At 70.1% G+C, this 51643-nt stretch carries 46 protein-coding genes, 2 rRNA genes and 1 pseudogene (1 of these 49 cut by a window edge); 37 read left to right on the top strand and 12 right to left on the bottom strand.

Annotated elements, in window-relative coordinates; genetic code table 11:
- Both FDZ84_RS01335 and rrf read left to right on the top strand, forming a co-directional pair.
- Positions 1-1122, top strand: a 23S ribosomal RNA gene (locus FDZ84_RS01335) (it extends 1950 nt beyond the left edge of the window).
- A 120-nt stretch (positions 1123-1242) separates the two neighbouring features.
- Positions 1243-1359: ribosomal RNA gene (gene rrf, locus FDZ84_RS01330) — 5S ribosomal RNA — on the top strand.
- A gap of 206 nt (positions 1360-1565) precedes the next feature.
- Here the strand turns inward: rrf and FDZ84_RS01325 are convergent.
- Positions 1566-2948, bottom strand: coding sequence for a hypothetical protein (locus tag FDZ84_RS01325; protein WP_168584349.1), 1383 nt, complete (start codon positions 2946-2948; stop codon positions 1566-1568).
- 78 nt (positions 2949-3026) lie between these two features.
- On the opposite strand from FDZ84_RS01325, the gene FDZ84_RS01320 reads away from it, so the two are divergent.
- The 5 genes from FDZ84_RS01320 (at position 3027) to FDZ84_RS01300 (ending at position 7224) form a co-directional block, all read left to right on the top strand.
- Positions 3027-4088 (top strand): lipopolysaccharide assembly protein LapB, encoded by a 1062-nt coding sequence (locus tag FDZ84_RS01320; protein WP_168584348.1) that lies wholly within the window; start codon positions 3027-3029, stop codon positions 4086-4088.
- Positions 4085-5095, top strand: a complete 1011-nt coding sequence (locus FDZ84_RS01315) for an HAD-IIA family hydrolase (protein WP_168584347.1) — start codon at positions 4085-4087, stop codon at positions 5093-5095. The genes FDZ84_RS01320 and FDZ84_RS01315 overlap by 4 nt, the downstream gene beginning before the upstream one ends.
- Before the next feature lie 96 nt (positions 5096-5191).
- Positions 5192-5431, top strand: coding sequence for a hypothetical protein (locus FDZ84_RS01310; protein WP_246868724.1), 240 nt, complete (start codon positions 5192-5194; stop codon positions 5429-5431).
- A gap of 5 nt (positions 5432-5436) precedes the next feature.
- Positions 5437-6279 (top strand): TlyA family RNA methyltransferase, encoded by an 843-nt coding sequence (locus tag FDZ84_RS01305; protein ID WP_246868723.1) that lies wholly within the window; start codon positions 5437-5439, stop codon positions 6277-6279.
- A gap of 48 nt (positions 6280-6327) precedes the next feature.
- On the top strand, positions 6328-7224 hold the full coding sequence (locus FDZ84_RS01300; RefSeq protein ID WP_168584346.1) for an NAD kinase: 897 nt from the start codon (positions 6328-6330) through the stop codon (positions 7222-7224).
- Between the two features lie 9 nt (positions 7225-7233).
- Here the strand turns inward: FDZ84_RS01300 and FDZ84_RS01295 are convergent, their stop codons facing one another.
- A complete protein-coding gene (locus FDZ84_RS01295) occupies positions 7234-8664 on the bottom strand; it encodes an NF041680 family putative transposase (protein WP_210435628.1) in 1431 nt (476 codons plus the stop codon).
- Positions 8665-9274: 610 nt separating this feature from the next.
- Here FDZ84_RS01295 and recN point away from each other — a divergent pair.
- From recN to FDZ84_RS01235, 11 genes are all read left to right on the top strand, one after another.
- Positions 9275-11086 (top strand): DNA repair protein RecN, encoded by a 1812-nt coding sequence (gene recN, locus FDZ84_RS01290; protein ID WP_168589715.1) that lies wholly within the window; start codon positions 9275-9277, stop codon positions 11084-11086.
- A 93-nt stretch (positions 11087-11179) separates the two neighbouring features.
- Complete coding sequence (gene steA / locus FDZ84_RS01285) at positions 11180-12364, top strand: putative cytokinetic ring protein SteA (RefSeq protein ID WP_168584344.1); 1185 nt, start codon at positions 11180-11182, stop codon at positions 12362-12364.
- A complete protein-coding gene (locus FDZ84_RS01280; protein ID WP_168584343.1) occupies positions 12361-13299 on the top strand; it encodes a copper transporter in 939 nt (312 codons plus the stop codon). The genes steA and FDZ84_RS01280 overlap by 4 nt, the downstream gene beginning before the upstream one ends.
- 174 nt (positions 13300-13473) lie before the next feature.
- Positions 13474-15177, top strand: a complete 1704-nt coding sequence (locus tag FDZ84_RS01275) for a CTP synthase (protein ID WP_371812756.1) — start codon at positions 13474-13476, stop codon at positions 15175-15177.
- 437 nt (positions 15178-15614) lie between these two features.
- Complete coding sequence (locus FDZ84_RS01265; RefSeq protein ID WP_168589714.1) at positions 15615-16271, top strand: NUDIX domain-containing protein; 657 nt, start codon at positions 15615-15617, stop codon at positions 16269-16271.
- The gene (xerD, locus tag FDZ84_RS01260; protein ID WP_246868722.1) at positions 16235-17215 is read left to right on the top strand and encodes a site-specific tyrosine recombinase XerD; all 981 of its coding nucleotides are present in this window, start codon (positions 16235-16237) and stop codon (positions 17213-17215) included. Before FDZ84_RS01265 ends, xerD begins: the two co-directional genes overlap by 37 nt.
- A gap of 164 nt (positions 17216-17379) precedes the next feature.
- A complete protein-coding gene (locus FDZ84_RS01255) occupies positions 17380-18318 on the top strand; it encodes a ParA family protein (protein WP_168584341.1) in 939 nt (312 codons plus the stop codon).
- Positions 18315-18665, top strand: a complete 351-nt coding sequence (locus FDZ84_RS01250; RefSeq protein ID WP_168584340.1) for a hypothetical protein — start codon at positions 18315-18317, stop codon at positions 18663-18665. Before FDZ84_RS01255 ends, FDZ84_RS01250 begins: the two co-directional genes overlap by 4 nt.
- Entirely contained in the window at positions 18662-19513 is an 852-nt protein-coding gene (locus FDZ84_RS01245) for a ScpA family protein (RefSeq protein ID WP_168584339.1), read from the top strand. The genes FDZ84_RS01250 and FDZ84_RS01245 overlap by 4 nt, the downstream gene beginning before the upstream one ends.
- Before the next feature lie 199 nt (positions 19514-19712).
- A complete protein-coding gene (gene scpB, locus FDZ84_RS01240; RefSeq protein WP_168584338.1) occupies positions 19713-20372 on the top strand; it encodes an SMC-Scp complex subunit ScpB in 660 nt (219 codons plus the stop codon).
- Complete coding sequence (locus FDZ84_RS01235; protein WP_168584337.1) at positions 20362-21129, top strand: pseudouridine synthase; 768 nt, start codon at positions 20362-20364, stop codon at positions 21127-21129. The genes scpB and FDZ84_RS01235 overlap by 11 nt, the downstream gene beginning before the upstream one ends.
- Positions 21130-21419: 290 nt before the next feature.
- On the opposite strand, the gene FDZ84_RS01230 is transcribed toward FDZ84_RS01235, so the two are convergent.
- Together FDZ84_RS01230 and FDZ84_RS01225 are read right to left on the bottom strand one after the other, a co-directional pair.
- Positions 21420-22595: a cation:proton antiporter gene (locus FDZ84_RS01230; protein WP_168584336.1), complete on the bottom strand. Its 1176-nt coding sequence runs from the start codon at positions 22593-22595 to the stop codon at positions 21420-21422.
- Positions 22596-22715: 120 nt separating this feature from the next.
- Positions 22716-23198 (bottom strand): cation:proton antiporter regulatory subunit, encoded by a 483-nt coding sequence (locus FDZ84_RS01225; protein WP_168584335.1) that lies wholly within the window; start codon positions 23196-23198, stop codon positions 22716-22718.
- Between the two features lie 146 nt (positions 23199-23344).
- Between FDZ84_RS01225 and cmk the strand changes: the two genes are divergently transcribed.
- From cmk to FDZ84_RS01200, 5 genes are all read left to right on the top strand, one after another.
- Positions 23345-24076, top strand: a complete 732-nt coding sequence (gene cmk / locus FDZ84_RS01220; protein ID WP_168584334.1) for a (d)CMP kinase — start codon at positions 23345-23347, stop codon at positions 24074-24076.
- The gene (locus FDZ84_RS01215; protein ID WP_168584333.1) at positions 24073-24747 is read left to right on the top strand and encodes a 1-acyl-sn-glycerol-3-phosphate acyltransferase; all 675 of its coding nucleotides are present in this window, start codon (positions 24073-24075) and stop codon (positions 24745-24747) included. Before cmk ends, FDZ84_RS01215 begins: the two co-directional genes overlap by 4 nt.
- Complete coding sequence (gene der / locus FDZ84_RS01210) at positions 24744-26174, top strand: ribosome biogenesis GTPase Der (protein ID WP_256413644.1); 1431 nt, start codon at positions 24744-24746, stop codon at positions 26172-26174. Before FDZ84_RS01215 ends, der begins: the two co-directional genes overlap by 4 nt.
- Positions 26175-26293: 119 nt before the next feature.
- Positions 26294-26965 (top strand): response regulator transcription factor, encoded by a 672-nt coding sequence (locus FDZ84_RS01205; protein ID WP_168584332.1) that lies wholly within the window; start codon positions 26294-26296, stop codon positions 26963-26965.
- Positions 26966-26970: 5 nt separating this feature from the next.
- Positions 26971-28047 (top strand): sensor histidine kinase, encoded by a 1077-nt coding sequence (locus FDZ84_RS01200; RefSeq protein WP_246868721.1) that lies wholly within the window; start codon positions 26971-26973, stop codon positions 28045-28047.
- Between the two features lie 62 nt (positions 28048-28109).
- Here the strand turns inward: FDZ84_RS01200 and FDZ84_RS01195 are convergent, their stop codons facing one another.
- The gene (locus FDZ84_RS01195; RefSeq protein ID WP_168584330.1) at positions 28110-30179 is read right to left on the bottom strand and encodes a prolyl oligopeptidase family serine peptidase; all 2070 of its coding nucleotides are present in this window, start codon (positions 30177-30179) and stop codon (positions 28110-28112) included.
- A gap of 199 nt (positions 30180-30378) precedes the next feature.
- On the opposite strand from FDZ84_RS01195, the gene FDZ84_RS01190 reads away from it, so the two are divergent.
- From FDZ84_RS01190 to FDZ84_RS40465, 3 genes and pseudogenes are all read left to right on the top strand, one after another.
- Positions 30379-31353 (top strand): glycosyltransferase family 2 protein, encoded by a 975-nt coding sequence (locus tag FDZ84_RS01190; RefSeq protein ID WP_168584329.1) that lies wholly within the window; start codon positions 30379-30381, stop codon positions 31351-31353.
- 8 nt (positions 31354-31361) lie between these two features.
- Complete coding sequence (locus FDZ84_RS01185) at positions 31362-33857, top strand: GtrA family protein (RefSeq protein ID WP_168584328.1); 2496 nt, start codon at positions 31362-31364, stop codon at positions 33855-33857.
- Positions 33854-34513, top strand: a pseudogene (locus FDZ84_RS40465) (PIG-L family deacetylase); the annotation flags it as partial. The gene FDZ84_RS01185 and the pseudogene FDZ84_RS40465, both read left to right, overlap by 4 nt.
- A 291-nt stretch (positions 34514-34804) precedes the next feature.
- Here FDZ84_RS40465 and FDZ84_RS01175 read toward each other — a convergent pair.
- The 3 genes from FDZ84_RS01175 to FDZ84_RS01165 all read right to left on the bottom strand — a co-directional run bounded on the left by FDZ84_RS01175 (position 34805) and on the right by FDZ84_RS01165 (position 38191).
- Entirely contained in the window at positions 34805-35575 is a 771-nt protein-coding gene (locus FDZ84_RS01175) for a hypothetical protein (protein WP_168584327.1), read from the bottom strand.
- 264 nt (positions 35576-35839) lie between these two features.
- Positions 35840-37204, bottom strand: a complete 1365-nt coding sequence (locus FDZ84_RS01170; protein ID WP_168584326.1) for an MFS transporter — start codon at positions 37202-37204, stop codon at positions 35840-35842.
- Between the two features lie 198 nt (positions 37205-37402).
- The gene (locus tag FDZ84_RS01165) at positions 37403-38191 is read right to left on the bottom strand and encodes a DeoR/GlpR family DNA-binding transcription regulator (RefSeq protein WP_168584325.1); all 789 of its coding nucleotides are present in this window, start codon (positions 38189-38191) and stop codon (positions 37403-37405) included.
- A 133-nt stretch (positions 38192-38324) separates the two neighbouring features.
- On the opposite strand from FDZ84_RS01165, the gene FDZ84_RS01160 reads away from it, so the two are divergent.
- The 7 genes from FDZ84_RS01160 (at position 38325) to FDZ84_RS01130 (ending at position 46640) form a co-directional block, all read left to right on the top strand.
- The gene (locus FDZ84_RS01160; protein WP_168584324.1) at positions 38325-39023 is read left to right on the top strand and encodes an HAD family phosphatase; all 699 of its coding nucleotides are present in this window, start codon (positions 38325-38327) and stop codon (positions 39021-39023) included.
- Between the two features lie 475 nt (positions 39024-39498).
- A complete protein-coding gene (locus FDZ84_RS01155; protein WP_168584323.1) occupies positions 39499-40557 on the top strand; it encodes a 2-hydroxyacid dehydrogenase in 1059 nt (352 codons plus the stop codon).
- Positions 40554-42017 carry an FGGY-family carbohydrate kinase gene (locus FDZ84_RS01150; RefSeq protein ID WP_168584322.1) on the top strand — a complete coding sequence of 488 codons (1464 nt, stop codon included), beginning with the start codon at positions 40554-40556 and terminating at the stop codon, positions 42015-42017. Before FDZ84_RS01155 ends, FDZ84_RS01150 begins: the two co-directional genes overlap by 4 nt.
- A gap of 31 nt (positions 42018-42048) precedes the next feature.
- Positions 42049-43776: a dihydroxyacetone kinase family protein gene (locus FDZ84_RS01145; protein ID WP_168584321.1), complete on the top strand. Its 1728-nt coding sequence runs from the start codon at positions 42049-42051 to the stop codon at positions 43774-43776.
- Between the two features lie 70 nt (positions 43777-43846).
- Complete coding sequence (locus FDZ84_RS01140) at positions 43847-44338, top strand: ribose-5-phosphate isomerase (RefSeq protein ID WP_168584320.1); 492 nt, start codon at positions 43847-43849, stop codon at positions 44336-44338.
- A gap of 12 nt (positions 44339-44350) precedes the next feature.
- The gene (locus FDZ84_RS01135) at positions 44351-44992 is read left to right on the top strand and encodes a class II aldolase/adducin family protein (protein WP_168584319.1); all 642 of its coding nucleotides are present in this window, start codon (positions 44351-44353) and stop codon (positions 44990-44992) included.
- 337 nt (positions 44993-45329) lie between these two features.
- Entirely contained in the window at positions 45330-46640 is a 1311-nt protein-coding gene (locus FDZ84_RS01130) for a GNAT family N-acetyltransferase (protein WP_168584318.1), read from the top strand.
- A gap of 87 nt (positions 46641-46727) precedes the next feature.
- Here FDZ84_RS01130 and idi read toward each other — a convergent pair whose 3' ends face one another.
- The 3 genes from idi to FDZ84_RS38460 all read right to left on the bottom strand — a co-directional run bounded on the left by idi (position 46728) and on the right by FDZ84_RS38460 (position 48650).
- Entirely contained in the window at positions 46728-47306 is a 579-nt protein-coding gene (idi, locus tag FDZ84_RS01125) for an isopentenyl-diphosphate Delta-isomerase (RefSeq protein WP_168584317.1), read from the bottom strand.
- A 130-nt stretch (positions 47307-47436) separates the two neighbouring features.
- On the bottom strand, positions 47437-48162 hold the full coding sequence (locus FDZ84_RS01120; RefSeq protein ID WP_246869284.1) for a zinc-binding dehydrogenase: 726 nt from the start codon (positions 48160-48162) through the stop codon (positions 47437-47439).
- On the bottom strand, positions 48048-48650 hold the full coding sequence (locus FDZ84_RS38460; protein ID WP_246868720.1) for a peptidase dimerization domain-containing protein: 603 nt from the start codon (positions 48648-48650) through the stop codon (positions 48048-48050). Before FDZ84_RS38460 ends, FDZ84_RS01120 begins: the two co-directional genes overlap by 115 nt.
- On the opposite strand from FDZ84_RS38460, the gene FDZ84_RS38455 reads away from it, so the two are divergent.
- Together FDZ84_RS38455 and FDZ84_RS01105 are read left to right on the top strand one after the other, a co-directional pair.
- On the top strand, positions 48570-48911 hold the full coding sequence (locus FDZ84_RS38455) for an amino acid permease C-terminal domain-containing protein (RefSeq protein WP_246868719.1): 342 nt from the start codon (positions 48570-48572) through the stop codon (positions 48909-48911). The genes FDZ84_RS38460 and FDZ84_RS38455 overlap by 81 nt on opposite strands.
- Before the next feature lie 11 nt (positions 48912-48922).
- Positions 48923-49465 (top strand): GNAT family N-acetyltransferase, encoded by a 543-nt coding sequence (locus FDZ84_RS01105; RefSeq protein ID WP_371812755.1) that lies wholly within the window; start codon positions 48923-48925, stop codon positions 49463-49465.
- Between the two features lie 165 nt (positions 49466-49630).
- Here the strand turns inward: FDZ84_RS01105 and FDZ84_RS01100 are convergent, their stop codons facing one another.
- Complete coding sequence (locus FDZ84_RS01100; protein ID WP_168584315.1) at positions 49631-49855, bottom strand: hypothetical protein; 225 nt, start codon at positions 49853-49855, stop codon at positions 49631-49633.
- A gap of 484 nt (positions 49856-50339) precedes the next feature.
- On the opposite strand from FDZ84_RS01100, the gene FDZ84_RS01095 reads away from it, so the two are divergent.
- Positions 50340-51185: a helix-turn-helix transcriptional regulator gene (locus FDZ84_RS01095; RefSeq protein ID WP_168584314.1), complete on the top strand. Its 846-nt coding sequence runs from the start codon at positions 50340-50342 to the stop codon at positions 51183-51185.
- A complete protein-coding gene (locus FDZ84_RS01090) occupies positions 51178-51354 on the top strand; it encodes a DUF397 domain-containing protein (RefSeq protein ID WP_168584313.1) in 177 nt (58 codons plus the stop codon). The genes FDZ84_RS01095 and FDZ84_RS01090 overlap by 8 nt, the downstream gene beginning before the upstream one ends.
- Positions 51355-51643 lie beyond the last annotated feature (289 nt).

The following is a 51643-nucleotide window of genomic DNA, read 5'->3' as shown; positions in this document are numbered from 1 at the left end:
ACTAAAAACACAGGTCCATGCGAAGCCGTAAGGCGATGTATATGGACTGACGCCTGCCCGGTGCTGGAACGTTAAGAGGACCCGTGAACCCTTTGGGGTGTAGCGGAGAATTTAAGCGCCAGTAAACGGCGGTGGTAACTATAACCATCCTAAGGTAGCGAAATTCCTTGTCGGGTAAGTTCCGACCTGCACGAATGGCGTAACGACTTCTCCGCTGTCTCGACCACAGGCCCGGTGAAATTGCAGTACGAGTAAAGATGCTCGTTTCGCGCGGCAGGACGGAAAGACCCCGGGACCTTTACTATAGCTTGGTATTGGTGTTTGGTTCGGCTTGTGTAGGATAGGTGGGAGACTGTGAAGCATTCACGCTAGTGGGTGTGGAGTCGTTGGTGAAATACCACTCTGGTCGTTCCGGGCATCTAACTCGGGTCCGTGATCCGGATCGGGGACAGTGCCTGGTGGGTAGTTTAACTGGGGCGGTTGCCTCCTAAAGGGTAACGGAGGCGCCCAAAGGTTCCCTCAGCCTGGTTGGCAATCAGGTGTTGAGTGTAAGTGTATAAGGGAGCTTGACTGTGAGACTGACGGGTCGAGCAGGTGCGAAAGCAGGGACTAGTGATCCGGCACTGGCTGGTGGAAGCGGTGTCGCTCAACGGATAAAAGGTACCCCGGGGATAACAGGCTGATCTTGCCCAAGAGTCCATATCGACGGCATGGTTTGGCACCTCGATGTCGGCTCGTCGCATCCTGGGGCTGGAGTTGGTCCCAAGGGTTGGGCTGTTCGCCCATTAAAGCGGCACGCGAGCTGGGTTTAGAACGTCGTGAGACAGTTCGGTCCCTATCCGCCGCGCGCGTAGGAGACTTGCGGAAGGCTGTCCCTAGTACGAGAGGACCGGGACGGACGAACCTCTGGTGTGCCAGTCGTTCTGCCAAGGGCGTGGCTGGTTGGCTATGTTCGGGAGGGATAACCGCTGAAAGCATCTAAGCGGGAAGCCTGTTCCTAGATGAGGTCTCCCACCCGTTGTGGGTTAAGGCCCCCAAGAGATGATTGGGTTGACAGGCCAGATATGGAAGCACGGTAACGTGTGGAGTTGACTGGTGCTGATAGGCCGAGGACTTGCTCACAAAGATTGCTACGCACCCACTATACGGTTCTGGGGCAACAACCAGAACCTTTTGATAATTGAACATGTGTCATTCGTGTTCTGACGCCTGGTTTCCCGTCGTTTAGGCGGGGTGAGGGTTGTCGGTGGCGATGGCGGGGAGGGTCCGCCCGGTCCCATTCCGAACCCGGTAGCTAAGCTCCCCAGCGCTGATGGTACTGCACTCGACAGGGTGTGGGAGAGTAAGACACCGCCGACACACTATTTGAAAGGGGCCGACCGGACCCGTCCTTGGAGGGACGGATCTCCGGTCGGCCTCTTGTTTTTCGTCCAGGAATCGTCGCGGTGTCCGTTCGAACGCCGCACGGTCCACACGAGTTGTCCCCGTTCACATCGGGGGTGCCACCCCCCGCGACCCGCCACCAGGTGGGACTACGCTGTTGGGGCTTCAGTTCTTTTTCTGCTTCAGGAGGTTCGGTGTCCGGTTCCGACGACAGGCGCGGCGACTCCCGCCGTGGGGCCGGTGCCGGCCGAGGCGGCCAAGGCGGCCGCGGAAGCTTCGATCGCCGCGGTTCCTTCGGCGGTCCCCGCCGGGACCGCGACGGTGGTGCGCGCCGCTTTGGCGACCGCGACAACCGCGGCAACCACAATGATCGAGACGACCGCAACCGGGACGACCGGGGCGGCCGCGACAACTTCGGCGGCGGCCGCGACCGGTTCCGCGGCCAGGGCGGGCGCCCTGGCGGTCAACGCGACGACCGCGGCGGTTTCCGCCGAGACGACCGCGGCGGTTTCCGCCGTGACTCCGACAACAGGGACCGCTTCCGCCGCGACGATCGACGCGATGACCGTCGTGACGACCGTAGCCGCGACGACCGGCCCCGCCGGTTCGACGCGCAGGACGGCCGTCGCGGCTTCGACAACCGCCGTGACGACCGACGCCGTGATGACCGCGGCGGTTTCCGTCGTGATGACCGTGGTCGTGATGACCGTGGCGGTTTCAAGCGTGACGACCGTCGGGACAACCGAGGACAGGACGATCGCGGTCGTCGGGACTTCCGGCGCGATGACCGGCCGCGTCGCGACGATTTCCGTCGTGATGACCGTGGTCGTGATGACCGTGGCGGTTTCAAGCGCGATGACCGTCGGGACAACCGAGGACAGGACGATCGCGGTCGTCGGGACTTCCGGCGCGATGACCGGCCGCGTCGCGACGATTTCCGTCGCGATGACCGTGGTCGTGATGACCGTGGCGGTTTCAAGCGCGATGACCGTCGGGACAACCGAGGACAGGACGATCGCGGTCGTCGGGACTTCCGGCGCGATGACCGGCCGCGTCGCGACGATTTCCGTCGCGATGACCGTGGTCGTGATGACCGTGGCGGTTTCAAGCGTGACGACCGTCGCGATGACCGTGGTCGTGATGACCGTGGCGGTTTCAAGCGTGACGACCGTCGCGATGACCGCGGGCGCGATGACCGCGGCGGTTTCCGCCGGGATGACCGGCGCGGCGGCTACGGGCGCCGCGACGACCGGCCGGGCAAGCCCCGCTTCGACGACCGCCGGCGGGACGACAGCGGTGGTTTCCGGCGCGATGACCGGCCCCGGCGGGACGACGACCGCCAGCGAGACGACCGGCCGCGCCGGGACGACCGGCCCCGTCGGGACGACGACCGGCCGCGCGACGACCGGCCCCGTCGGGACGACCGGCGGCGCGACGACCGGCCGCGTCCGCAGGGCGCCCGGTTCGACCGCGGCGGCCGTCCGGATCGGGACCGTCGCGGCGGGGACCACCGCGGTGGCGAGCAGCGCGGCGGCGACCGTCGGGGCCGGGGTGGTTTCCGGCACGACTCGCCGCGGGCGGAGTCGCGTGACGAGGCGGCCGTCGAGTCGCCCGCGAAGAGCGAGCCCGAGCTGCCCGAGGGCTTGGAGCCCGGGGATCTGGACATCGAGATCCGCCGCGAGCTGCTGACGCTGCCAAAGGGCTTGGCCGACAAGGTCGCGGTGCACCTCGTGGCCGCCGGTCAGCTGATCGACTCGGAGCCGGAGCGGGCCCTGGAGCACGCGCGTTACGCACGCCAGCGGGCTCCGCGCATCCCTTCGGTGCGCGAGGCCAACGGCCTCACCGCGTACCTGGTCGGAGAGTGGAACGAGGCGCTGGCGGAGCTGCGCGCCGTCCGGCGCATGGCGGGCGGGCCCGGGCACCTGGCGATGATGGCCGACTGCGAGCGCGCCATGGGGCGGCCGGAGCGCGCGGTGGAGCTCAGCCGCAGCGAGGAAGCCACCCAGCTCGACCAGGAGGACGCGGTCGAACTGCGCATCGTCGCTGCGGGCGCTCGCAGGGACCTCGGCGAGATCGAGGCCTCGGTGGTGAGCCTGCAGATGGCTGAGCTGGACCCGAAGCGCCAGGAGCCGTGGAGCGCGCGCCTGTTCTACGCCTACGCCGATAATCTGCTGGCGGCCGGGCGGGAGCGGGAAGCCTTCACCTGGTTCGTGCACGCGGCCAACGCCGATGACGAGGACGAGACCGACGCCGCGGAGCGGCTTGAGGAGCTCGCCGAGAAGCTGGGCGGCCCGGACGTGGTCGAGGAGCTCGTCACGGAGGCTGAGGCCGCAGCCGAGATCGACGACGACATCGCCGACGACATCGCCGAGATCGACAACGACCTCGACGACGACCTCGACGACGAGATCGCCGACGAGATCGACGACGAGGCCGACGAGGCCGACGAGCAGCCGGAAGCCGCGAGTACTGACTCTGAGAAGGCGGCTGAGACCGGAGCGTCCGGCGAAACTTCTGAGAAGGCGGCTGAGACCGGAGCGTCCGGCGAAACTTCTGAGAAGGCGGCTGAGACCGGAGCGTCCGGCGAAACTTCTGAGAAGGCGGCTGAGACCGGAGCGTCCGGCGAGACCTCTGAGAAGGCGGCCAAATCGGATGCCACCGACGCCGACGCGAGCAACGCAGAAGGGGACGCGCGAGCGCAGTGAGCGGCACGCTTCTCGATGGTCACGACGTCGTGCTGTTCGACCTCGACGGCACGGTGTTCCGCGGCGGCGAACTCGTTCCTGGTGCGTTGGAGGCGATCCAGGAGGTGCACCGCCGCGGCATCCCGGTCCGCTACGTGACCAACAACGCGTCCAAACCGGATCAGGCGGTCGTCGATCACCTCGCCGGCCTCGGTTTGGACGCGGAGCGGGCTGAGGTGAGCACCAGCGCCCAGGCCGGCGCCGCGATGCTGGCGGAGAAGCTGGCGCCCGGCTCGAAGGTGCTCGTGGTCGGTTCGCCCGCGCTGGTGTCCGAAGTGGACAATGCGGGGCTGGTGCCGGTCACCGAGTTCGCCGACGAGCCGGTCGCGGTCGTGCAGGGCCTCTACACCGAGATCGGGTACCGCGATCTCGCGGAGGCGTGCTTGGCGATCCGAGCGGGCGCGTTGTGGGTTTCGTGCAACGGCGACCGCACCTTGCCGACGGAGCGAGGTCTGCTTCCCGGCAACGGTGCGCTCGTCGCGCTCGTGCAGGCGGCGACCGACCAGGATCCGCTGGTGGCCGGCAAGCCGGAGCGACCGCTGCTGGACCGCGCGGTCGCCTCCGCCGGCGCCGAGGCGCCGTTGATGGTCGGGGATCGGCTCGACACGGACATCGCGGGCGCGGTCAACGCCGGGATGCCGGTGCTGATGGTGCTGACCGGCGTCAGCACGACGCAGGACCTGCTGGAAGCCACCGACGGCCTCCGTCCCGACTACGTCGGGGCGGACCTCCGGGCGCTGCACCAGTCGCCGAGCGAGGTCGCCATCGGCGAGCAGGCGGCGTGGCAGGTCCGCGTCGGCAACGACTCGCTGGAACTGGCCGCGCGGGCCGGGGAACTGCCGGGCGACGCGCTGTCGGCGCTCCGCGCGCTCTGCGCCGCCTGGTGGGCCACGTCGTCAGGTCCCGTTGCCGTGGACGGCGCGGACGAGCTCGCGCAGGACGTGTTGAGGCAGTTGGGCTTGGCCTGATCGGTGCATGTCGCGGCGTCGCCGTCGGGGCGTTCCGCTAGCGTGGACACGTCGCCGCTACAGCGGTCGCGGCGTGATCGATGGGAGCAGGAGCGGATGACCTCTCCGTGGCAACAGGGGCCGCAGGCGCCGAATCCCGCGATGCTGGCGCGCCCGGCCGACGACGGTCAACCGGCGATCGACGCCATCGCGGCGGCCGTGGCCGAGCTCGACGAGGTGCGGGAGTTGCCCGTGGCCGAGCACGTCGGGCGGTTCGAGGCGGTGCACGCCGCGCTCACCGACGCCCTGTCGAAGGCCGACAACCTCCTCTCCGCAACGAGTGCACACAGGAGCTGACGGTAGTGCCACGCAAGGCGCGGTTGGATGCGGAACTGGTTCGTCGCGGGCTCGCCAGGTCCCGCGAACACGCCACCGAACTGGTCGCTGCGGGCCGGGTGACGGTGCGCGGGATGGTGGCCCGCAAGTCCGCGACCGCGGTCGAGATCGACGCGCCTGTGGTGGTCGCCGAGGACGTCGACGATCCGGGTTGGGCCTCGCGCGGCGCGCATAAGCTGCTGGGGGCGTTGGAGGCGTTCGAGCCCGAGGGGCTGACCGTCGCCGATCGGCGCTGCCTGGACGCGGGCGCTTCCACCGGCGGGTTCACCGATGTGCTGCTGCGGCGGGGCGCGCGCGAGGTGGTGGCCGTAGATGTCGGGTATGGGCAGCTGGTCTGGAAGTTGCAGACCGATGATCGGGTGCGGATCCACGACCGGACGAACGTGCGGTCGTTGGCCCCTGAGGACATCGGTGGCCCGGTGGATCTGGTGGTCGCCGACCTGTCGTTCATCTCGTTGAAGCTGGTGCTGCCTGCGCTGCTCGCGTGCGCTTCGCCGGACGCCGATCTGGTGCCGATGATCAAACCGCAGTTCGAGGTGGGCAAACAGCGGCTAGGCTCGGGTGGCGTGGTACGCGACGCCGAGCTGCGCGCCGAAGCCGTCCTGGAGGTCGTGCGGTTCGCGGCCGGACTCGGCTTGGGCCTGCGCGGCGTCGTGGCCAGCCCGCTGCCCGGTCCGTCCGGCAACGTCGAGTACTTCGCCTGGCTGCGCCCGGGATCGAGCACCGGGGCGGACGCGGCGGAAGAGTTCGTGGTGGACGCGGTGCGGCAGGGGCCGCAAACTTCAGGCAAGGCTCGCACTGGTAACTGATTGTTCCAGCCCCACACCGCGAGCGGCTGAAAGCTTTAAGGAGTGCAGTTGACCCGAGAGGTGCTGCTGGTGGTGCACACCGGCAGGCAGCACAACATGCGCACTGCGGAGAAGGTGGCCGGTCAGCTCATCGACGCGGGCCTGCGGGTGCGGGTGCTCGCCGAGGAGGCGCCGGAGCTCAGCCCGGACTGCTTCCTCCAGGTGGTCGAGCCCGGCCCGGAGGCGGCGGTGGGCACCGAGCTCGTCCTGGTGCTGGGTGGTGACGGGACCCTGCTGCGCGCCGCGGAGCTCGCGCGGCTGGCCAACGTGCCGGTCTTCGGGGTGAACCTCGGCCGGGTCGGTTTCCTGGCCGGGGCCGATTCCGACGCGCTCGACGAGGCGGTGGCCGCCGTCGTCGAGTCCCGCTACTACGTCGAGGAGCGGATGACCATCGAGGTCACCGCGAAGCTCGACGGCAAGGTCCTGGTCCGCACCTGGGCGCTCAACGAGGCGAGCGTGGAGAAGAGCAGCCGGGAGCGGATCCTCGACCTGGTCGTGGAGGTCGATGGTCACCCGGTGTCGGCGTTCGGCTGCGACGGCGTGCTGTGCTCCACCCCGACCGGTTCCACGGCGTACGCGTTCTCCGCCGGTGGCCCGGTGGTGTGGCCGGAGGTGCAGGCGCTGCTGGTCGTGCCGAGCAACGCGCACGCGCTGTTCGCCCGGCCGCTGGTGGTGTCGCAGAAGTCGTTGGTGGCGCTGGAGATCGACCAGCACGGCCACCACGCGGTGCTGTTCTGCGACGGGCAACGACAGTTCGACCTGCCGCCGGGTGCGCGGGTCGAGGTGGTCGCGGGGGAGACGCCGCTGCGCCTGGTGCGGCTGCACGACACGGCCTTCACGGACCGCCTGGTCCGCAAGTTCGAGCTCCCGGTACAGGGCTGGCGCGGCCCCGCCAAAGCCGGCTAAGCTTGTTGTTTAACCTTTGCGGTTTTGGTGCTGTTCGAGGGTGAGGTCGCGTTTGATGGTCTTGCCGACGTCGTGACGGGTGGCGCGGTGGGTGTTGCGGGAGCCGGTTGGGCGTCCGGGACCGGGTCGGGAGGGTTTCGGTGCGGCTGCCGGGGAACCGGTCTTCGCGTGGAGGTTGCGAAACCCCCGCCGGACGCGGGCGGGCGTCAGCCGACGGGCCTCGGTGACCGGTCTTTCCCAGGGCCGTCGAAGGTCTTCAGCGATGGGGCGGGCGAGGCGTAGTTGCGTGTGGGCGACCACGATGAGCCAGGTCCAGCGATCGGCCGAGCCGGGTGCCCGCAGTTTCGGGCGGGTCCACCCGAGGGTCTGCTTGAGCAGTCGGAAGGTGTGCTCGAGGTCGAATCGGCGGAGGAATGCCTGCCAGAGCAGATCAACCAACTCGGCGCTGGCGCCGGTGACCGAGGACCACAGCCACACCGGTTTGGGGTCCCGGTCTCCGGGCAGGTGGTCGACCTGTAAGCGGATCAGGGTGCCCTCGACGAGGGGTAGCTCGCCCTCATGGTCCAGCCAGGCACCGCGGTGGGTCAGGCGGGGGTGCAGCCGGTCCCAGGCCCGTGCCTGGGCGTGTCCATAGCGGGTGGTGTCGGTGCCGGTGGTGTGGTCGGGGGCATGCCAGCTGTTCTCCTCGGCGAGGGTGAACACGCCGCCGTGCTTGCGTGGCCGCCCGACGGTACCCGGCGGTCGGGGCGGTGCGGGCCGCAGCAGGACGCGGTCGGAGCGGATTCTGCCCACCAGCTCCACGGGCAGATCGGCGAGGACGAAGGCCAACCGGGTCACGTCGTAGCCGGCGTCGGTCACGATCAGGATGCGCGGATCGCCGGGCCGCCAGTGTCCGGCGTCCATGATCCGGCCCACGACCTCACGTAGCTGAGCGGCGGTGACCGCGGTGGCATCGTCGGCGGGCCCCAGCCGCACCGCATCCAGGATCGCCGTCCACGAGGTACGCCCCGTCTCCAGCGCGGCGACAAAGGAGTAGGGCCAGCCCGGGATGAGCTGCGAGGCGCTACGGGAGCGGCCATAGACATGGCAGAACAGCCGCTCGGGGCTGCACGCGGCGTCCGGGCGCAGCCAGGGCGAGACGTCCACGGCCAGGGTGATCCGCCCGTCAGCGGCACGCGGTAATGGCAGCCTGGCCAAGGTGGTGCGTAACCGGTCGACCTCGACGCGGCCGTGGTTGATCGCGTCGTAGCCGGCGCCATGCCCGCGCCGGTGCTCCGCGGCCAGGGACAGCTCGGCCAGGCTGGTGACCGGTCCATCGCTGCATAACACCGCGTCGGTCAGCTCGAACAACGCATCCGCCCGCCCGGTCAGACACTCGTAGAACCGTTGGCGGAACCCGGACAGCTCCCCGAGCGCATCAGCTTGGCCGGTGTCGTGCACACTCATCATCGAAGCCCTTGGTTGTGATCTTCCATCTGTCGCAAGAGGAATGATCAACCAAGGGCTTCATCTATGATCAACCGGGGCCCCACCACGGTGCTACCTGGTTAAACAACAAGCTAAGAGCCTGTTGGTGAATGGTCTGGGCGGGTGGTCGCTTAGCGGAACCTGAGAGGTTCCCTGGACTGCGGGTGCCCCTCCTGATGTATGCCCAATACGCGGCGGAGGGGCCGTCCTCGCCAGAAAACCTCTCAGAACCCGCCGATGGTCGTCTTGGCAAGGTGAATGCAAGCGGCTACGCCGCTTCCAAAGGCGCGGACGGCATTCGCCGACAGGCTCTAAGGCCTGTTTCGAAAGTGGTTTGCTTAGCGGTCGGGTAGCGGAACCTCAGAGGCCTTCTCGCGCACGTGTTCCCCGACATCATGAACGCCAATTCACGGTGCGGCGGTGCCAGTCGAGTCCCACACCGCAAGCGGCTGCCGCCGCTTATAAACACGTCCTAACGCCCGGAGGACCCGCACCGCTACGCAAGCCCGCCACAAATTTCGGTTGAGTGCTGATCACCCCAGCGGGGATCCGTGGGTCGGGCGATGCCGCTAGGGTGCTTGATGTGTTGGCGGAGATGCACATCCAGGGACTGGGCGTCATCGACGACGCCACGCTCGCACTGCATGCCGGCTTGACCGTGGTCACCGGTGAGACCGGCGCCGGTAAGACGATGGTGGTCACCGGGCTGCACCTGCTCGGCGGTGGTCGGGCGGATGCCTCGCGGGTCCGGTCCGGTGCGCAGCGTGCCGTCGTGGAGGGCCGGTTCCAGACCACGATCGACTCGCCGGCGGCCAAGGTCGCCGCCGATGCCGGGGCCGAGCCCGACGAGGACGGCAGCCTGATCGCGGTGCGGACGGTGGCGGCCGACGGCCGCTCGCGGGCGCACCTCGGTGGTCGTTCGGTGCCCAACGCCGTGTTGTCCGAGCTGGCGGAGCAGGTTCTCGCGGTGCACGGGCAGAACGATCAGCTGCGGCTGCTGCGGTCCGGTGAGCAGCGCGCGGTGCTGGACCGGTTTGCCGGGGAACCCGTGCTGCACGTGCTCGCCGACTACCAGCGGGTCCGCGCGGAGTGGGCCGGCGCGGTGCGGGAACTCACCGAGCGCACCGCCCGCTCGCGGGAGTTGGCCCGGGAAGCGGAGCTGCTCCGGCACGGCTTGGCCGAGATCGAGGCCGTCGCCCCGGAACCCGGCGAGGATGCCTCGCTGGTCGACGAGGCGCGGCGGCTCGCGGACGTCGACCAGCTCCGGGAGATCGCGACGGGCGCCCACCTGGCGCTCACCGGCTCTGCCGATGGCGACCCGGACGTGCCTGGCGCGATCGGCCTGATCGGGGAGGCCCGGCGGCGCCTCGGGGGCGCCGAGGACCCGGTGCTGCGGGAGCTGGAGCCGCGGGTGGCGGAGGCCGTCGCGGTCCTGGCCGATGTGGGCGGCGAGCTCGGCGGCTACCTGGACCGGTTGGACGCCGACCCGGCCCGGCTGGAGCAGGTGCTGGCCAGGCAGGCGGAGCTGAAGCAGCTGACGAAGAAGTACGCCGCGGACGCCGACGGCGTGCTGGCCTGGGCGGCGGAAGCGCGCAGCCGACTGTCCGGAATGGACACTTCGGAGGAGGCGCTGGCGGCGTTGGCCGCGCGGCGCGACGAGCTGGCCGCCGAGCTCGCCGAACACGCCGTCGCGGTGTCCGAGGCCCGCAAGGAGGCCGCCGTTGGGCTCGCCGCGGCGGTTTCGGAGGAGCTGGACGGGCTGGCGATGCCGCAGGCGCGGCTGGAGGTCGTGGTCCAGCCGAAGGAGGGCGATCCGGGCGACCCGAACGCGCTGCCGGTGCAGGGCCGCACATTGCACGCGGGCCCGGACGGGGTCGACGAGGTCGAGCTGCAGCTGATCGCGCACTCCGGCGCCCCGGCGCTGCCGATCCACAAGGGCGCCTCGGGCGGTGAGCTGTCCCGCGTGATGCTGGCGCTGGAGGTCGTGCTCGCCGACGCCGACACGGTGCCGACGCTGGTGTTCGACGAGGTCGACGCCGGGGTCGGCGGCCGGGCCGCGGTGGAGATCGGGCGGCGCCTGGCCCGCCTGGCCCGCACCCACCAGGTCGTGGTCGTCACCCACCTGCCGCAGGTCGCCGCGTACGCCGACCGCCACCTCGTGGTGGACAAGGGCGCCGCCGACGGCGGGTTGACCCGCAGCGACGTGCGGGTGGTCGCCGACGAGCGGCGGGTCGTCGAGCTGGCGCGGATGCTGGCCGGGATGGACTCCACGGAGACCGGCCGGGCTCACGCGGAAGAGCTGCTGGACACCGCGACGGCCTACAAGCTGGCGCAGGCCCGGTTCCGGCGGCGCGCTAAGCCGACGCCGAAGAAGCAGGAACGCAGCGGGAAGTAGGCCATTCGGCCCAACAGATTCTGCTGCTTCCGGGCCAGTCATATCGGCGTGGCGTACCAACGACAGGTGATCGGTTTTTGTCACCATCGGTGCATGAAACTCAGCGGTCTGCTTGCCCGTCAGCAGGAAAACCTGCCCGGTGTGGCCGGGATCGCCAGGGTCGAGCGGCGTTCGGGTGATGTGCTGCGCCGGGTCCGGTCCGGCGACATCGCGGTGATCGATCACGCGGACCTGGACCGGCGCACCGCCGAAGCGCTGGTCTCGGCCGGGGTGGTCGGGGTCGTCAACGCTGCTCCTTCGATCTCCGGGCGCTACCCGAACCTCGGTCCCGAAGTGCTGCTGTCGGCCGGCATCGCGCTGGTCGACAGCGTCGGCCCCGAGCTCGTGCATCGGGTCAAGGACGGCGCGAAGATCCGGCTGCACGACGGCGGCGTATTCGTCGGGGACCGGGAGGTCGGGCGCGGGACGGCGCAGGACGCCAACTCCGTCGCCGACCTGCTCATCGAGGCCAAGGCCGGGATGGCCACGCAGCTGGAGGCGTTCTCGGCGAACACCATCGAGTTCCTGCGTAAGGAGCGGACGCTGATCCTCGACGGCGTCGGCGTGCCCGAGCTGAGCTCGTCGATGGAGGGCCGCCAGGTGCTCGTGGTGGCGCCCGGGTACGGCCACGCCGACGACCTGCAGCGGTTGAAGAGGTACGTCCGGGAGTACCGGCCGGTGCTGATCGGGGTGGAGGGCGGCGCCGAGTCGCTGCGCAAGGCCGGGCACAAGCCGGACGTCATCGTCGGCGACCCGGACGGCATCGCCACCGCCACCCTCAAGTGCGGCGCGGAAATGGTGATCCCCGCCCACCTCGACGGGCACGCGCCCGGCCTGGAACGGATCCAGGACCTCGGGGTCGGCGCGGTGACGTTCCCCGCGTCGGGGAACCCGGAGGACCTCGCGCTGCTGCTCGCCGACGCGCACAAGGCGAGCCTGGTGATCACGGTCGGGTTCCATGCGACGCTGAGCGAATTCCTGGACCGCGGGCGCTCCGGCTCGAACCCGTCGACGTTCCTCACCCGGCTCCGGCTGGGCAGCAAGGTCATCGACGGCGCGGCGGTGGCCACGCTCCAGCGCAGCCGGACGCCGGTCGGGGCCATCGTGCTGCTGGTGCTCTCGGTGCTGCTGGTGGCGGTCGTGGCGCTGCTGGTCTCCGGGCTGGGCACCGCTCTCCTGACCGCGGTCACGGACACCGGCGACTCCGTGGCCGGCTATCTTAAGGGGCTTTTCACGTGATCTCGTTGCGGTACCACATCGTGTCGATCGCCGCGGTGTTCCTGGCGTTGGCCGTGGGCGTCCTCGTCGGCTCCTCGTCGCTCAGCGGCCGGTTGCTGGCGGGCGTGGGCAACGAGCGGCAGTCGTTGCAGGGGCAGGTCGGCGCCCTCAACGCCGAGCGGACGGCGCTCAAGGCACAGGTCGCGGCCGCCGACCGGTTCAACGCGGCGGTCGGGCCGCTGACCGTGCAGGGCCAGCTGGCGCAGCGCAGCGTCGTGCTGATCACCTCGGCGGACGCCTCCGGGCAGCAGCGCGACGCGGTGGCGCAGCTGCTGCGCGCGGCGGGTGCGGACGTCACCGGAGAGGTGCGCCTGGGACCGTCCTTCGCCGACCCGAGCCGGGCGGACCAGCTCAGGGAGGTGGTCACCGAACTGCTGCCCGCCGGTGTGCAGCTGCCCACGGCGGCCGATCCCGGAACCCTGGCCGGGGGCCTCATCGGGCCGCTTGCGCTGCTGAACCCGCAGACCGGCCAGCCGCAGACCGGCGACGAGGAGCGGGCGGCGGCGTTCGCGGGCCTGGCCGGCGGCGGCTTCGCGACCGCCTCGGAGGGCTTGCGGCCCGCGCAGCTCGCCGTGGTGCTGACCGGTGGCCGGTTCGAGGGCGACGGCGCGGGGGACAAGGCCGCGACGCTGGCCCGCTTCGCGACCCAGGTCGACCGGGCAGGTCAGGGCGCGGTGCTCGCCGGCGGCGCCGGTTCGGCCGACGGGACCGGGCCGGTCGGGGTGGTCCGCGCGGATCCGGCGATGGCGTCGGCGCTGTCCACCGTCGACGACCTGGACAGCAGCTCGGGGCGGGTGGTGGTCGTGCTTGCGCTGCGGGAGCAGGCAGATGGGCAGGCGGGGCACTACGGCGTCGCCGGCAGCGCCCAAGGGCCGGTACCGGCGACTCGCGGGTAGGCCGCCGGATGGCGGTTGACCCGCCCCGGCCGGCCGGACCGGTAGGGGCGGGTCTCGGTGCACGCCCCGATGGTCGTGCGTTAGGCTGGAATTCCGTGGGAGCGACGGATCCTGCCGTCCTGCCAGCGCAGAAATCCAGCCAGGCGACGGCTTGACCACGGGGAGCTTTTGTTGGTGCCGCAAGCACGCACGATCAAGCACGTGTTCGTCACGGGGGGCGTGGCCTCCTCGTTGGGTAAGGGGCTCACGGCGTCCAGCCTGGGCGAGCTGCTGACCTCCCGCGGTCTGCGGGTGACCATGCAGAAGCTCGACCCCTACCTGAACGTCGATCCGGGAACGATGAACCCGTTCCAGCACGGTGAGGTGTTCGTGACCGAGGACGGCGCCGAGACCGACCTCGACATCGGGCACTACGAGCGGTTCCTGGACCGGGACCTCACCAAGAACGCCAACGTGACGACCGGTCAGGTGTACTCGACGGTCATCGCCAAGGAGCGCCGCGGCGAGTACCTGGGCGATACCGTGCAGGTGATCCCGCACATCACCGACCAGATCAAGGCCCGGATCCGGGCGATGGCCGAACCGGACGAGGACGGCCGCACCCCCGACGTCGTGATCACCGAGGTCGGCGGGACGGTCGGCGACATCGAGTCGCTGCCGTTTCTGGAGGCCTGCCGCCAGGTGCGGCACGACGTCGGCCGGGACAACTGCTTCTTCCTGCACGTTTCGCTGGTGCCGTTCCTGGCGCCCTCGGGCGAGCTGAAGACCAAGCCGACGCAGCACTCGGTGGCGGCGCTGCGCAACATCGGCATCCAGCCCGACGCGCTGGTGTGTCGGGCCGACCGGGACCTGCCGGAGGACCTCAAGCGCAAGATCGCGCTGATGTGCGACGTGGACGCGGACGGCGTGGTGGCCTGCCCGGACGCCCCGTCGATCTACGACATCCCGCGCGTGCTGCACGGCGAGGGCCTGGACGCCTACCTGGTGCGGCGGCTCGGGCTGCCGTTCCGCGACGTCGACTGGTCGGTGTGGGGCGACCTGCTGGACCGGGTGCACAACCCGTCCGAGCGGGTGCGGATCGCGCTGGTCGGCAAGTACGTCGACCTGCCCGACGCCTACCTGTCGGTCACCGAGGCGCTGCGCGCCGGCGGTTTCGCGCACCGGGCGAAGGTGGAGATCTCCTGGGTCGGCTCGGACAGCTGCGAGACCGAGGGGGGCGCGGCCCAGGCACTGTCCGGAATGGACGGTGTGCTGATCCCGGGCGGCTTCGGGGTGCGCGGCATCGAGGGCAAGCTCGGCGCGATCCGCTACGCCCGTACCAACGGCATCCCGGTCCTGGGCCTGTGCCTGGGCCTGCAGTGCATGGTGATCGAGACGGCGCGGTCCCTGGCCGGGCTGGAGCGGGCCAACTCCACGGAGTTCGAGGAGCCCGCCAAGCACCCGGTGATCAGCACGATGGCCGATCAGCACGATGTGATCTCCGGTGACCGGGACATGGGCGGCACCATGCGGTTGGGTTCCTACCCGGCGAAGCTGCTGGCCGGCTCGATCGTCGCCGAGGCCTACGGCTCCCCCGAGATCGCCGAGCGGCACCGGCACCGCTACGAGGTGAACAACTCCTACCGGGACCGGTTGAGCAAGGCGGGCCTGGTGTTCTCCGGGACCTCCCCGGACGACCGGCTGGTGGAGTTCGTCGAGCTGCCGCGCGAGGTGCACCCGTTCTTCGTGGGCACCCAGGCGCACCCGGAGCTCAAGAGCCGCCCCACCCGTCCGCACCCGCTGTTCGCGGCGTTCGTGAAGGCGGCCCTGGACTACCGCGCCGCGGAGCGGCTGCCCGTGGAGCTGGGGCACGTCCAGGAACCCGCGCCCAGCGCGTGATCGGCGGGTGATCGGCGGGTTCGAAGGCTGTTTCCAGGCTCGTTCTGCGGGCGGGTACAGCCGGTGAACCCGCAAACGGCGCCGGTTGGGAGGGCGAGGCGGCTTCGCCGCTACCTGGACAACGGCCTCTTCCAGGGTGGGCGGCTTCTTCTAGACGAGTAAGTCTGAATACGATCAGTGATCGTAGGCGGTGAGCGAGCGAGTGACTGGCTGGCCGGTGCGGAAGTTGTGCCAGATCGCGGCGGCCAGGGCCAGCACACGCTGGGCGACGCGCCCTGTTCGGGGCACGTCTGCCGATGGCCACCTTCGCGTGGCGGAAGAACACCCGTGAGCGTTTTTGGGTGCCATAGCACCCAAAAACACGCACGGCGTCCTTCGCTGCGGATCATGGACGCCCTCGCCTCATGCCCGCAGGAATTTGGACTTACTCGTCTAGGGTGGGCGGCGTGGACACGACGGACAACGGCGTCGCTCGCACCAACGGCGAGCACGAATTCACCACCCTGGCCAGCGAGGACGTCTACGTGGGCAAGATCCTCGCGTTGCGGGCCGACGAGGTCGGGATGCCCGGCGGCGGGCACGCGCGCCGCGAGGTCGTCGAGCACCTCGGCGCGGTCGCGGTGGTGGCCCTCGACGAGGACGACCAGGTGGTGCTCGTCCACCAGTACCGGTATCCGGTCGGCCGGCGGCTCTGGGAGCTGCCGGCCGGGCTGCTGGACGTGGCGGGGGAGGAGCCGGTGCGCACCGCGCAGCGGGAGCTCGCGGAGGAGGCCGGGATCGTCGCCCGGGACTGGTCGGTGCTGGTCGACGTGGCCACTTCGCCCGGTTTCACCGACGAATGCGTGCGGGTGTTCCTGGGCACCGTATTGTCCGATGTGGACCGTCCGGCGGCGGTCGGGGACGAGGAGGCGGACCTGGTGATCCGGCGCTTCCCGCTCGTCGACGCGGTGCGGATGGCGCTGGCCGGGGAGATCGTCAACGGCCCCGGGGTGGCGGGGCTGCTCGCCGCCCACGCGGTCCGCGAGGGACGGGTGGAGCCTCGCCCGGCGGATGCCGAATGGCTGGACCGGCCCCAGCGCTTCGCCGCCCGGTGAGGGGTTTCGAGGAGCTGCCGCCGGACCTGCGCGGGGCGATCACCGGGTACCTCGACCACCTCGCCGTCGAGCGCGGCACCGCCCGCAACACCCTCGACTCCTATGCCAGGGACCTGCGCCGGTATGCCGAATTCCTGGTCGGGGCGGGGATTTCCGGGCTCGGCGAGGTACGTTCGGAGCACCTGTCCGGGTTCCTGGCGGAGCTCCGGGAAGGCACCGAGCAGCGGCCTGCGCTGGCGCCGTCGTCGTCGGCCCGAGCCCTGGTGGCTGCCCGCGGCCTGCACCGCTTCGGGCACGCCGAGGGGCTGCTGCCGGTCGACGTCGCGCGCGATGTCGCGCCGCCGAGCCCGCCGAAGCGACTGCCGAAGGCGCTTTCCATCGGCGACGTCGGGAAGCTGCTCGATCACGCCGGGGGCGAGGATGCCCGGGGCCTGCGGGACCGGGCACTGCTGGAGGTGCTGTATTCGACGGGAGCGCGGATCTCCGAAGCGGTCGGGTTGGACCTCGACGACATCGACGGCACCAACCGGACCGTGCTGCTGGACGGGAAGGGCGGCCGCCAACGGCTGGTGCCCATCGGCCGACCGGCGCTGGCGGCGCTGGACGCGTACCTGGTGCGGGCTAGGCCTGGCCTGGCCGCGCGCGGGCGCGGTAGTGCCGCGGTGTTCCTGAATTCGCGCGGCACCCGGCTTTCCCGGCAGAGCGCGTGGAACGCGTTGAAGACCGCCGCGCAGCGCGCCGGCATCAACGTCTCGGTTTCGCCGCACGTGCTTAGGCATTCGTTCGCCACGCATCTCGTGGAGGGCGGCGCGGACGTCCGCGTGGTGCAGGAACTACTGGGCCACGCCTCGGTCACGACGACCCAGGTCTACACCCTGATCACGGTGAGCACGCTGCGGGAGGTCTACGCGACTTCGCACCCCCGCGCACACGCTACGGAGTGACTTGGTGACACTGCGAATGCGAGCGGGTGGTGCACGCGGTAGACGTTGATCACACGCAGATCACAGGGAACTTCCGACACCACGGCGAGGCGCGTTGCCGCTGGTAACGAATGCCACTTAGGCTGCGTTTGATCGCCACGGGCACCAGAAGGAGTCAGATCGCCATGTCGTTGCCGCAGCCCGCCGCCGAAGGGCGGCCCCGGGGCGCGGTCGACCTGAGCATCGCCCCGGAGACGACGGGCCGCGAGGAGGTCGGCCTCGCGCCGGACTCGCGCGGCCTCGGTCCCACTGGCCGGCCACGTCGGCACATCCCCGAGCCGCCGCTGCTGGACCGGCACGGTCCCGCAGCGGTGCTCGCGATGTGCAACCAGAAGGGCGGCGTCGGGAAGACCACGTCGACGATCAACCTCGGCGCAGCGCTGGCGGAGTACGGGCGCCGGGTGCTGCTGGTGGATTTCGATCCGCAGGGCGCGCTCTCGGTCGGCCTCGGGGTCCAGCCGCACCAGCTCGACCAGACCATCTACAACGTGATCATGGAACGGCCGGTCGCCATCCAGGACGTGGTGCGGCAGACCACCGTCGAGGGCATGGACCTGCTGCCCAGCAACATAGACCTGTCCGCGGCCGAGGTGCAGCTGGTCGCGGAAGTGGGCCGGGAGCAGACGCTGCACCGGGTGCTGCAGCCGGCGCTGGCGGAGTACGACTACGTGCTGGTGGACTGCCAGCCGTCGCTGGGGCTGCTGACGGTGAACGCGTTGGCTGCCGCGGACGGCGTGATAATCCCGTTGGAGTGCGAGTTCTTCAGCCTGCGCGGGGTGGCGCTGCTGATCGACACCATCGAGAAGGTGCGGGAGCGGCTGAACCCGAAGCTGGAGATCAGCGGCATCCTGGCGACCATGTTCGACCCGCGCACGCTGCACTCGCGCGAGGTGATGGCGCGCGTCGTCGAGGCGTTCGGCGACATCGTCTTCGATGCGGTGATCAACCGGACGGTGCGGTTCCCGGAGACCACGGTGGCCGGCGAGCCGATCACCCGCTGGGCGCCCCGCTCGGCCGGCGCCGAGGCGTACCGGGCGCTGGCGCGCGAGGTGATCGCCCGATGACGCGTCGGGTCGCCCTGCCAGGAGCGGCCGAACTGTTCCGTACTACTGTTCCCCGGACGGATCACGCGAATGCGCCGGCGACGGAGCAGGTTGCACCCGCGGCACAGCCCGCGGCGGGCCGGTCCGGCTCGGGACGGCGCAAGCACGATTCGAAGATCACCGTGTACGTGTCCGACGAGGAGTTGCTGGGCTTGGAGCAGGCGCGGCTGGCGTTGCGGGCCGACCACGGCATCGCCGTGGACCGGGGCCGCGTGGTGCGCGAAGCGGTCGCCGTGGTGCTCGCCGACCTCGACAAGAACGGCGCGGACTCGGTGCTGGTGCGGCGCCTGCAGGAGCCCGCCGAGTGAAAGACCCCGCGGTACCGGCGGAGCAGTCGAGCGAGGACCCCGGCGCAGGCGGCCGGTTCACGGTGCGGCTGGAGAACTTCGAGGGCCCCTTCGACCTGCTGCTGCAGCTGATCTCGCAGCACCAGCTGGACGTTACCGAAGTCGCGCTGCACAAGGTCACCGACGAGTTCATCGCCTACACCAAGGCGCTTGGCGAGCGGTGGGACCTGAACGAGACCACCGAGTTCCTGGTGGTCGCCGCGACGCTGTTAGATCTGAAGGCGGCCCGGCTGCTGCCGGCCGCGGAGGTCGAGGACGAGGCGGACCTGGCGTTGCTGGAGGCCCGCGACCTGCTCTTCGCGCGGTTGCTGCAGTACCGCGCGTACAAGCAGGTGGCCGCGCTGTTCGGCGAGCTGGAAGCCGGGGCGTTGCGGCGCTATCCGCGTTCGGTGTCGGTGGAGGAGCGGTTCGCGAACCTGCTGCCGGAAGTGGTGATCGGGGTTTCGCCGCAGCGGTTCGCCGAGATCGCGGCCGCGGTGTTCCGGCCTAAGCCGCCGCCGACCGTTTCGCTGGACCACATCCACCAGCACGGCGTTTCGGTGCGCGAGCACGCGGCGCTGCTGCGGGTGTGGTTGGCGGCGAAGGGCAGCGCGACGTTCTCGGAGCTGGTGTCGGACTGCGGGCACACCGTCGAGGTGGTGGCGCGGTTCCTGGCGCTGCTCGAGCTCTACCGGGAGAAGGTCTTGCTGTTCGAGCAGGAGACCCCGCTGGGCGAGCTGGTCGTGAGCTGGGTGGGCGGCAGCGTGGCGCAGGCGCAGGTCGAAGCCGAGGTGCAACGCGCCAGCCAGGAAGAAGAGGAGTACGGGTGAAAGTGACGCGGATCGCGTACTCTGCCGGACTCAATCCAGGCAAATTTACGCAGCTTGTCGAGCAGGCGCGTTGCCTTGGCACAATGATCGCCTCGGTCCAGACTGCCGGACCAGGACTCCAGCGTCAGGTGTGTGTCTGCGCGGAGAGCGAAATATCCGATTCGATCAAAATTGATCGAGAGCAGAGGAAGCAGTACGGGTGAGTGATCCGCAGGCCGCGGCGGAGGAGTCGCCGACCCCGCCGCCCGCTGAGCCGCAGGAGCCGTCGCAGGCCGCTGGTGACTCCGAGGCGGTGGAGACGCCGAGTGCGCCGGACCTGACCTCCGATGCGGCGCTGGATGCCGCACTGGAGGCGTTGCTGCTCGTGGTCGACGTGCCGGCGGGCGAGGAGCTGCTGGCCGACACGCTGGAGCAGCCGGTGGCCCGGATGCGGTCCGCGCTGCAGCGGCTCTCGGCTGGTTACGCCGAGGCGGAGCGGGGCATTGACCTGCGGCGGGTCGGGGACGGCTGGCGGTTCTACACGCGGGAGAAGTACGCGCCGTACGTGGAGCGGTACCTGCTGGACGGGCAGCGTTCGAAGCTGACGCGTGCCGCGCTGGAGACCCTCGCGGTGATCTCCTACCGGCAGCCGGTGACGCGTTCGCGGGTCGCGGCAGTACGGGGTGTGAACGTCGACGGCGTCATCCGTACCCTGGTGGGGCGCGGCCTTATCGAAGAGGCCGGAACCGACCCGGAGACGGGCGGCATCCTGTACTGCACGACCGAGCTGTTCCTGGAGCGGCTGGGGCTGTCGTCGTTGAAGGAGTTGCCGCCGCTCGCCCCCTTGTTGCCCGAAGTGGATTCGATTGATGACGTCTGAGCACCGTTCCCCGTCCAGCAGCACTGCCGACCCGGAAGGCGTGCGGCTGCAGAAAGTGTTGTCCCAGGCCGGGGTGGCCTCGCGGCGCGCGGCCGAGGAGATGATCGTCGAGGGGCGGATCGAGGTCGACGGCGAGGTCGTCACCGAGCTGGGGCGCCGGGTCGACCCGGCGACCGCGGTGGTCCACGTGGACGGCAACCGGGTGATGGTCAACGACGATCTGACGCACCTGCTGCTGAACAAGCCGCGCGGCATCCTGTGCACCATGTCGGACGATAAGGGGCGTCCGTGCATCGGTGACTACCTGCGGGAACGGCAGGGCAAGCTGTTCCACGTGGGCCGGCTGGACCAGGACACCGAGGGCCTGCTGCTGATCACCAACGACGGCGAGCTGGCGAACCGGCTGATGCACCCGTCGTACAAGGTGCGCAAGACGTACCTGGCGGAGGTGCTGGGGTCGGTCCCGAAGGACCTCGGGCAGCAGCTGCGCAAGGGCGTGGAGCTGGAGGACGGTCTGGTGAAGGTGGACCGGTTCAAGCTGGTCGACATGAACCAGAACCGGTCGCTGGTGGAGATCGTGCTGCACGAGGGCCGCAACCGCATTGTGCGGCGGCTGCTCAAGCACGTCGGCTACCCGGTGCAGCGCCTGGTGCGGACGCGGATCGGCGATGTGCGGCTGACCAGCGAGCGCCCGGGCGCGATCCGGCCGTTGAACGGCCAGGAGATCGGCTCGCTCTACCGCGCGGTGGGTCTCTGAGAGCCTGTCGGCGAATGCCGTCCGCGCCTTTGGAAGCGGCGCAGCCGCTTGCATTCACCATGCCAAGACGACCGCGGGTTCTGAGAGGTTTTCTGGCGAGGACGGCCCCTCCGCCGCGTATTGGACATACATCAGGAGGGCACCCGCAGTCCAGGGAACCTCTCAGGTTCCGCTAAGCGACCACCCACCCAGACCATTCACCAACAGGCTCTGAGGCTGCTCGCGGATCCGTCGGCAAGACGGGAGAGCCTCCGGCCGGTCCGCTCGGATCGGCCGGAGGCTTTTTCCGGTCAGGCCTTCTTCGCCTGGCTGGGGAGGAACATCCGGGCCACCGGCTCGACGACGCGGGCCGCGACCGGGCCGAGGATCGCCATCAGCAGCACGTAGGCGGTGGCGAGGGCGGCGAGCTCACCCGGCACCGCGCCGGAGGCGACGGCCAGCCCGGCGATCACGATGGAGAACTCGCCGCGCGCCACCAGCGCGGCACCGGCCCGCAGCCGACCCATCCGGCCGACGCCCTGCATCCGGGCGGCGAACCAGCCGGTGAGCACCTTCGTCACGCAGGTCGCCACCGCCAGCAGCAGCGCCACCGGCAGCACCGGCGGGATCTGGCTCGGGTCGGTGTTGAGGCCGAACACGACGAAGAACAGCGCGGCGAACAGGTCGCGCAGCGGCTCCAGCATGCGGGTCGCGTTCGCCGCGGTCGACCCGGAGATCGCGATGCCCAGCAGGAACGAGCCGACCGCCGCCGAGACCTGCAGCTCCGAGGCGATCCCCGCGACGAGCAGCGCCGCGCCCAGCAGGCGCAGCAGGAAGACCTCCGGGTCGGGGCTGTCGACCAGCGCGGACACGTACTTGCCGAAGCGCAGCGCGACCACCAGCACCAGGGTGATCACGACCAGCGACACCCCGACCGCGGTCAGGCCGCCGAGGAAGCTGACCCCGGCCAGCACGGCGGTCAGGATCGGCAGGTAGACGGCCATCGCCAGGTCCTCGAAGACCAGGATCGACAGAATCACCGGCGTTTCCCGGTTGCCGAGCCGGCCCAGGTCTCCGAGCACCTTCGCGACGATGCCGGAGGAGGAGATGTAGGTGACGCCGGCCATGGTGAACGCGCCGAGCGGACCCCAACCCAGCAGCAGGGCCACCAGCGCACCGGGTACGGCGTTCAGCACGATGTCGATGACACCGGCCAGCCAGGAGCGGCGTAAGCCGGTGACGAGTTCACCCGCGGAGTACTCCAGGCCCAGCAGTAACAGCAGCAGGACCACGCCGATCTCGGAGGCGAGGTGGGTGAACGGTTCGATGCCGTGCAGGGTGATCAGGCCGCCGGTGCCGAAGGCCAGCCCGCCGATCAGGTATAGCGGGATCGGTGACACCCCGATTTTCCATGCGAGTCTCCCGAGGATGCCCAGACCGAAGAAAACCGCACCCAGTTCTATTAGGGAGATCGCCGTGTCGTGCACCGTGTTTCCTCTCGCGTGTGCCCTGCGTATGGAGTTGTCAGGGGATCGGCACGCGCTGGACCGCCGTTGGTGACGCGTGTCCCGGTCAGGTGGCCGGGAAAGTGTTCGGGACGGGCTGGATCAGCCCTTTTCCAAGATTTCGCTGGCTGCGCGCAGCCCCTTCGCGGTGCCCACGACCACCACCAGGTCGCCGGCGGCGAACTGGAAGTCCGGCCGGGGTGAGGGGTGTGCGGTGCCGTCCCGGACGACCGCGACGATCGACACGGAGGTGCGGGTGCGCATCTCCGTGTCGCCGAGGGTCCGGCCGGCGTAGGGGGAGCCCGGGGCGACGGACAGCTGCCAGGTGGTGATCCCGGCGACCTCGCTCTGCTGCTCGTTGAGCTGGGCGACCAGCTGCGGGGCACCCAGCAGGTTGGCCAGCGTGCTGGTCTCGGCGGTGGTCAGGGCGACCGATGCGGCCACCTTGTCCGGGTCCTCGTGGTCGGAGACGATCAGCTCGAACCGGCCGTCCCGGTAGGTGATCACGCCGATGCGGTGGCCGGATCGGGTGGTGAAGTCCTGCTGCGTGCCGAGCCCCGGCAAGGGGGTCACAGTTACATCCACGCCCAAGACCTTATTCGTAGATCCTTCGCATTTGTCCCCAGTCCGGATGGATCTGGATGCGATTGGGATCCGCAGGGGCGGACCAGGCAGAATTGACGGTTGGTCCGGCCGGGTGTCGGGCCGATCGGTTCCGGCTCGGGAAGGACATGCACGTGGCACACGCCAGGCTCCGCGGTGTGGTGGCGCTCGACGGCCCTTCGGGCACCGGCAAGTCGACGGTGTCCCGCAAGTTGGCGTCCGCGTTGGGGGCTACCTACCTCGACACCGGCGCGATGTACCGCGCCGCGACGCTGGCGGTGCTGCGCGCCGATGCCGACCCGTCGGATCCGGCCGCGGTGGCAGGTGTGGTGCGCGCGGCGCGGCTGACGGTGGGCACCGATCCGGAGGGCCCCCAGATCTTCCTGGACGGCTCGGACGTGGGGCGGGAGATCCGCGGGCCGGAGGTGACCGGCGCGGTGTCGGCGGTGTCGGCGGTCGCCGAGGTGCGGGAGCAGTTGGTCGCCCACCAGCGGAAGCTGATCGGCGAGGCGCTGGTGTCGCCGGGCGGCATGGTCGTCGAGGGGCGTGACATCGGCACCGTGGTGTCGCCGGATGCGGGCTTGAAGGTCTACCTGACGGCATCCGCGCACGCCCGCGCGCAGCGCCGCACCGCCCAGGACGTCTCCGAGGGGCGGGCCGGTGACCTGGACCGGACCCACGCCGACGTGCAGCGCCGGGATGCGCTGGACTCCGGGCGGAAGGTGGCGCCGCTGCGCAAGGCCGACGACGCGGTGGAGCTCGACACCACGGACCTGGGTGTGGTGGAGGTGCTCGCGCAGTTGCACAAGCATGTGGAGAGCCGTGGCCTGCTGGTCGCGGCGGAGCGGACGACGCCATGAGCGACGAGACCCTGCCCGAGGGAGCGTCCGGTGGAATGCACCGGTTCGGCCAGTGGATTTCGCGGCGGATCGTGCGGCTGCCGTACCGGGTGCGGATCCACGGCGCGGAGCGGATCCCGCGCACCGGCCCGGTGGTGCTGGTGGCCAACCACAGTTCGATGATGGACGGGCCGCTGCTGTTTGGAATGATCCCGCGCAACGCGGTCTTCCTGATCAAGCAGGAGATGTTCCGCGGTGCGCTGGGCTGGTTCCTGCGCCGCATCGGGCAGATCGGGGTGCGCCGCGGCGAGCCGGACCGCACCCCGCTGCTGGCGGCGGTGCGGGTGCTGCGGGCCGGTGGTCTCGTCGGGGTGTTCCCGGAGGGCACCCGGGGCGAGGGTGATGTGACAAACGCGCAGCACGGGGCGGCATGGCTGGCGCGGGCGTCGGAGGCGCGGATCCTGCCGGTGGCCTGCCGGGGCACGCGCCGCCCGGACGGCTCGGGCCGTAGGCTGCTACCCAGGATTCACGTGTTGTTCGGGGAACCGATCGCGCTGCCAGCAGGCAAGGGCCGCACCGGGCTGGTCGTTGCGACCGAGGCGGTGCGCACCGAACTGGTCGAGCTGATCGCCGAGTTGGATCGGCTGGTCGCGAACCAGAGCCAAGACTATTCGAGAGGGAAACGAGCGTGACCGACGAGTCGGTGGAAGGCATGGACGGCACGTGGTCCGACGAGGCCGAGTGGGCTGAGTTCGACGAGGTCGAAGCGGTCGAGGGCGAGGAGCCGACGAAGCCGCAGCCGGTGCTGGCCGTGGTCGGCCGTCCCAACGTGGGCAAGTCGACGCTGGTGAACCGGCTGCTGGGCCGTCGGGAAGCCGTCGTGCAGGACACCCCTGGTGTCACCCGGGACCGGGTGGCCTACGACGCGTTGTGGAACGGGCGTCGCTTCACGGTGGTCGACACCGGTGGCTGGGAGCCGGACGCGAAGGGGCTGCAGGCGTCGGTGGCCGCGCAGGCGGAGCTGGCCATCCACACCGCCGACGCGGTGCTGCTGGTGGTGGACGCGCGGGTCGGTGCCACCGAGACCGAAGAGGCCGTGGCCAGGGTGCTGCGCCGGTCCAAGCGCCCAGTGCTGCTGGCCGCGAACAAGGTCGACGACCAGCGCCTCGTCTCGGACGTGCATTCGCTGTGGTCGCTGGGTCTGGGCGAGCCGATGCCGGTCAGCGCGCTGCACGGGAGTGGCTCCGGTGACCTGCTGGACGCCGTGCTGGAGGCGTTCCCGGAGACGCCGCGCGAGATCTTCGGCGCGACCGGTGGACCGCGGCGGGTGGCGTTGGTCGGCAAGCCGAACGTGGGCAAGTCGAGCCTGCTCAACAAGCTGACCGGGGAAGAGCGGTCGGTGGTGCACGACGTCGCGGGCACCACGGTGGACCCGGTGGACTCGCTGGTGGAGCTGGACGGCGAGGTGTGGCGGTTCGTCGACACCGCCGGGCTGCGCAAGCGCGTGAAGACCGCCAGCGGCACCGAGTACTACGCGTCGCTGCGCACCAAGGCCGCGATCGAGGCGGCCGAGGTGGCGATCGTGCTCATCGACGGTTCTGAGCCGTTGAGCGAGCAGGACCTGCGGGTGATCACCATGGTCGTGGAGGCCGGCCGGGCGTTGGTGATCGCCTATAACAAGTGGGACCTGGTCGACGAGGACCGCCGCCACCAGTTGGAGAAGGAGATCGACCGCGAGCTGGTGCGGGTGCGGTGGGCCGAGCGGGTCAACGTGTCGGCGAAGACCGGTCGCGCGGTGGCGAAGCTGGCCCCGACGCTGCGCACGGCGCTGGATTCGTGGGACACCCGGATCTCCACCGGCCGGTTGAACGGTTGGCTTTCCGAGCTGGTCGCGGCCAACCCGCCGCCGGTGCGGGGCGGCAAGCAGCCGAAGATCCTGTTCGCCACGCAGGCTCAGTCGCGGCCGCCGACGATCGTGCTGTTCACCACCGGGTTCCTGGAGGCCGGGTACCGGCGGTTCCTGGAGCGCAAGTTCCGGGAGACGTTCGGGTTCGTGGGTAGCCCGGTGCGGATCTCGGTGCGGGTGCGGGAGCGGAAGGCCAAGGGCGGGCGCCGCTGAGTCCGTGAGTGTTTTTGGGTGCTATAGCACCCAAAAACACTCACGGGTGCATGTGCGCTGCGGTTTCGCGGCCCCGCTAATCTGCTGGCGACCCTAGGAACAGGGGAGGTGGCCGCGAGGTGCGGGCTGAGGACGGCGGGGGGCCGATCCGCGTTGTGCTTGCCGATGACGAGGCGATGCTGCGGCGTGGCCTGCGGGTGTTGTTGGAGGGCGACGGTTCGATCAGGGTGGTCGCGGAGGCGGGCAACGGGGACGAGTTGCTGGCCGCGGTGCGCACGTACCGCATCGACGTCGCCCTCATCGACGTGCAGATGCCCGGCAAGGACGGGTTGACGGCGTTGCGGGACTTGGCGACGCTGGCGAATCCGCCGGCGTCGGCGGTGTTGACGACGTTCGACCTGGACGACTACGTGGCCGATGCCTTGCGGTTCGGGGCGCAAGGGTTCCTGCTCAAGGACGCGGAGCCCGCGGTGCTGGTCCGGGCGGTGCACGATCTGGCGGCCGGTGGGGCGGTGCTGGATCCGCGGATCACCGCGCGATTGTTGCCGAGGTTCCGCAGCCTGTCCGGCAACACGCACGAGACGCAGCTGGTGCAGGGGTTGTCCGGGCGGGAGCGGCAGGTGCTCCAGTTGCTGGCGGATGGTCGGTCCAACGCCGACATCGGGGTCCGGCTCGGGCTGACCGAGGCGACGGTCAAGAGCTACGTGTCGACGGTGTTGAGCAAGCTCGGCGCGCAGAACCGGGTGCAGGCCGCGTTGATCGCGCAGCGCGTGGCGGGCGGCTTCCGGTGAGGTCGGTGCGCTGGTCCAGGCTTGGCGTCGAGGCGCTGGTCGTCGGGATTCCGGCGGCCGCCGTGCTGGCCGCGCCCGACCCGTTCAGCTATGCGACGGTGTCCGGTTTGGTGGCTTCGGCGCTGTTGCCGTTGCGGCGGTGGCCGCGAATCGCGGTGCTGCTGTGCATGCCGGCGTTGGCCGGTGGTTTGGGTTGGGCGCCGACGGTCGTGGCGTTGTACGCGTTGGGGCGCGCGCAGCCGCGGATCCGGATGTTGGCCGGCTGGGTGTTGCTGACCGCGGCGGTCGCCGTGGCACCGGTGATGATCACGCAATCGCTGGGGGTCGGGTCGATCATCCTGACCGTGGCATTCGTGCTGCTGGCCGCGGGCGCGCCGACGGCGTTGGGGGCGCTGGTGGCGTTGCGGGAGCAGCTGGCCGACAGCCTGCGGAAGCTGGAGGCGGCCACCGAGGCGGAGCTGCAGGCGAAGGCCGAGACGGCGCGCGCGGAGGAGCGGGCCCGGATCGCGCGGGAGATCCACGACGCGGTGGGGCATCACGTGACCTTGATCGCGGTCGAGTCGGCGGTGTTAGCGGCCACCACCGAGGACCCCGGTGCGCAGGACACCGCCGGGCGGCTGCGCGGGCTGGCGAAGCAGGCGCTGGACGAGATGCGCGCGACGTTGGGGCTCGGCACGCCCGGGCAGCAGGCCGGGTTGCGCACGATCCCGGAGCTGGTCACGCGGGCGCGCGCCGCCGGTGTAGATGTGGAGCTTTCCTCCGAGATCGGTGACCCGCACGCGGTGCCGCCCGCGGTGGAGCGCGCGGCTTACCGGGTGGTCCAGGAGGCGTTGACGAACGCTTCCAAGCACGCTCCCGGTGCCGGCATCAAAGTGCGGCTGGTGTTCCGTGAGGGCTCGCTGCACGTCGCCGTCACCAATGGCGCCCCCGACCGGCAGGGACCGGCCGTCGAGGTCGGCGGCGGCGGTTCCGGGCTGGCCGGCCTGGCGGAGCGGGTGCAGATGGCAGGTGGGTGGCTGGCCGCCGGGCCGTCGGAGGACGGTGGCTTCGAGCTGGTGGCCGTCCTGCCGCAGCAGCGCTGAGCGTCCGCCGTCGAATCGGCATTCATGAGTCGGGCGCAAAACGAGTTCGTAGACGCCCGGCGTCAGCGCGCCAGCGACTTGCGCAGGAAGTCCACCTGCAGCAGCAGGAGGTTCTCGGTGGTGGTCTCCTCGGTCGGCAGGTGGCTGACGCCCGGTAGCGGGAGCACGTTGTGCGGGCGGGCCCACGCGGTCAGCGCGGCGGACAGCCGCAGCGCGTGGGCCAGGACGACGTTGTCGTCCACGGTGCCGTGCACGATCAGCATCGGGCGTTGCAGGTTTCCGGCGTCCGCGAGCAGCGAGTTCTTCAGGTAGACGTCGGGGACCTCGTTGGGGTCGCCCAGGTAGCGCTCGGTGTAGTGGGTGTCGTACAGCCGCCAGTCGACCACCCCGGCACCAACGACCGCGGCGTGGAAGACGTCCGGGCGGCGCAGCACGGCCAGCGCGGCGAGGTAGCCGCCGAAGGACCAGCCGCGGATGGCGACCCGGCCGAGGTCGAGTTCGGGGTGCGCTTCGGCGGCCGCGTGCAGGGCGTCGACCTGGTCCTGCAGCGGCGGGCCTGCCAGGTCGCCGGCGACGGCTCGGTCCCATTCGGGGCCTCGCCCGCCCGTTCCGCGGCCGTCGGTGACCAGCACCGCGAAGCCCTGGTCGGCGAACCACTGCGACGTCAGGTAGCCCTGCTGGCGGGAGAGCACGCGTTGCGCGTGCGGGCCGCCGTAGGGGTCCAGCAGTACCGGGAGCGGGCCGTCGGCCGGGTCGTAGCCGCCCGGCAGCAGCAGGGCGCTGCACAGCTCGCGTTCGCCGAGGCTGAGCAGTTCGACGTTGAGCTTCATCTCGGGGTCGTCGGCCTGGTTGCCGATCTCGGCGATTTCCTGCTCACCGCGTTGCACGCGGACCCGGGTGCGGGGTTCGTCCAGCGTGGACGTGGCGACGACCAGCACATCACCGGAGCGGGTTCCGATGTGGACACCGGGCCGGTCGGTGACCCGCCGGGCACCGTCGGCGGTGACGCGGTAGAGGTGCAGCTGAGTCGGGTCCTGCTCCGAGGCGGAGATCAGGATGTCCTCGTCGCCGATGTCGAGGACGGCCCGCACCTGCAGGGGCGCGGCGGTCCAGGGATGGTCGCCGACGACCAGCCGGTACGCGCCGTCGTCCGCGCTGATGCGCACCAGGTCGCCGTTCGGGGTCCAGGCGGGCCAGCCGGGTTTGATCTCCACCCAGTGCGGGTCTGTGTCGCGGTGTACCTCGGTGGTCCGGCCGGTGGCCGGGTCGAAGGCCAGGACGAGTTGGGTGCGCTGGTCGCGGGTTTCCACCGCGATCAGCGGCCGGCCGTGCCGGGACCAGTGCGCGGTGACGAGGTACGGGAAGGCCTGGCGGTCCCAGTCGACGTCCACCCGGTTGCCGTCGAGGTCGAAGACGGCCAGGGACACGTCCGCGTTGGCGGTGCCGGCGGCCGGGTAGCGCATGGCCGTCGGCTTGCTCAGCGGGGCGGACGGGTCGGCGATGTACAGGTGCTGCACCGGGGATTCGTCCACGCGGGCCGCCAGCAGCCGCGAACCGTCCGGGGACCACCAGTAACCGCGGTGGCGGTCCATTTCCTCGGCGGCGATGAACTCCGCCGCGCCCCAGGTGATGTCGGCGCCGTCCGGTTCGGCCAGGGCCCGGTCGTCGGAACCGTCCACATCGATCACCCGCAGCTGGCCGCCGGAGAGGTAGGCCACCCGGTTCCCGTCGGGGTCGGGCCTGGGGTCGGCCACCGGCTGCTGCGCCGGCAGTTCGCGGGCGTCACCGGTCGCGACGTCGACCACGAACAGCCGCCCCGAGATGGTGAAGGCGGCGAGGTGCCCGTCGCGATCGGTGGCGTAACCGGTGATGCCCAGGGCCCGCTCCCGGGCTCGTTCCCGGCGGGCCTGCTCCTCGGGCGAGACCTCGTCGTCGGTGCGGAGCGCGCCCGGGTCGGCGAGCATCCGCTCCTGGCCGGTCTTGGTGTCGAGGGCCCACAGGGCGTTGCTGCGATCGGTGCCGCCCGCTGAGCGCAGGAAGAGCACGGAGGCACCGGCGGTGAAGGTCCGCGGCGCGCCCAGGGTGAAGCCCTGGGTGCGGGCGCTGCGGCGGGGGAACGACGCTGACGGCATGCGGCCAGCCTGCCATTTCCACCGGGCATTTGCGCGATCGGGTGGCGGTGCGGCGAAAAGCCGCCACGGGTGGATTATTCGCCCGTGTGTCGGTAGGGGGTGTAGCGCGGCCCGAATCCTACGGTCGACGCCGATTCGTTTTGGCCCACAGCGGCTTCCCGGTTCTGCGGGGGTCGACCGACCTGGGATGAGACCTGCCATGTACCTCTCGATGGTGGTGCCGTGCTTCAACGAGGAGCGCGGCCTGCAACGGTTGCACGACGCGCTGGTCGCGGCGTTGTCCGGACGCGTCCGGGATTACGAAGTGATCCTGGTCGACGACGGCAGCACCGACCGGACGCTGCGCGAGGCGCGCCGGCTGGCGGCGCTGAACCCGCGTTTCCGCTACGTGTCGCTGAGCCGCAACTTCGGGAAGGAAGCGGCGATGTTGTGCGGGTTGCGGCATGCGCGGGGCCGCCGGGTTGCGTTGCTGGACGCCGATTTGCAGCATCCGCCGCTGTTGTTGCGGCGGATGCTGGACCTGCTGGACTCCGGTTACGACCAGGTCGTCGCGCGGCGCAGCCGCGACGGTGAGGGCCGCTTCCGGTCGGCTCTGTCCAAAGTGTACTACGGGGTGTGCGGTCGGCTCGTAGACGTGCGGTTGCAGGACGGGGTCGGGGATTTCCGGGTGCTGTCGCGCCGCGCGGTCGACGCGGTGCTGTCGCTGCCGGAGTACCACCGGTTCTCCAAGGGGCTCTTCGCGTGGATCGGCTTCGACACGGCGTACGTGTCGTTCCGGAACGTGCCGCGGGGCGGTGGGGGTTCGCGGTGGACGTTCGGTGCGCTGGTGAACTACGGCATCGACGGCCTGACTTCGTTCAACAGCAGGCCGCTTCGGCTGTCGATCTACCTGGGCGTGCTGGTGGCGCTGCTGGCCGGAGCCTACGTGCTCTCCGTCGTGGTGAATACCATTGTGGACGGTGTGCACGTGCCCGGTTACGCGACGTTGCTGGCCGGAGTCGTCGGATTGGGTGGGCTGCAGCTGCTGTTCCTCGGGGTTCTCGGGGAGTACCTGGGCAAGAGCTACTTCGAGGCCAAGCGCCGGCCCCACTACCTGGTCAAGGAGTCGAGCCCGGAATTCCACCCGCAGGCCCGCGAGCGCCGGTTGCACCCGGCCGCCGAGTTGGCTTCGTAGGGGGAGCGATGTGGTGCAAGACAAGCAGATCGGAGCTCCTGCGGTTCGCGCTCGTCGGCGGCGCGAACACGGCCGTGCACTGCACCGTCTACCTGGCGTTGTGGCTGCTGGTGCCGTACCTGCTGGCGCACCTGGTCGCGACCGTAGCGGCGACGCTGTGCTCGTACCTGCTCAACTGCCGGTTCACCTTCGAGGTGGCGCCGAATCGGCGCACCCTGCTGCTGTTCCCGCTGTCCAACCTGGCCGTGATCGGGTTGAGCACCGCTGTCGTCGCCGTTTCGGTGGCGGTGTTCGAGGTCGATTCGAGGCTGGCTCCGGTCGCGGCGGGTCTGGTCGTGGTGCCCGTGACCTTCCTGCTGAGCAGGGCGGTGCTGACCGAGCGGCTGCCGCTGCTCGAATGGCGCAGCGCGGTCGGGGTCGGGGTCGCTGTCGCGCTGTTGAGCCAGGTTCCGGTGCTGGTGAACCCGTCGTTCTACTTCTGGGACGACAGCGCGGCGCAGTTCCTGCCGATGTGGCACCGGCTGGGCGAGCGGCTGCTGGCCGGGGACTGGCCGCTCGGGCTGGACCTCGACTCGTGGATGGGCGGTAACCTGGCCGCCGAATCGCTGTTCGGGATCTGGAATCCCGTGCACCTGCTGGATTGCCTGCTGGTGGTGTGGCTCGGCGATCTCGCCATCGGTGCCGCGGTGGTGAAAACGCAGTTCCTCGTCACGCTCGGCGTCGGAACCTTCTTGCTCTGCCGCTGTTATGGGGCGGGCCGCGGGATCTCGTCGGTGCTTGCGGTGGCGCTGCCGGTGTCCGGCTTCGTGCTGTATTTCCAGGCCGCCACCTGGGCGGGCGGGCTCATGGGCTTCGCCTGGCTGCCGTGGGCCTGGTGGGCGTTGCGCCGTGTGCTGGACGGGCGGCTGCCGGCGTTCGTGGCGTGGGTGCCGTGCTATCTGTGCGTTTCCGCCGGTGATCCATACGGGGTGCTGGCGCTGGGCGCGGTCTTCGCCGGGCTGCTGGCCGAGACCGGGCGGAACTGGCCGGGAATCCGGCGGTTGGTCCTGGTGGGCGTGGCGGTCGGGGCGAGCCTGCCGCTGATCTTCTTCCCGGTGCTGGAGACCTCGGCGGTGGGGTGGCGGTCCGGGCGCGAGTTGTTCAACATCGGTCAGCTGGTGCCGGGCATCGGCGACCTGCTGAACGCGAGCATGCCCTCGTTCGTGCCGCAGATCCTGTCCTTCGGCACCTTCCGGATGTCGGTGCCGGCCACCTACTTCGCCTGGTTCGCCGTCCCGCTGCTGGCCTGGCTGGACTGGCGGTCCGCCGGGGCGTTGTGGCGGCGCTGCCGGTGCGCCGCGTTGATCGCGGGCTGCTACTTCCTGCTGTGCCTCGGGCCGTCCAACGTGTGGCTGTTCCGCTGGCCGCTGCGGCATGTGGTCGTGCTCCACCTGGCGATGGCAGTGCTGCTTGCCGTGTCGCTTTCGCATGGGCTGCGCACTGATCACTTCAAGGTGCGGTTGGCTTGCTCGGCCGGGACCGTGTTGCTCGGCGGGTATCTCTCGTTCGCGGCGTGGCCTTCCTTGGCCCCGAAGCATTTGGTGTCGCTGGGCATGATCGCAGTGCTGCTCGCGGCCGTACTGATCCTGCACCGCAGGCAGTTGATGGCCGCGGTGCTGCACCTCGGCACGGCCTGCGCGCTTGCCCTGCAGATGTTGTGGTTTCCGGCGAATCGCGATGTCGCCGTCTACAACTTCCCGGCATCGATCGCCGAACTCCGTTCCCGCTACGCGGAATTCCACGGCGGCACCGTGTTGCAGATCGCCGACCGCAACCTGATCCCACCGGACGACGTCGCCTCGCGAAGCGCTTGGAAGCACCTGCTGTTCGGCAACATGCACGCGGCCGCGGGGGTCGCGAGCCTGGTCTCCTACACCGGCATCGGGCACGACGCCCTGCACACCCGGCTCTGCCTGAGCTATTACGGGGCCACCTGCCCGCAGGCCTACGACCGGCTCTGGCAGCCGGATGGGTTGGTCGACCGACTCAAGGTCACCCACGTCGTGGTGCAGCGCCGGCTCCGCGAGGTTCCCGAAGCGCCGGCGGGCTGGCAGGTCACCCGGCGCGATGCGGATGTCGTTGTGCTCAAACGGGAAACGGCCCTGCCATGGCCGGGAGGGCGGCTCAGCGCCGGCCGCGGGGTGCAGGTGCTCGACGACCGGCAGCACGGGCAGCGGCACGAAACCGTGCGGTTCGGCCCCACCGAAGACCGGGCCGAGCTGGTCTTCGCGCGCCTGGCCTGGCCGGGCTATCAGGCCACAGTGGACGGGCGCCGGGTGCCGGTCGCCGGAACTGATGCGGGGCTGCTCACCGTTCGCCTCCCGCCCGGCCTGACCGGCGGCACGCTCGCGCTGTCCTGGAGCCCGCCCGGATTCGCCCTGCACCTCCTGCTGGCTTGCGCCGGAGCGCTACTCGCGCTCGGGCTGTCCGTAGCTGCGCTGCAGCCGGGGAGGCGAACGCGATGAGAGGATTCGCCGCCGCGATCGCGCTGCTGCTGATCGCTGCGCTCGTCGATCCCGCCGCTGCGGCGCAGATGCGTTCCCACCTGCAGGTCGTGGCGCATCCCGACGACGACATCCTGTTCATGAACCCGGACCTGGCCATCTCGATCCGCTCCGGAGCGACCGTGACGACCGTGTTCCTGACGGCCGGGGAGAGCGATGTGCGGCCCGCGGGGCGGTATGCCGCGCAGCGGCAGGCCGGGGCGCGGGCGGCGTTCGCGGCGATGGCCGGGGCGCCCGACGTCTGGGACCGTGCCGGGCTGCCGCTGCCCGGGGGGCGTCAAGCCGAGGTGCAGACCTTGCGCGATCGGCCGACGGTGCGATTGGTGTTCCTGAACCTGCCCGATGACAACGATCCGCACGTTACGGGCGGCAGGCATGCGCTGACCCGGCTCTGGCACGACGCAACGGCACGCGTCGAGGCACTGCGGCCGGACGGATCTGCACTGGAGGCGACCAGCATTCACGACCGGGCCTCCGTCATCGACGCGCTGGGAGAGCTCTACCGGAGGTTCGCGCCCACGATCGTGCGGACCCATGACCCCGAACCGGACGCCAGGTACCAGCCGCAGTGGGGACCCCACCACAACCACCCCGACCACGTGATGACGGCGCGATTCGCGGAGCTTGCGATGCGGTCCGCCGGATCGGCGCACCTGATCCACTACCGCGACTACAACGTCGCCGACGCGCCGCCGAACCTGCCGGCGGAGATCGTCGCCGGCAAACGGGAGATCTTCGCGCGCTACGCGGCGCACGACGCCGAGGTGAGCATGGGGGAGCCCTATGCGACGTGGCTGCGAAGCATGCGGCACCGCTGGCCGTGGAACACGAACTGGGCGACGACCGGTCGCGACGGCGAGCCCGTTTACGTCTACGTGCGGGGCGGAAAGTTGTTGAGGGGAAACGGATCACGTGAGTCCGTTGTGGACACCGGTGGTTTCGTGCCGCGTGCCGGTTCGCCGGGGTTCGCCGGCCCGGACACCCTCGTGGTCCAGGACCGCACGGGCGCGATCTTCCTGAAAAGCGGGCCGGACCGCTGGCAGGATCTCGGCTCCCCGCCGACCGATGCGCCCCTCGGCCAGGTCGGACCGCCGGCGGCGGTCGCGGCACCGGGCGGGAGAGTGCTGGTCGCGGTCCGCAACGCCCGTGGCGGTGTGAGCGTCCGGTTCGCCGACCAGGCAGCTTGGACGGACCTCGGCGGCACCGGGGTCGACGACGCCGTCTCGGTGCTCCTGGCCGGCACCGGTGAGGCGCACGTCTTCGCCACCGCGCAGGCCGGGTTGCTGCACTGGCGGCTCGACGGCACCGGTTCCCGGCTCGTCGCGCCGCCGGAAACGCACCACCCGGCCGGGTCCGTTGCCGTGGCCCGCGGCCACCGGGCGTTCGCGGCGTTTCGCGAGGCGGCCACCGGGCGCGTGGTCGTGCTCGGCGAACACGCGGGATGGTCCGTGGTCGCCACCGCTGCCACCGCCATCACCGCTGTCACCGCTGCCACCTCCGATCCTGCGCTCGCCGTGCTGGACGGCGACATCCCGGTCGTCGCGGTCCGCGACGGCGAAGGGCGGATCGCGGTGCTCGGCACCACGATGGCCGTCCTGCCCGGCCGGATCGTCGGACGGCCCGCCTTCTCTTCGGACGGCCGCCACCTTGTCGCGCTCGGCGACGACGGCCGAATGCACGTGAGCCCGCGTCCCCGGGACGCGGGCTCACGGCGGCGGCGGAACTTAGAGCCTGTCGGCGAATGCCGTCCGCGCCTTTGGAAGCGGCGTAGCCGCTTGCATTCACCTTGCCAAGACGACCATCGGCGGGTTCTGAGAGGTTTTCTGGCGAGGACGGCCCCTCCGCCGCGTATTGGACATACATCAGGAGGGGCACCCGCAGTCCAGGGAACCTCTCAGGTTCCGCTAAGCGACCACCCACCCACACCATTCACCAACAGGCTCTTACGCCGAGGAGCGGGCCGTCGCGACGTGCTGCGCGGCGCGCTGCGCCAGCTTCTGCTCACCGGGGTCGCAGCTGTCCTTGACCTTCAGGCTCAGGATCGCCACCAGGATGTAGAGCGCGCTGAACGCGATGGCCACCCCGCCGCCGCCGACCAGCGGGTACAGGATCGTGACCACGACCGGGCCGACGAACGCCGCGCCACCGGCACCGAAGTTCAGGATCGCCAGGGCCGAACCCTTGTCCTTGGGCGAGACCATCGACGGCATCAGCGCCGACAGCGGGACGAACCCGGCCAGCAGGATGCCGTAGACGACGCCGAAGGTGGCGGTCACCGCGAAGCTCTGGGTGGACACCGCGGTGAAGTACCACAGCGGAGTCGCGACGGCGCAACCCACGCAGCCGAACCAGGTGATCGTGCGGCGCCAGCCGAAGCGGTCGCCGAACACGCCGAAGAACAGGTTCGCGGCGATGTTCGCGCCGTAGCTGATCGACGCGAGCGTGGCCAGTTGCGGGGCGGTCAGGAAGCCGCCGCCCGGGGTGGCCGGGCCGAGCACGAACGGGAACATCGCGAAGAAGCCGTACTGCGGCGCGGTGTTGACGATGCGGATCAGGCCACCGGCCAGGGTGCGGCGGTCGCGCCAGAGGATGTCCACGCCCTCGCCCAGCCGCTTGAGGCTGCGCGGATTGGAAACCGTCCCGTCGGCGATCGGCTTGAGGCCGTGCTCCTCGCGGACGGCGAAGCTACCGATGAGCACACCGATGGTGACCACCGCCAGCGACAGCACCAGCGTGCCGTGCTGGCTCAGGCCGAACACGCCGATGGAGACCGCGGCCAGCGCCGCGCCCAGGGTCGGCAGACCGCCGGTGAAGGCGAACCAGAACCACCCGGCGACCGAACCGCGCATCTTGGTGGGGCTGGCGATCTGTGCCCACACCAGGAACGCGAACGCGAACAGCGGGTAGGCGAAGCCTCGGATGCCGTAGGTGGCCACGATGAGCGTCGCGTTGTGCGACGGCAGCGCCACGAACAGGAACAGCGCCTCGAACACCACCCACCAGGCGCCACCGAGCCACATGACCCGGCGCGGGCCCCAGATCGCGGAGAGCGTCCCGGAGAACCAGGCGGCGATCATGGCCGCGACGCCGTAGAGGGTGACCGTGGCGAACGCCGCGGTCGCGCCGGGCAGTCCGCCGCCCTCGGGTTGCTGCAGGTAGTCCGAGAGGAAGGTGGTCTCCACGCCGTCGCCGATCATGAAGATCAGGACGGCGATGAAGCCCCAGAACAGCTGCCTGGGGATACCGATGCGGTCGAGTGTGCTGGCCGGCCGCAACGGCTCGGCATCCGCAGAGGTCTGTTGGGACATCACTGTCTCCAAGGGATCGGAACTTCCCGGTGTGCGCGTCTAGGACGCGCCCCCGGTCAACGAGTGCTGGCTATCATGCACCTTGTTCAGTTTAACGCGCAAGGCGTTAATTTTTTCGCAATCCGATGTGAAGATCAACAATGAAACTGGCCGTCCGATGCCGCCGCTCCCGGGGGCTAGCTCTGGGCTAGCTCGCGGCTAGCCCATCGGGGACAGGCGGACGTCGGTCTGCTCGCGCATCTCCTCGACCAGCGCCGCCTCCAGCTCGCCCGCCAGCAGCACGTGGTCGAAGGCGCGTACCGGGGCGAACTGGTGCAGCGCCGAGCGGCCCACCTTGCTGGCGTCCATCATCAGCACCTTGGTCGTCGCGCTGGCCAGCATCGCCCGCTTGACCAGCACGATCTCCTGCTCCTGGTGGTAGGTCAGCCGCGCGTTCATCGCCGAGGTGGACAGGAAAACGATGTCCACCGAGAAGGCGCTGATCATCTCCTGGCAGGGCAGGCCCAGGTAGGAGTCGTGGGTCCGGGAGTACTCGCCGCCCAGGCCGATCAGCCGGATGTCCGGCACGTCGCGCAGCGCCTCCTGCACCTGCCGGTAGTTGCTGACCACGGTCAGCGGGCCGACCTCGGGCAGCAGCCTGGCCAGCGCGAGCGCGGTGGTCGAGTCGTCCAGCATCACCGACATGCCCGGGTTGATGAACTGCAGGGCGTCCTTGGCCAGGGCTTCCTTCTCGGCGGTGTGGGTGTGCAGCCGGAAGTCCGAGCTGCTCTCGAACACCGTGGAGGGCTGGGCGGAGACCCCGCCGTGGTACTTGCGCAGCAGGCCCCGGGTGACCAGGTCGTCGAGGTCGCGGTGCACCGTCATCAGGCTGACGCCGGTCAGCTCGGACAGTTCCGCGGCGCTGGCGAACCCCTGCGTGACCACGTGGTCGATGATCTTCTGCTGTCGCAGGAGCCGGGCGGACTGCTTCTTCGGTGCGGACGCCATGCGGCCATCTTGCCCCGTGGCGCGCGGCACCTGCCGTGGGATACCGGCCATACGCCGAAGTATCACTCTGATGGTGACACTTAACGTCCATCATGTTAATTTGATTGGTGTCAGTGTTTGGCGGGAGGTAAAGATGACCCAGCCCGAAGGGCCGAACGGCACCCACCGCGCGGTCGTGTTCGACATGGACGGCGTCCTGGTCGAAAGCGAACACCTGTGGGAGCGGATGTGGGCCAAGTTCGCCGCCGCCCACGGCAAGACCTGGACCATGGAGCAGACCCGGCAGGTCCAGGGCATGAGCGCCCCCGAGTGGTCGGCCTTCCTCGCCGACTACAGCGCTACCAGCGACTCCGCGGCGGAGACCGAGCGGGTCGTGGTCGACGACATGATCGCAGCGCTCGACGGCGGTGAGATCGAGCTGCTGCCCGGCGCCGAGAAGATGGTCACCGAGGTCGCCGCGCGCGCCCCGATCGCGCTCGCCTCGTCCGCGCCGCGCCGCCTCATCGACGCGGTCCTGGATCGCCACGGACTGACCAGGCACTTCTCGGCTACCGTCTCCAGCGCCGAGGTGCCCAAGGGCAAGCCGAGCCCCGACGTGTACCTGTCGGCCGCCGACAAGCTCGGCCAGGACCCGCAGCACTGCCTGGCTGTCGAGGACTCCAGCAACGGGTTGCGCGCCGCGGCCGCGGCGGGAATGACTGTGGTGGCCATCCCGAACTCCGGCTACCCGCCGGCCGAGGACGCCCTGGCCAACGCCAGCTACATCGCCACCGACCTGGACGACGTCCGGTCTCGCCTGGTGAGCGGGCTGCCCGAGCCGGTCGGCAGCTGAGCAAGATTTCCAGAAAGTGGAGGGCTTGTCTCTTAGAGCCTGTCGGCGAATGCCGTCCGCGCCTTTGGAAGCGGCGTAGCCGCTTGCATTCACCTTGCCAAGACGACCATCGGCGGGTTCTGAGAGGTTTTCTGGCGAGGACGGCCCCTCCGCCGCGTATTGGACATACATCAGGAGGGGCACCCGCAGTCCAGGGAACCTCTCAGGTTCCGCTAAGCGACCACCCACCCACACCATCCACCAACAGGCTCTTAAAGCAGCGGTAGCCGCTTGCGGTGTGGGACTCAGCTTGCACCGCCGCGGGTTCTCAGACTGGTCCCACCCCGCCGGGGTTCTCTGCGAGGACAGCCCCGACGTGGCGTATTGGGCATACGCGATGTCGGGGATCCCGCAGTCGAGAAGGCTTCTGAGGTTCCGCTACCGGCACCGCCAAGCAAGCCAGCCACGAGACAGCCTTCGTGAAAAAGGAGTCCTCATGACCAGTGTTCTGGCCGCAGGTGACCACTTCGTCGCGCCCGAGGTGTTCGTCGACGCCCTGCGCCGCAGCGCCGGTTCGCACGACCTGCAGTTCAACACCCTGAAGCTGCCGTGGCCCGTCGAGCCGTTCGGGCCGGTCGGCAACGTCCACGAGGCCAGCGGCACCGAGCAGCAGCTGCTCGACGCGCTCGGCGGCGTGGAGATCGTCGCCACCCAGATGGCGCCGTTCACCGCGGACGTGCTGGCCAACAGCCCGCAGCTGAAGTTCGTGGGCGTCTGCCGCGGCGGCCCGGTGAACGTGGACCTCAAGGCCGCCACCGACAACGGCGTGATCGTCAGCTACGCGCCCGGCCGCAACGCCGCCGCGGCCGCCGAGTTCGCCGTCGGGCTGATCCTCGCCGCGCTGCGCCGCATCCCCGGCTCGGACGCCGAGCTCAAGGCCGGCAACTGGCGCGGCGACTACTACGCCTACGAGAACGCCGGCATCGAGCTGGAGGGCTCGACCGTCGGCCTGGTCGGCTACGGCGCGATCGGCAAGATCGTGGCCCGGGTCCTGAAGGCCTTCGGCGCGCACGTGCTGGTGTCCGACCCGTTCGCGCAAGCCGAGGATGCCGCCCGCGACGGCGTCGAGCTCGTCGAGCTGGAGGCGCTGCTGCGCCGCAGCTCGGTCGTCAGCCTGCACGCGCGGCTGACACCGGAGACCAAGAACCTGCTCAACGCCGACAACCTCAAGCTGCTGCCGGAAGGCGCGGTGCTGATCAACTCCGCCCGGGGCGGGCTGCTCGACTACGCGCCGCTGCCGGAGCTGCTGAACTCCGGCCGCCTCGGCGCGCTGGCGGTGGATGTCTACGACATCGAGCCGCCGCCGCGCGACTGGCCGCTGTTCGGCGCGCCCAACGTCATCACCACCCCGCACCTGGCCGGGGCGACCCGCCAGACCGCGCACCGCGCCGCAGGCATCGTCGCCGACGAGGTCGCCCGGTTCCTGGGCGGCGAGCGCCCCCGCTTCGTCGCCAACCCGGACGTGCTGGCCAAGTTCGAAGGTCTGCGGCCATGATCGTCGGGGTCGATGTCGGCACATCGGTGACCAAGGCGTCGCTGCTCAACCGCGACGGCACGGCGCTGGTCACGCACAGCAAGCGCAGCACGTTGAACCGGCTGCCGGGCGGGCGGGTCGAGCAAGACCTCGAAGAGGTCATCGGCTCGGTGATCCAGGTGGTGCGCGAGGTCGCCGCTGCGGCCGAGCAGGTCGGCGAGCCGATCGAGGCCCTGGCCATCACCGGCCAGGGCGACGGGCTATGGCTGCGCGACCACCAGGGCCAACAGGTCGGACCGGCCATCTCGTGGCTGGACGCGCGTGCCGCGGACGTGCTGGACCGCTGGGCACAATCCGGTGTGCAGCGGCGGGTTTTCGGGCTCACCGGGTCGGGGATGTTCCCCGGTTCGGCCGGCCCGCTGCTGGCGCACCTGGCCGGGCACTCCCCGGAGCGGCTGGAACGCGCCGCGGTCGCCGGGTACTGCGTCGACGCGATCGTGCAGCGCTTCACCGGCGAGATCACGGTCGACGCCTCCGACGCGTCGCTGCCGTTCCTGGACGTGCCGAGCCGCAGCTACTCGCAGGAAGCGCTGCAGGCCTGCGGCGTGGCCGAGTACCGCACGCTGCTGGCCGAACCGGCCCCGCCGAACAAGCTGTTCGCGCTGGACAGCAAGAGCGCCAAGGGGCTGGGGCTGCCCGCCGGTCTGCCGGTGTCGGCCGGCCCGTTCGACCTGCCCGCCTGCGCGTTCGGCTCCGGCGTCAGCAACGTCGGCGACGGCAGCCTGGTGATCGGCACGACCCTGGGCTGCCAGGTGCTGCGCGACGAGGTCGCCATCGACCCGGACGGCGAGGTCGCGGGCATGTGGCTGGCGACGCCGCTGCCGCAGCGGTACCTGCGGGTGATGCCCGCGATGGTCGGCACCGCCAACCTGGACTGGGTGCTGAGCATGGTCGGCGCCGGCGTGGACCAGCTGGAAACGTTGCTGGGCAACAGCAAACCCGGTGCCGACGGGGTGTCGGCGCTGTCGTTCCTGTCCAGCTCCGGCGAGCGCGCGCCGTTCGTCGAACCGCACGCGCGCGGCCAGTTCACCGGGCTGTCGCTGGAAACCACGCAGTCCGACCTGGTGCGCGCCATGTGCGAGGCGGTGGCCTACGCGGCGCGGCACAACCTGGAAACCGCGGGCCTGACCGGTGAGGTCTCGGCGTGCGGCGGTGGTGCGCGATCGGCGGCGTGGAGCCAGATCTTCGCCGACGTGCTGGGCCGACCGCTGCACGTGCCTCACGAGGAAGGCGTGGGCGCGCGCGGCGCGGCGATGACCGCGTGGGACTCGCTGGGCGAGCCGGTGGACCGCGAGAAGTGGGCCGCGGCCCGGCGCACCGTGGTGCCGCACCCCAGCGCCGTGGAGTTCTACGAGCGCGGCTACCGCGAATACCTTGCATCGATCGACCGCGCCCGCCCGCTGTGGGGCGCGACCTCCTGACCCATCAAGACCTGGCGCTGAGGAGCAGCAGATGACGCGCTTGTACGACGACCCCGCATCGTTCACCGAGGACATGGTGACCGGTTTCGTGGCAGCGCACCCCGAACACGTCCGGCGGGTGCCGGGCGGGGTGGTGCGGGCGAAACGCGCGCGCAAGGACAAGGTCGCGGTGGTCACCGGCGGTGGATCCGGGCACTACCCGGCCTTCTGCGGGGTGGTCGGGCCGGGCTTCGCCGACGGCTCGGTCATCGGCAACATCTTCACCTCGCCGTCGGCCGACGACGCCTATTCGGTGGGCCTCGCGGCCGACCGGGGTGCGGGGGTGGTGTTCTCGTTCGGCAACTACGCCGGCGACAACATGAACTTCGGGCTGGCGGTGGAACGCCTGGAACGCGACGGGGTCCGCGCGCACAACGTCGTGGTGACCGACGACGTGGCCAGCGCCCCGGCGGCGGAGCAGACCAAGCGCCGCGGCGTGGTCGGTGACTTCGTGGTCTTCAAGGTCGCCTCGGCAGCGGCCGAGGAGGGCTATTCCTTCGACGAGGTGGTGCGGGTCGCCGAGCACGCCAACGCGCGCACCCGCAGCCTCGGCGTGGCCTTCGGCGGCTGCACGCTGCCGGGCCAGGACCAGCCGCTGTTCGAGGTGCCGGAAGGGCGGATGGGCCTCGGGCTGGGCATCCACGGCGAGCCGGGCGTCTCCGAAGGCGACCTGCCGTCGGCGTCGGAGCTGGCGAAGATCCTGGTCGACGGCCTGCTCGCGGAGGCCCCGGAAACGGGTGGGGAGAAGCCGCGGGTGACGGCGATCCTCAACGGGCTGGGCGCCACCAAGTACGAGGAACTGTTCGTGGTCTGGGGCACCGTGTCCCGGCTGCTGGCCGAGGCCGGCCTGGAGGTCGTCGCGCCCGAGGTGGGTGAGCTGGTGACCAGCCTCGACATGGCAGGTTGCTCGCTGACGCTGACCTGGCTGGACCCGGAACTGGAGCGGCTGTGGCAGGCCCCGGCCGACACTCCCGCCTACCGCAAGGGGAATGTCGCGCTGGCCGAGACGGAAGAGTCCGAAGAGGACGATGAACTGCCGGCGGCGTCCGAGAAGGTGACCGTGGTGGCCCCGCCGGAAGGCCAGGCGACCGCCGCGGTCGTGGCGAAGGCCCTGCACGCGGTGGCGGATCTGTTGCACGACAAGGAAGAAGAACTCGGGCGCCTCGACGCGATCGCGGGCGACGGCGACCACGGCCGCGGCATGACGCGCGGCAGCGCGGCCGCGGTGGCGGCCGCCGACGAGGCCGCGGCGCAGGGCGTCGGCCCGGCGGCGGTGCTGGTCGCAGCCGGTGACGCGTGGGCAGCCAAGGCCGGTGGCACCTCGGGCGTGCTGTGGGGCGCGGCGCTGCGGTCGTTCGGCGACCTGCTGCCCGACCACCGCGCGGCGATGGCCAACGACCTGACGGCGGGTGCTTCGGCGGCGCTCGCGGCGGTGCAGCGGCTCGGTCGAGCGGAGCTCGGCGACAAGACGCTGGTCGACGCGCTGGTTCCGTTCGTGGAGGAACTGCGCCGTGCCGTCGAGGAGGGTGCGACGGGCACCGAGGCCTGGCAGCAGGCCGCGAAGGCGGCGACGAAGGCCGCCGAGCAGACCGCGGAGCTGCGGCCCCGCACCGGCCGCGCCCGGCCGCTGGCCGAGCGCAGCGTCGGAACCCCGGACCCGGGTGCGACGTCGCTGGCACTCGCGCTCAACCGGGTCGGGGCCGTGCTCGCCGGAAACTGATGGGCTCGCCGGAACCTGATGGGCTCGCCGGAAACTGATGGGCTCGCCGGAACGGGAAGGATGAGGCGAAGTGAGTGAGCAGGCGCCGTTGCGCATCGTGGTCGGCTCCGACGACGCGGGACTGCAGTACAAGGAAGCGCTGAAGAAGGACCTGGAGAACGATCCCCGGGTGGCCAGCGTGGCGGACGTGGGCGTCGGCTCCGACGAGCACACCGCCTACCCGCACGTGGCCGTCAACGCCGCGCGCCTGGTCGCCGAAGGCGAAGCGGACCGCGCGCTGCTGGTGTGCGGCACCGGGCTCGGCGTGGCGATCAGCGCGAACAAGGTGCCGGGCATCCGGGCCGTCACCGCGCACGACAGCTACTCGGTGGAGCGGTCGGTGCTCAGCAACAACGCCCAGGTGCTGTGCATCGGCCAGCGCGTGGTCGGCCTGGAGCTGGCGCGCAAGCTGGCGTCGGAGTGGCTGGGCTACCGGTTCGACGAGTCTTCGCCGTCGGCCCGGAAGGTTGCCGCGATCAACGGCTACGAGTCGGTGCCGGGCGCATCCGGCGCCACATGTTGAACGAGGGATGAAGTGAGCAGTTCGCGACTGGCCGAACAGCGGCGCGAGGTCATCGAGATCGCCCGGCGGATGACGGCGGACCGGTTGGTGGTCGGCACCTCCGGCAACGTGTCGGTCCGCTGCGGCGACCTGGTGGCGGTGACGCCGTCGGGCGTCGACTACGACAAGCTGGCGGTGGACGACATCCCGCTGGTGGACCTCACCGGCAACGTGGTCGAGGGCGATCTCAAGCCCACGTCCGAACTGCCGATGCACCTCACCGCCTACCGGAAGCACGACGCCGGGGCAGTGGTGCACACGCACTCGCTGCACGCTACCGCGTTGTCGTTGCTGCGCAACGATGTTCCGGCGGTGCACTACCAGCTCGCGGACTTCGGCGGCACGGTGCGGGTGGCGGAGTACGCCACCTTCGGCAGCGACCAGCTGGCCGAGACGATGTCCGACGCCCTGGCGGGACGCGCCGGATGCATCCTGCGCAACCACGGGACGATCACCATCGGAGCCGGCCTGTCTCAGGCCTACAACCGGGCGCGGCAGCTCGAGTGGCTGTGCGAGCTCTGGCTGACCGCGACCCGGGCAGGTTCCCCGAGCCTGCTCAGCGACGAGGAACTGGCCCGCTGCGCGGAACTGTTCGCGGGCTACGGCCAGGAATAGCCGCCCGCCGGGTCCCGTGGTGCTGGGATGAGGTCCCGGAGGTATTCGCGGTGTTGGGCGGGTAGCGCTCTGCCGCCTGGTCGTGGTGGGCGTTTGAAGTCCACCGTGCGAGGTGGGATGAACATGGGGCGCCCGTCGCGCATCGCGATGTCCCAGCGCTGACTGTGCAGGGCGCGGTGGTGATGCCCGAAAAGCATCACCATGTTCGACAATTCGGTCGCCCCACCGTCGATCCACGTGCTCGACGTGGGACCGCCTTGGGGCGTGATGTTCGCCCGTTAACCCCGCTGTCATCCCAGGTCAAGCGCCCGCAATACGGCGCGGGAAACATGGTGGCATGACTTCCGGACAGCATCGTCACGCGCGCGAGGATTGGACCCGCGAACTCATCGAGCTGGCCGCGCTGCTCCTGGCGGCGGGGACGGCGAACGTGTTCGTCACCGGGGTGCAGAGCCAGGCCGGCGGAACGCTGGCGCTGCTGTTTATCGGTGCCGTTCTGCTGGTAGCGAGTGCCGCGAGGTGGTGGCGGCATCGCCGGCGCCCGTCCGCCCAGACCACTGCGCCGGCCGCAGTGCCGATCCCAGAGGTGGTGAACGTGCAGCAGACGCTGTGGCGGCTGCGCGCGTCGGTGACCGACACACCGGGCCGGTTGGCGCGCCTGGCCGGTGGCCTGAGCGCGCTCGGCGCGGACATCCGGACCATGCAGGTCCACCCCGTGGCCGGTGGCGTGGTGGACGAGGTTCTGCTGCATGTGCCGACACGGGTGAGCAGGCGGGAGCTGATCGCCGCCGTCGAGACCGCCGGTGGTTGCGAGGTGACCGCGGAGCGGGCGGATGTCCGCGAGCTCGACGACGTGCCGACCCGGACCGCGAACCTGGCGATCGACCTGGTCAACGGCCGCACCGACCTGATCCGGGCGCTGCGCGCGCTGCTGGGGCAGGTCGCGGTGCACTGGCGGGAAGCGCCCGAGCCGTCGCTGGAGGTCGGTTCGTTCACCGGCGGCGCGATGTGCCTGGCGGACCCCGGCGGCGGGGTGCTGGTTCTGGAGCGGCCCGGCGGTTCCTTCACCCCGGCGGAGTTCGCGCGGGCGCGGGCCGTGGTGGACCTGGCCGAGAGCTGCCGCGCGCGGGTGCGGCCGGTGCTGGACGTCGCGCGCACCGCGAGCGGCGCGGAGTTGACGGTCCGGCTCGCGGACCGGGCGGACGTGGAACTGGTTTCCGCTTTCCACGAGCGCTGCTCCAGCGCGGCCCGCTACCGAAGCTGCTTCAGCCCCGGACCGACGCCGGGGGAGCGCGGCCTGCAGCGGCTGCTCACCCCTGCCCTGGGGCGATCGCTGCTGGCGCTGGCGCCGGACGGGGACGTGGTCGGCATGGGGAACCTGATGTACGACGGGGATTCCGGGGAGCTGGCCCTGCTGGTCCGCGACGACTGGCAGCGGCAGGGCGTCGGGACCGCCTTGGCGCGCAAGCTGGTCGAGCAGGCCGAGGAACTGGGGATCGGCACGCTGACCGCGCACACCGACGTCGACAACACTGCGATCGCGCGGACGCTTCGCGGCGCCGGGCTGCGACTGGTCGGCGCGCCGGAGCCGGGCGAGTGGAGCTGGTCGCGGGAGCTGCGACCGGAGGCCGGCTCCGCGGTGACGTAGCCTTCGGCGTGGTCGTGGCCAGCGTCGCCGGCTTCCCGGTCCGCACCGCGGCACTCGCGGCGGTGCGGACCGGGAACCTGAGGGCGGTCAGCCCACGTGCGCGGCGGGGGGCAGGTCGGCCGCGGCGCCCTTGGGCCACTGGGCCGGTTCCGGGCCGAGCTCGACCAGTTGGCGGACCTGCAGCGCGCACCATGCGGACACCTCGGTCTCCTCCGCGAGGACCTCCGCGCTGAATTTTTTCCAGTCCACCCAGCGAGTTGCGGCGACCTCGTCAGGGTTGGGCTGCGGGGTGTTCTCGGTGAAGGCGACGAAAACCGGGCACTTCTCGTTCTCTACCACGCCGTTGGGCATCGTGGCGCGGTACTGGAAGCCGGGCAGCACCAGCTCCAGGCCGCGCACGGTGAGCCCGAGCTCCTCGCCGAGCCGCCGGGTGATCGCCGCCTTCATGTCCTCTTTGGGCCCCGGGTGGCCGCAGCAGGTGTTGGTCCACACGCTCGGAAAGGTGCGCTTGTGGTGCGCCCGCTGGGTCAGCAGGAACTCGCCCCGGCCGTTGAACACGTAGCAGGAGAAGGCCAGGTGCAGCGGTGTGTCCTGGTGGTGCACGATCGCCTTGTCCTCGACCCCGATCGCTTGACCGGATTCGTCGAGCAGAACTACCTGTTCCACAGCCGTACCTCCAGGGCTTGACTCGGTGTGCCGGACCGCGCACCAGGCGGGGACGTTACGACAAACCAGGCGGTTCCCGCCACCTGATCTCGATCACCGACGTCGTGCGAACACCGCGGCTTCTCGCGTCTCACGGAGTCGGCCGCAACACCACCTTGCCATAGGTTTCGCGGTTCTCCAGGGCGGCGTGCGCCTTGGCCGCTTCGGCCAGCGCGAACGGCGGTCCTACCAGCGGCCGCAGGCTGCCGTCGGCGAGGGCGGCCAGCGCCTCGTTCTCCAGGGTCCGCATGCCCCCGGGCACCTTCAGCAGGTTCGGTCCGAGGGCGACGTTCGCGGCCAGCGCGCGGGCGAGCAGGTCGTCGGAGGTGAACTGGTGCTCGCCGAACTCCCTGCCGTACATGATGATCCGGCCGCCGGGCCCGAGGAGGTCGAAGGCGGCGCGGCCGTACTCGCCGCCGGCGCCGTCGAGCACCAGGCTCACCGCGCGCCCGTCGAGGGCCTCGCGGACCGACTGGGCCCAATACGGCGCGGTGTAGTCGACGGCGACGTCGGCGCCGAGCTTCCGCACCTTGGCGACCTTGGCCGCCCCACCGGCCGCGCCCACCACGGTCGCGCCGATGTTGCGGGCGTGCTGCACCGCCAGCGCGCCGATGCCGCCGGCGGCCGAGGTGACCAGCACGACGTCGTCGGCGGTCGGCTGCGCGGTGCGCAGGATGGACATGGTGGTCCGCCCGGTGCCGATCATCGCGACCGCCGCGTCGAAGTCGGCGCCGTCGGGCAGCACCTGCAGCGCCTCGACTTCGCGGACCGCCAGCTCGGCGTAGCCGCCGCTGGCCATGCCGAGGTGGGCGACCACGCGCCGCCCCAGCCATTCCACGTCGACGCCCGCGCCGAGCTCGTCGACCACCCGCGACCTGGTGGACTCGGTCTACGACCGCGTTCCGCTGATCCGGTCCAACGCACCGGACGCCTTCCGGGCAACCGTGATCCCGCAGCACGAGCTCTGCCACGCCGTCGCGGACCGCGATCCCGGCATCCCCTCGAAGCCGGTCGAGGAGCTCCACGACTCGGTCGAACGGTACGCGGAGGCGCGGCGTGCGCCTTGGCCGCTTCGGCCAGCGGAGCGGGGCTGTCAGCGGAGGCGGTAGGTGATCTCCACAGGGTGCCGGAGAACTCGGTCTGCATCGCCACGTCGTGGTGGATGAACTCGCGGCGCACCGACGGCAGCAGCAGGGAGTCGATGGTGTCCAGCAACTCCTGCTCGTGGCCGGGCAGGAAGCGCCCGTCCACCGCGGCGGTGGCGCGACCCGGGATGACGTTGGTCTGGTAGCCGCCGTCGATCATCGTGGAGTTCGCCGAGTTGCGCAGGATCACGTCGACCAGGTCGGCCACCGGCCCCATCTTCTTCAGGATGATGTCCACATCGGACGGATCGAAGCCGGCGCCGAGCAATTCGGCGGCGCGCTCCAGCAGCACCCGCACCGGCTCGACTGGGTCACCTGGGCGCGCTTCATCGGCTGGATGGTCGTCGGCCTGCTGGTCTACGGGTTCTACGGCTACCGGCGGTCGGCGCTGGCGGACAAATCGGTCGCAGGAATGCGCTGATCGCTGCCAGGATGGGTGCTATGACCGAAGTGCGTACGGCGCATACCGCCGACCTCGACGAAGCGACGCGCAAAGCCGCCCGGGCACTGCTCTGGGACGTGTTCGAAGACGACATGGCAGAACACGACTGGGAGCACTGCCTGGGCGGCATCCACACCCTGGTGTGGGAAGGCGACGAGCTGATCGGCCACGCGGCGGTGGTCCAACGGCGTCTCCTGCACGCCGACCGAGCCCTTCGCACGGGCTACGTCGAGGGCGTCGCGGTGCGAGCGGACCGACGGCGCCGGGGCATCGCGGCGGCGATGATGGCGGAGCTGGAGGGGGTGATCCGCCGCGCGTACGACCTCGGAGCGCTGGGCGCCAGCGACGAGGGAGCGGCGCTTTACGAGGCGCGGGGCTGGCAGCGTTGGCAGGGGCCGACCTTCGCCCTGGCTCCGACGGGAACTCAACGCACGGAGGACGAAGACGGCTTCATCTTCGTCTTTCCGGGGGAAGTCCCGCTGGACCTGACCGGCTCGTTGACCTGCGACTGGCGCGACGGCGACGCCTGGTAGCGGCGGCTCCAGTGCTCGTGAGTGTTCGTTCCGGTAAGAACCGGAACGAACACTCACGAGCACTGCGGGGCCCGGTAGCCGGGCGGGGTCGGGGGCAGGTGCCCGGCTACCGGGAGGATCGGCGCGGTGATCGGGGAGGGGCCACGCGCCGATCCGGCCAGGGGGTCAGGCGGCTCGGGGAGGCTCGTCCGCTTCGGACAGGGGAGCGCGGAGCCGGTGGCGGCCGGTGTACTCGGCGTCGCGTTCGGCTTCGATGTCGTCGATGAGCTGCCAAACGTCGTAGGCGTCCTCGCCCGCGTCGCCGTGCTGCGGATTCGATCCCGGGATGAACAGCATCGCGAAGATGACGACGTTGAACGCGATGAGAGTGCCGAGTTGCAACCAGAACATGACGCGTCCCTCCCGGCCTGCCACCGTCCGATGTGGTCAGATCAGCGCTCTCGCTTGACGCATTCCTGATTCCGCAAGTGCCCTGTCGGAGAACCCCGGCGGCCGGTCAGGTCGGAGCGGACTGGATTCACAGCCCTGCTGTGCGGTTCGGCAATCTGCAAGCAAACCGAGCAGCGCGGCCGGGCCGTGGTCGGATGCCCGACGTCGGCCCACATGACTTCCGCGCCGCACTCGCCAGCCCCGCCGGGCCAAAGCACGAAATGCGTGTCCAAGGCCCGCAATCCAGGCGAAGGCAACCACCGAGGCCAAACCTCCAACACCAACACCTCCACGTTGCCCGTTTCTCCGGTGAACGTCTTGTTGTCAAATAGTCCAGCAACGGCGGTAACTACACAAGGTGTTACCGTGATCGCAACAAGTGATGTTCGGTGGAAGGCTTGGACGCGGTGCGCATTGCACGGCGACGACCACATGGAGTCGGGACATGGCTAGAACTCCGAAAGGGCGGGCGCTCGGGGGTGCGCTCCGGCAGGCTCGCGAGGATCGAGGTCTGAAGCTGCGGGAGTTCGCTTCAACGCTCGGACGTGACCCGGGAGTCCTCTCGCGTTGGGAAACAGGTGAGCGAACTCCGAAACCTGAGCAAGTCGCCCAGATTCTCACGGCACTCGGCGTGGTCGGGGAGCGATACGAGGAGATCGTCGGCCTTGCCTACGACACCGACGCTCCGCAGTGGGTGGCTACGCGGTTGCCGGACCAGAAGCAACAGCTGTCTGCCCTGGTCGATTACGAACAGAACGCCTCGGAGATCATCGAGGTAGCTCCGCTGCTGATCCCGGGATTGTTGCAGACAGGCAGCTACGTTCGGGCGATCATGTCCGGCGGTGGCGTTCCGTCCGGCGAGATCGCGACGCGAGCTGCGATCAGGATTGGCCGAAAGGACGTCATCCTCCGCAATGAACCGGCTCGCCTGCTTGCATTGGTGGGCGAAGGAGCGCTGCGGCAAGTGGTCGGAGATCGCGACACGATGATCGAGCAACTCCGGCACCTGGCCGACATGAGCGAGAGGCCGAACATCGACTTGCGGATCGTGCCCTACAGGAGCGGCTGGAACCCGTCTCTGGAGGGTGGATTTCTGCTGATCAAGCACGAGAAACTTGATCCTGTGGTGGCTCTGGAGAACAGGCGGTCCGGGTTGTTCCTGCACGAGTACGACGACGTGACCGTGTACGAGCAAGCTGTGGAGCAGACAGCCCAGGTCGCTTTGAACTCCAAGGCATCGATGATGCTGCTTCGCAAGGCAGTCAAGAACGTGGAGGGGCTGAATGAGTGATCAAGTTTTGTGGCGGAAGTCCAGCCGGAGCCAGAACCTGCATACGTGTGTCGAGTTATCCAGCCCGCCCGGCCTGATCCGGGACTCGAAGGACCCGGACGGACCAACGCTGAGCGTCGACGTCGCCGGTTTCCTGCGGGCGGTCAAGGCTGGTCGCTTCGAACGCTGACCGCACCCCGTTCGGCCGAGAGGCCAAGGGCGCCTTTTGCCAACTTGCTCGGCGAGAGGTGCCCTTCATCCCGTCTCGTCCCCGTCCCCGGGTGCTGGGGTCCGCAACTTCAATGGAAATCAGAGCTTCGATTTCAATGGAAATTGCGGATGACCGCGTTGCCCGCGAGGAGCCGCACAGCACCTGCCGCTTGTAGGGCGCGCCTTCGACGTCCTGCGCGAGCATCTGCTCCGCGTTGTCGAGGTACCAGCGGACGCCGTCCAGGCAGCGGTCCACGTCGGCGCACGCG

Origin of the sequence: Saccharopolyspora sp. ASAGF58, from assembly GCF_012277335.1 — a bacterium.
Lineage (GTDB): Bacteria > Actinomycetota > Actinomycetes > Mycobacteriales > Pseudonocardiaceae > Saccharopolyspora > Saccharopolyspora hattusasensis.
The sequence above is the reverse complement of the archived record's forward strand: the minus strand, read 5'-3'. Positions and strand labels throughout refer to the sequence as shown.

Bases quoted from the DNA above. Each gene is read 5' to 3' on its own strand.
- FDZ84_RS01310 (WP_246868724.1), top strand. From the start codon at position 5,192: ATGACCTCTCCGTGGCAACAGGGGCCGCAGGCGCCGAATCCCGCGATG.
- steA (WP_168584344.1), top strand. From the start codon at position 11,180: ATGAAACTCAGCGGTCTGCTTGCCCGTCAGCAGGAAAACCTGCCCGGT.
- xerD (WP_246868722.1), top strand. From the start codon at position 16,235: ATGGCTGGACCGGCCCCAGCGCTTCGCCGCCCGGTGAGGGGTTTCGAG.
- FDZ84_RS01255 (WP_168584341.1), top strand. From the start codon at position 17,380: ATGTCGTTGCCGCAGCCCGCCGCCGAAGGGCGGCCCCGGGGCGCGGTC.
- FDZ84_RS01250 (WP_168584340.1), top strand. From the start codon at position 18,315: ATGACGCGTCGGGTCGCCCTGCCAGGAGCGGCCGAACTGTTCCGTACT.
- FDZ84_RS01235 (WP_168584337.1), top strand. From the start codon at position 20,362: ATGACGTCTGAGCACCGTTCCCCGTCCAGCAGCACTGCCGACCCGGAA.
- cmk (WP_168584334.1), top strand. From the start codon at position 23,345: ATGCACGTGGCACACGCCAGGCTCCGCGGTGTGGTGGCGCTCGACGGC.
- FDZ84_RS01215 (WP_168584333.1), top strand. From the start codon at position 24,073: ATGAGCGACGAGACCCTGCCCGAGGGAGCGTCCGGTGGAATGCACCGG.
- FDZ84_RS01195 (WP_168584330.1), bottom strand. From the start codon at position 30,179: ATGCCGTCAGCGTCGTTCCCCCGCCGCAGCGCCCGCACCCAGGGCTTC.
- FDZ84_RS01190 (WP_168584329.1), top strand. From the start codon at position 30,379: ATGTACCTCTCGATGGTGGTGCCGTGCTTCAACGAGGAGCGCGGCCTG.
- FDZ84_RS01185 (WP_168584328.1), top strand. From the start codon at position 31,362: ATGTGGTGCAAGACAAGCAGATCGGAGCTCCTGCGGTTCGCGCTCGTC.
- FDZ84_RS01170 (WP_168584326.1), bottom strand. From the start codon at position 37,204: ATGTCCCAACAGACCTCTGCGGATGCCGAGCCGTTGCGGCCGGCCAGC.
- FDZ84_RS01165 (WP_168584325.1), bottom strand. From the start codon at position 38,191: ATGGCGTCCGCACCGAAGAAGCAGTCCGCCCGGCTCCTGCGACAGCAG.
- FDZ84_RS01160 (WP_168584324.1), top strand. From the start codon at position 38,325: ATGACCCAGCCCGAAGGGCCGAACGGCACCCACCGCGCGGTCGTGTTC.
- FDZ84_RS01155 (WP_168584323.1), top strand. From the start codon at position 39,499: ATGACCAGTGTTCTGGCCGCAGGTGACCACTTCGTCGCGCCCGAGGTG.
- FDZ84_RS01150 (WP_168584322.1), top strand. From the start codon at position 40,554: ATGATCGTCGGGGTCGATGTCGGCACATCGGTGACCAAGGCGTCGCTG.
- FDZ84_RS01145 (WP_168584321.1), top strand. From the start codon at position 42,049: ATGACGCGCTTGTACGACGACCCCGCATCGTTCACCGAGGACATGGTG.
- FDZ84_RS01130 (WP_168584318.1), top strand. From the start codon at position 45,330: ATGACTTCCGGACAGCATCGTCACGCGCGCGAGGATTGGACCCGCGAA.
- FDZ84_RS38460 (WP_246868720.1), bottom strand. From the start codon at position 48,650: ATGATCGACGGCGGCTACCAGACCAACGTCATCCCGGGTCGCGCCACC.
- FDZ84_RS01105 (WP_371812755.1), top strand. From the start codon at position 48,923: ATGGGTGCTATGACCGAAGTGCGTACGGCGCATACCGCCGACCTCGAC.
- FDZ84_RS01100 (WP_168584315.1), bottom strand. From the start codon at position 49,855: ATGTTCTGGTTGCAACTCGGCACTCTCATCGCGTTCAACGTCGTCATC.
- FDZ84_RS01095 (WP_168584314.1), top strand. From the start codon at position 50,340: ATGGCTAGAACTCCGAAAGGGCGGGCGCTCGGGGGTGCGCTCCGGCAG.
- FDZ84_RS01090 (WP_168584313.1), top strand. From the start codon at position 51,178: ATGAGTGATCAAGTTTTGTGGCGGAAGTCCAGCCGGAGCCAGAACCTG.